Origin of the sequence: Serratia sp. CY71090, assembly GCF_052166845.1 — a bacterium.
GTDB classification, from domain to species: domain Bacteria; phylum Pseudomonadota; class Gammaproteobacteria; order Enterobacterales; family Enterobacteriaceae; genus Serratia; species Serratia nematodiphila.
In genome coordinates, this window is sequence record NZ_JBJNOA010000016.1 from 1 (window position 1) to 56,185 (window position 56,185).

Below are 56,185 nucleotides of genomic sequence, written 5' to 3' on the forward strand. Positions count from 1 at the left end.
AGGATAAGGAGGACCAAGAGATCGAACAGCAGATGGAGCTGTTGCAGGATTAACTCGAAAATGGCCCCCTTTTAGGGGGCGTCGTGTAAAGCCACCTCCTCAGGAGGTGGTCTTTTACTATGAGACGGCGTTAGCGATGCGCCAATTCGACTTCGTCTTCGCTGTCCATCACGGCTTTGTCGGTTTGCTTCATCAGCTGGCTGGTGATGGTGCCCGCTGCCATGGAACCGTTGACGTTCAGCGCAGTACGGCCCATGTCGATCAACGGTTCGACCGAGATCAGCAGCGCGACCAGCGTCACCGGCAGGCCCATCGCCGGCAGCACGATCAGCGCAGCGAAGGTGGCGCCACCGCCCACGCCCGCCACGCCGGCGGAGCTGATGGTGACGATGCCGACCAGGGTGGCGATCCACACCGGATCCAGCGGGTTGATGCCGACGGTCGGCGCCACCATCACCGCCAGCATCGCCGGGTAGAGGCCCGCACAGCCGTTCTGGCCGATGGTGGCGCCGAACGATGCCGAGAAGCTGGCGATGGATTCCGGCACGCCCAGGCGACGGGTCTGCGCTTCCACGTTCAGCGGAATGCTGGCGGCGCTGGAGCGGCTGGTGAACGCGAAGGTGATCACCGGCCACACCTTGCGGAAGAACTTCATCGGGTTAACGCCGGTGAAGGCCAGCAGGACAGCGTGAACCACAAACATGATGGCCAGGCCGATGTACGAAGCCACCACGAAGCTGCCGAGCTTGACGATATCGTGAATGTTGGAACCGGCGACCACTTTGGTCATCAGCGCCAGCACGCCGTACGGCGTCAGCTTCATGACCAGACGCACCAGCTTCATCACCCAGGCCTGCAGGGTGTCGATAGCCACCAGCACGCGCTCGCCTTTCGGCTTGTCGTCTTTCAGCAGCTGCAACGCCGCCACGCCGAGGAAGGTGGCGAAAATCACCACGCTGATGATCGAGGTCGGGCTGGCGCCGGTCAGATCGGCGAACGGGTTTTTCGGGATGAACGACAGCACCATCTGCGGCACCGTCAGATCGGCCAGTTTACCCACGTAGTTGGTCTGGATCGCCGTCAGGCGCGCGCTTTCCTGCGCGCCCTGCACCAGGCCTTCGGCGGTCAGGCCGAACAGGTTGGTGACCAGCACGCCCACCAGCGCCGAGATCAGCGTAGTGAACAGCAGCGTGCCGATAGTGAGGACGCTGATTTTGCCCAGCGAAGAGGCGTTATGCAGCTTGGCCACCGCGCTCAGGATCGAGGCGAACACCAGCGGCATGACGATCATTTGCAGCAGTTGCACATAGCCGTTGCCGACGATGTTGAACCAGCTGATGGATTCTTTCAGTACCGGGTTATCGGCGCCGTACACCAGCTGCAGGCCCAGACCGAACACCACGCCGACCACCAGGCCGACCAGCACTTTTTTCGCCAGGCTCCATTGCTTGTGGCGGGTTTGCGCCAGCAGCAAAAGGAGCGCGACAAACACCAGCACGTTAATCACGAGCGGAAGATTCATCCCCAATGTCTCCAATAATCTTTCTTATAAAAACGACTACGCATCACGTATGTCGCGATGTAAATATCGTAACAGTTTGCTGAGTGGCCTACTTATATCCAAATGGAATTTGATATAGCTTTTTGTGTGTTTTTGTTCGTTTTATATACTTCAAGGTGATGGGTTAGGCGGTTTTTTGTGATCAGAGTCTGATATTTCTGATTTGCTCGACATAGGATTGCACCGGCAGGGTGAAATCACCTTGCCAGCAGATGGCAAACGCCACCAGGCACAGACACAGCACCCGCTCCAGCTGGTTGCCTTTTTGCGAGTTGAGCAGCGGCAGGCGAAAACGCCAGCGGCATGGCCACAACAGCGGCACGCCGGCGGGGGTGAGCATATCGGCCAACAGATGGCTGAAGTAGCCGATGATCATGGCGTGCAGCGCATCGGCCGGGATCGGCCAGCTGCGCGGTACGTCCAGTTGGAACAGCGCCATGCCACCGGCGATCGCCAGCAGGCTGTGGGTGAAACCACGGTGGCCGAAGGCGCGGGCGATGGGCAGGGCGATCCAGCGCAGGCGCTGGCCCAGCACCGACTTGGGGTGATCGATGTCCGGCAGCAGTGAGGTCAGCAGCGCGGCGGGTATGATGTGCCACCAGTCGCCGGTAGCCAGCTCTGGCGTCACTTCCGCCTTCTTGGCGAAGATCGCGCAAGCGACAGAGAATATAAGGTGTCCTTCCGCGGTCATGCTGTTGCGATTCCGGCTGGTAAACTGTTAATTTATCCAGTATATGGGAAAATTCCCAGTAGTGGAAGCAGTTACCCTGTAACTAATTGTTTATTTTCCCCTGTTTTACAACGGCTTGTTACGGCAGTGGGTAACAAATCATCGATTTTGACGGGCGAGAACAAAAAGCGGGCAATGGGGAGAGTGAAACGGAAAGCAACGAGCGCGGTTTTACGGCGTGCGGCGGGAGGAAGCGGCGGCCTTGAAGCGCGCTGCGTGGCAGTGACAACGCGCTGCGGGCCGTCGCTTTCCCTGCCATGCAGCATAATGAGAACGTCACGCCAATTCAATAAAATGAAACGGTGTTTCGTTTATTTTGCGGTGCGGATCCCTTTTATGTCGCAGAGCGGCAAACCCAGAGCGCCGGTGGCCGGCGCCGCAGAATCAGGCAAAGTGGGCAGGGGTGAGCTGTTCGAGGGTCTCCAACTGGTGATCCGCCAGCGCCCAGCGCGGGTCGTGGCGGTATTCGGCGGCCGGGATCACGATGGAACGCATGCGCGCGGCCTTGGTGGCGATCATGCCGTTAAAGGAGTCTTCCAGCGTGATGCAGCGCAGCGGATCGCTGCCCAGGCGTTCGGCGGCGATCAGGTAGACCTCCGGATGCGGCTTGCTGTACGGCAGGTATTCGGCGGAAACCAATTGATCGAAGTAGCCTTCAAGATCGAACATCTTCAGCACCTGCCGTTGCATGTGCAGCGGCGAGGCGGAGGCGAGACCGATGTTCAGTCCCTGGCTGCGGCACAGCTCCAGTGCCTGCCGGACGCCAGGCAGCAGTGGGCGCGTCTCGTGCACCAGCTCGATGGCGCGCTCGATAATCCGCGCCGACACCTCTTCAAGCGTAACCCCTTGCCACGGCATCGCCTGGTACCACATTTTCACCACCAGATCGATGCGCAGCCCCAGTGTGTCCGGCAGCTTGTGACGGTCGGACAGATCCAAGCCCAGCGCGCCGAAGATATCCAGCTCGGCCTGCAGCCACAGCGGTTCCGAGTCGATCAACAAGCCGTCCATATCAAAAATTGCGGTTTCAATGCGTTGCGAATAAGCCATTAGCGGTTAACTCCTGCCGGCGCGGGTGAATGTGCCCGACACTTTATCATCGCCGGTGACGAGACTAAAACCTTTGCCTGCGCGTTTGGCTTTTGCCAAAACGCAGGATATTCCACACCTCGCGCAATTTTAGCCACCAGCGCTGGTGTTGACGCTCGGTGACCTGTTGCAACATGCGCGCATAATCCAGCACCAACCCCGGCGTCCAGGTCATGCTTTCGCCGCGGCTGCGCAGTACCGCCAGCATCCACAGGTTGGGATCCAGCACCAGCAGCAGAAAACGGCGCCACAGATGTTTATCGCCCAGCACGCCTTCCAACGCGCTGTCGAGCGCGCCGATGACCGTGGTGGAGCAGTTGCGCCGGGTCAGATTGTAGGTGGCGTCCTGCCGATAACGCAGCCAGAATGCGCGCAGCGCCGCCGGGTTATAGCGGTAGAATTGAATTTTCTTGTCCGGGGGGCACCAGGCGGCGATCTCGCCCGCCAGGTCGGGCAGGAAACGCCCGTCGACGTTGTTCTGTTCGCCTGCATGCAGCAACTGACGGAAATCCTGAACGGAATGGCTGATGTCGTTGAGCGGGTAGTGGCTGATATACACATCCGGCACGAGCGCCAGGGCGGCGTGACCGGTGGAGATATTGCCGCCGCCGTCGACTGCCGCGATGTATCGATCGACGATGTAACGCCGGCGCGGATCTTTAGCCGCCCCAATCGGTGTCCAGACATACACCGTGAGCGGCGTGGTTTCATCCGCCGGGGAGGATGGCTGCCGCGCGGGGTGCTGATTCAGAGAGAAGTTTGTCAGTCTGCGGGCGATACGCAATAGAGCCCAGCCGGAAAGCACCATCATCACGCCGAGGCAAAAGGGCACCGTCATCCGATGCGGCGCCGGCCAGCCGACAAAAATCATCAACGAAAGCAGGATCTCGCCGCCGCCCGCCAGCGCCACGGTCTTCCATCGATTGTGCTGAATCACCGTGGAGGAGGCGATGCGCACCGCGCCGTCAAGCAGCAGCGCGCTGCCAAACACCACGGTGGCGACGATGTTATCGTCTGCGGGCACGTCCACTATCAGAAAGGCCATAAACACAAAGCCTAACCCTTTGAGCAGCACCGGCCTGCTGGCCGAAGAGCCGATCACCAGCGCGGCGGATACCGCCACCAGCCCCTCCAGCGCCAGGATGACCGCCAGTGCATCCAGCGCCAGCACCGATCGGCCATCCTGCAGTATGTCGAACAGCATCAGCGCCCCTGCGGCTATCCACAGCCAACCGAACAGCACCAGCAGACGGCGCTGGCCGTGCAGCGCCTGCGCGCCCAGCAATAAGATAATCAGTCGAATCATGGCAGCCTCTGGCTAAACGGATAACGTTATCTCTTCAATGATAGTGCCCGGATGTCGTTAAGCGGTTGATTTCGGCGAATTCGGCTAAGCTTGTAGCACAGCGGGAATGAAGAAAACGGTGGGCGAGTTTCGCCAACTGCAGGTAGACTTAGCCGATTCGGTTACGTCGCTAACAAGGGGAACACATGACGTATCAACAGGCCGGGCGTATCGCCATTTTGAAACGCATTCTCGGATGGGTGGTTTTTATCCCGGCGTTGCTGTCGACGCTGATTTCCGTGCTGGGCTTTATCTATCAGCACAGTGAAAAAACCAAAGGCATCAACGCAGTGATGCTGGATTTTGTCCACGTGATGGTGGACATGGTGCGTTTCAATACGCCGTTCCTGAACCTTTTCTGGTACAACTCGCCGGTGCCGGACGTGGATAAAAGCCTGTTCAGCGGCGCCAATTTGATGTTCATCATCATCTATATATTGATCTTCGTCGGGCTGGCATTGCAGGCTTCCGGCGCGCGCATGTCGCGCCAGGTCAAGTTCATTCGCGAAGGACTGGAAGATCAGATGATCCTGGAGCAGGCCAAGGGCAGCGAAGGGCACACGCGTCAGCAACTGGAGGAACGCATCACGCTGCCGCACCACACCATTTTCCTGCAGTACTTTCCGCTGTACATCCTGCCGATCGTGATTGCGGTGATCGCCTGGTTCGTGATCCGCCTGTTGGGGCAGTTGGCCGGCGCGGCCTGAACCATGAACGGGGCGCCGCTCGGCGCCCCGGAACGTCATGACGCTTCCGGCTGCAACAGTGCCTCCACCGCACGTTGCGCAGCCACCAAATGCTGGCCGCCGAACAGGTTGCTGCGGTTGAGCAGGTAGTACAGCTGATACAGCGGTTGGCGCTCGATAAACCCGGTTCCCAGCGGCCATACGCTCTGATAGCCGTCGTAGATCTGCGGCGGCAGCTCCGGATACAGCGGCAGCATCGCCAAATCGCACTCTCTGTCGCCCCAGTAGCTGGCCGGATCGAACAGTATCGGCCCGTGGGCGGTCATCGCGCAGTTGCCCGGCCACAGGTTGCCGTGCAACAGGGAAGGCTGCGGCTGGTGGTGCTGCAAGCGCAGATACACCCGATCGACGATGTCGTCGATGTCGCCGAAGGTCATGCCTTTTTCCGCGGCCAGCTGCAGCTGCCAGCCGATGCGCTGCTCGGCGAAGAATTCCGACCAGCGGCGTTGCCAGGCGTTGGGTTGCGGGGTGGTGGTCAGATCGCTGTCGAAGTCGAGACCGAACTGCGGTTGCTCGCTCCACTGGTGCAAATGCGCCAGCTGTTGCCCCAGGCAGTAGGCGCCGTGAGCGTCGAGGGGTTTCAGCTGCTGATACTCCAGCAGCAGGAAGCTGTAGTCGCGATCGCTGCCGACGCCGTACACTTCCGGCACCCGCACGCTTTTGCTGCGCGCCAGCAACGCCAGCTGATCGGCCTCGGCGGTGAATATCGGCAGTTGTTCACGGGCGTCGCATTTCACGAACACCTCGTTGTCACCGTAACTCACGCGCCACGCCGGGTGAATGTCGCCCCCGGGCAGTTCAATCCTTTCGCGTATCTCTGCGCTGCCAAGATGTTCACTTAACAGACGGCTAACGGCTTGCCACATGGTATGTCCCCCTCTGTGCTGCCTGATAATTCATTAGGTTAGCGTCTTTCCCGTGGTGAAAACACGACGCGGCGCACAGCCGGCGTCAAAGGCGGCGATTTTTTCAACGCCTCGCCAGCTCAAAGTATATACCCTATTGATTAATTTAAGCGCAATACCGGTTGCAACTTGATGACAACGGATAAGCGAGGGGAGGATAAGATGCGGCGGAGAGCGCCGCCGCATCAGAGGAGGGCGTTTAACGGTCGCTCAGGGCGGTTTGGTTACGCTGTAACGGACGCAATTTACTGTACAACAAGGCGATAACGAACAGCGCGGCCTGCACGATGACGATGCAGGGCCCGGTGGCGCCGTCGATGTGGAAGCTGATCAGGGTGCCGAGCACGCAGGAGAACACCGACACCACCGTCGCCACCATCAGCATGCGGTCGAAGCGGCGGCACAGCATAAAGGCGATGATGCCGGGGGCGATCAGCATGGCGATCACCAGGATCACCCCCACGGCCTGCAGCGAGGCAACGATGGTCATCGCCAGCAGGCACAGTAATCCGTAGTGCAGCAGCTTGACCGGCAGGCCAATCACCCGCGCATGGTGCGGATCGAAGCAGTACAGCATGAAGTCTTTGCGCTTGAGCAGCACCACCGCCAGGGTGATGCCGGCGATCAGCAAGGTTTGTTTCAGTTCGCCGTCGGTAATGCCCAGCATGTTGCCGAACAGGATGTGGCTCAGGTGCTGGTCGGTATCGATGCGCGAGAACAGCACCAGGCCGAAGGCGAACATGCCGGAAAAGACGATGCCCATCACCGTGTCCTCTTTCACCCGGCTGTTCTCTTTCAGGTAGCCGGTGGCTACCGCGCAAAAAATGCCGGAGAGGAAGGCGCCGATCGCCAGCGGGATGCCGACCACGAACGCCACTACGATGCCGGGCAAGACGGCGTGCGAGATGGCGTCGCCCATCAGCGACCAGCCCTTGAGCACCAGATAGCAGGAGAGCACGGCGCACACCACGCCGGTAACGATGGCGGCGACGATCGCCCGCTGCATGAACGGGTAGGCGAAGGGTTCGCTGAGCAGTTGATACAGGGTGTCCATCAGCGGCCTCCGGTTTGCGAATGCGCCACGCGGCGCCGGGATGCCAGCAGGCCGTGTTTCGGCGCGAAGAAGAACGCCGCCAGGAATACCAGCGTTTGCAGGGTGACGATCACCCCGCCGGTGGCGCCGTCGAGGAAGAAACTCAGGTAGGCGCCGATGCCGCTGGTCAATGCGCCGATGATGATGGCGATGATCAGCAGCCGGCTGAAGCGGTCGGTCAGCAGGTAGGCGGTGGCGCCCGGCGTGATCACCATGGCGATTACCAGAATGGCGCCGACGGTTTGCAGCGCGGCGACGGTGCAGGCGCTGAGCAGGGTGAAGAACAGGATCTTCAGCTTCAGCGGCGACAGGCCGATCGACACCGCGTGGCTTTCGTCGAAGAACACCGCCAGCAGATCTTTCCACACCAGGCACAGGATCAGCAGCGAAACGCCGATGATGATTTCCACCTGCAGCACGTCTTCGTCGGCGATGCCGAGGATATTGCCGAAGATGATCGACTGTACGTTGACCGAGGTGGGGTTGAGCGACACGATAAGCAGGCCGACGGCGAAGAAGGTGGAGAAGATAAAGCCGATGATGGCGTCTTCGCGCAGCCGGGTGATGTGGCGCACCAGCGTCATCGCCAGCGCCGCCAGCATGCCGGTGAAGAAGGCGCCGGCGGCATAGGGCAGGCCGAGGGCGTAGGCGCCGGCCACGCCGGGCACCACCGAGTGCGACAGCGCATCGCCCATCAGCGACCACCCTTTCAGCATCAGGTAGGCGGACAGGAACGCGCAGGCGGCGCCGACGATGGCGCTGACCCAGATGGCCTTCACCATGTAGTTGTAACTGAAAGGTTGCAGCAGAAGGTCCAGCATCAGGATTGTTTCTCCCTGGCCTGGCTGTTGGCCGGCGGATCGCTTTTGGTGTGGCCGTAGAACACCGCCGGGCGTTCATCGTCGGTCAACACCGTGACGGTGCGCGGATCGTTGTCGTCGTGCAGATCCGGGCCGGAAAGGTTGATATGGCGCAGCACGCCGCCGAACGCCTGCTCCAGGTTGCTCTGGGTGAAGGTGGTCTCGGTCGGGCCGGCGGCCAGCACCGTGCGGTTGATGAGGATCACCCGATCGCAAAACTCCGGCACGCTGCCGAGGTTGTGGGTGGAGACCAAAATGAGATGGCCCTCGTCGCGCAGCGCGCGCAGCAGCTCGATAATCGCATTCTCGGTTTTCACATCCACGCCGGTGAAAGGCTCGTCCAGCAGCAGCACCGTGCCCTGTTGCGCCAGCGCGCGCGCCAGAAATACGCGCTTCTTCTGGCCGCCGGACAGCTCGCCGATCTGCCGGCCGCGCAGCTCGCTCAGGCCGACGCGCTCCAGCGCCTTGTCGACCCGCAACCTGTCCTCACGTGACGGAATGCGCAGGAAGTTCATCTTGCCGTAGCGACCCATCATTACCACGTCCTCCACCAGCACCGGGAAGTTCCAGTCGACGTCTTCGGTCTGCGGCACGTAGGCGATCAGGTTCTTTTTCAGCGCGTCCGCCACCGGCTTGTCGCTCAGCGACACCTGGCCGGCGGTGGGCCTGACCAGGCCCATGATGCTTTTGAACAGCGTCGATTTGCCGCTGCCGTTGACGCCGACCAGCGCACAGATCGAACCGCCGCTCAGGGTAAAGCTGGCGTTGTGGATGGCGGTGTGCCCGTTGTTGTAGGTTACGGTGACGTCGTCCACGTTCAACTCAGGGCGGGCAAACGGTTCATGGGTCATTGATCGAATCCTTTGGCGATGGTTTGCACGGTGGTGTTAAGCAGGTCGATGTAGGTCGGCACCGGGCCATCGCGGGTGGACAGCGAGTCCACGTACAGCACGCCGCCGTATTTGGCGCCGGTTTCTTTCGCCACCTGCCTGGCCGGCTTGTCGGAAATGGTGCTCTCGCTGAACACCACCGGAATATGGTGGGCGCGCACGGCGTCGATCACCCGGCGCACCTGCTGCGGCGAGCCTTGCTCATCGGCGTTGATCGGCCACAGATAAACCTCTTTCAACTGATAGTCCTGCGCCAGGTAGCTGAAGGCACCTTCACTGGTCACCAGCCAACGTTGTGCGGCCGGAATGCGCGCCAGGCGTTCGCGCAGCGGGGCGTCCAGCGCGCCGATTTTCTCTGCGTAGGCCTTGGCGTTGCGGTTATAGGTTTCCGCATTGGCCGGATCGTGCGCCACCAGCGCCTTGCGGATATTCTCGATATACACCAGCGCGTTGCTTGGCGACATCCAGGCATGCGGGTTCGGGTTGCCGTTATAGGGCCCTTCGCGGATCGGCAGCGGGGTAATGCCTTCGGTGACTACCGCCGCCGGCACCTGCTTGATGTTTTCGAAGAAACGCTGGAACCAGCGCTCCAGGTTCATGCCGTTCCACAGGATCAGGTCGGCGTGCTGTGCCTTGACGATGTCGCGCGGAGTCGGTTGATAGTCGTGGATCTCGGCGCCCGGCTTGGTGATCGATTCCACCACGGCGGCGTCACCGGCCACGTTCTGGGCGATATCCTGAATGATGGTGAAGGTGGTCACCACGCGCAGCTTTTTTTCCGCCAGCGCGTTTTGGCTGACCAAGGCGGCGCCGAGCAGCAGGCAGGCGAGCGTGAAAGGGCGTAACAATGCGGCAGAGCGGGAAGGGCGACTGCGACGAAAAGCGCAACTTCTCAATGGCATGATGACGTCTCCTGGTTCAAATGAAAATGATTATCAATATCAATTGAAGCAAAGTCAAGCGCCACTTGCCCACCGCCGGCGGGGTATTTCTCCAACTGAAAAAATAATACCGTCCGGGGAGTTATAGCATTTTATGTATCAGTATGTAACCGCTGAAGGTAGTCCTCACAGCTGCATATCGCCACCTCCGGCTGTTTTCCCAATGCCAACTGCCCGAAACCCTGCGCCAGGCGCAGCACATCCTCTTGATCCAGCACGGTTATGAACGCAAAACTGTTGCTGCCGAGCTCATGATGAACGCCACTTTCGTCTGTCACCGACGTGACAAAACCCTCGCGCGTCAATTGCCCGGTCAGCTTCGCCAGGTCGGTTAATCCCTCTTCCTGATAGCGAAAAGTCACCACAAAGCAGCTTGTTGCAGATTGACTCATAAATCACCTCTTGGTATATGGATAGCTTGAGATTAGCCCAAAAAATTACTGCAGGTGTCCTTACAAGTTGTATATGCTACGCAACTCATTGAAAGGAGTGAGGGATTCTGTGAAAACAAAAATAGGTTGCCTTACGGCAATTTTACTTTTGTCGGGGTGCGCCAAAGACCCGCAAACGGCAAGCAATATTTCAGGCAGTGGCACAACGCGCGGCGGTTGGTTAAAACCCCCTCCGCAGGCACCGGTAAACCGCACGGGCACCCCGGTTGCTTATAACGATTACATTCGTCAGGCGGCCAGCAACTATGGCGTTGACGAAACGCTGATTAAAGCGATTATTCAGGTGGAGTCCGGGTTTAACCCGAACGTGGTCAGCACCTCGAACGCAGTGGGATTGATGCAGCTTAAGGCTTCTACCGCCGGCCGCGACGCCTATCGCATGAAGGGACGAAGTGGGCAACCCAGCTCGCGTGAGCTGAAGGATCCGGCGGTCAATATTGATCTGGGAACGGCCTATATCAATATTCTTCAAAGCCAGCAGCTAGCCGGAATCAACAATCCACAGACTTTGCGTTACGCCACCATCGTTTCGTACGTGAACGGGGCGGGCGCCATGTTGCGCACCTTCTCCTCGGACAAGCGCGTGGCGGTCAATCGCATCAATCAGATGAGCCCGGATGAGTTTTATCAGCACATCCAGAAAAAGCACCCGGCACCGCAGGCGCCGCGCTATTTGTGGAAGGTGACCACCGCCTATCAGGCGATGTCGCAGTAATCCTCTCTTTTGTCGAATCGGCCGTGAACGCGGCCGATTTTGTTTTCGGCACCGTTCCAGTGCGCGACCCACCTCTCATTTTTCGTTATTTCCTCACCGCTTATCGGAAAAACCGCACAAAAAGTTAAATTTACGTTAGCAGATAAATCTTTACGTTCATTCAATAAGTTACCGGTAACATTTTTGCTTTTGTACGCATTCTGACCTTCAATAAATATACAAATAAGTAACAAATTATTTTAAAAACCCGTATCGATCGCAAGGTTGCGGTTAAATAGTTGTGACTATCTTTGGATGGAATGTGACATGTCGAATCATAAAACCAACAATTCGCGGCGCGATTTCTTGTTGAAATCGATGACCTTAATTCCTGCGGCGGTAATTGGTGGCAGCGGCGTTGGCGCGCTGACGGCACCGACACCGGCGGTCGCAGCCTCGAACACCTCAACGCAGAACGATTACCAACCGACCTTTTTCACCCCGGAAGAGTGGGCCTTCATCAAGGCCGCCGTCGCGCGCCTGATCCCGGCCGACGATCGCGGCCCCGGCGCGCTGGAAGCCGGCGTGCCGGAGTTTATTGATCGTCAGATGAACACCCCGTACGCCACCGGCTCCATCTGGTACATGCAGGGGCCGTTCAACCCCGATGTGCCGAAGGAGATGGGCTATCAGCTGCCGCTGGTGCCCAAGCAAATCTACAACCTCGGCATCGCAGACGCCGACGCCTACAGCAAGAAAACCGCCGGCAAGCCCTTCGCCGAACTGGATGGCGCGCAGCAGGACGCTCTGCTGCAAAAGTTCGAGTCCGGCGAGGCGGAGTTCCAGCAACTGCCGTCGAAACTGTTCTTCTCCTATCTGCTGCAAAACACCCGCGAAGGTTTCTTCAGCGATCCTATCCATGGCGGCAACAAAGACATGGTGGGTTGGAAGCTGATTAATTTTCCGGGCGCGCGCGCCGATTTTATGGACTGGGTTGAGCGAGGGGAGCGTTATCCCTTCCCGCCGGTCTCGATTCGTGGGGAGAGGGGCTAACCATGGCAACGGTAATGAAAAAAGTAGACGCGGTGATCGTCGGCTTCGGCTGGGTGGGCGCGATCATGGCCAAAGAGCTGACCGAGGCCGGCCTCAACGTGGTGGCGCTGGAGCGCGGCCCGATGCGCGACACCTATCCGGACGGTTCTTACCCGCAGGTGATCGACGAGCTGACCTATAACATTCGGCGCAAGCTGTTCCAGGATCTGTCGAAAAGCACCGTCACCATCCGCCACAACAGCAGCCAGACTGCGGTGCCTTACCGCCAGCTGGCGGCGTTCCTGCCGGGCACCGGCGTCGGCGGCGCCGGCCTGCACTGGTCGGGCGTGCATTTCCGCGTCGATCCGATCGAACTACGCATGCGCAGCCATTATGAAGAGCGTTACGGCAAAAACTTCATTCCGAAGGACATGACCATCCAGGACTTCGGCGTGACTTACGATGAGCTGGAGCCGTTCTTCGACAAGGCGGAGAAAGTGTTCGGCACCTCCGGCACCGCCTGGACCATCAAAGGGCAGAAAGTGGCGCAGAAGGGCGGTAACCGCTTTGCGCCGGATCGCTCCGACGACTTCCCGCTGCCGGCGCAGAAAAATACCTACTCCGCTCAGCTGTTCGAGAAAGCGGCGCTGGAGGTGGGTTACCACCCTTACAACCTGCCGTCCGCCAACACCTCGGATTCTTACACCAACCCGTACGGCGCGCAGATGGGCCCGTGCAACTTCTGCGGTTTCTGCAGCGGCTACGCCTGCTACATGTATTCCAAGGCCTCGCCGAACGTCAACATCTTGCCGGCGCTGCGCATGGAGAAACGCTTCGAGCTGCGCACCAACGCCAACGTGCTGAAGGTCAACCTGACCGACGACAAATCCCGCGCCACCGGCGTGAACTACGTCGATGCGCAGGGCCGCGAGATTGAACAGCCGGCCGATCTGGTGATCCTGGGCGCGTTCCAGTTCCACAACGTGCACCTGATGCTGCTGTCCGGCATCGGCAAGCCTTACGATCCGGTAACCGGCGAAGGGGTGGTCGGGCGCAACTTCGCCTACCAGAACATGACCACCATCAAGGCGTTCTTCGATAAAGACGTGTTCACCAACCCGTTCATCGGCGCCGGCGGCAACGGCGTGGGCGTGGACGACTTCAACGCCGACAACTTCGATCACGCCAAAGAAGGCTTCGTCGGCGGTTCGCCATTCTGGGTCAACCAGGCGGGCACCAAGCCGATCTCCGGCCTGCCGACCCCGCCGGGCACCCCGGCCTGGGGCAGCAAGTGGAAAGCGGCGGTGGCGGATGCCTACACCCATCACGTCTCGATGGACGCCCACGGCGCGCACCAGTCGTACCGCAACAACTATCTGGATCTCGATCCCAACTACAAGAACGTGTTCGGCCAGCCGTTGCTGCGCATGACGTTCGACTGGCAGGAAAACGACATCAAGATGGCGCAGTTCATGTACGACAAGATGGCACCGATCGCCAAGGCGATGAACCCGAAACTGATCGCCGGCAGCCCGAAAAACGCCAACAGCCACTTCGATACCACCAGCTACCAGACTACCCACATGAACGGCGGTGCGGTGATGGGGGAAGATCCTAAGACCAGCGCGGTCAACCGCTATCTGCAGAGCTGGGACGTGCACAACGTGTTCTCGATCGGCGCATCGGCCTTCCCGCAAGGGCTGGGCTACAACCCGACCGGCACCGTGGCGGCGCTGGCTTACTGGTCTGCCCGCGCCATTCGCGAGCAGTATCTGAAAAACCCAGGCCCATTGGTGCAGGCATAAGGACGGCGAACGATGAAAGCATTTGTACCGGCACTGGTTCTCAGTGCAGTGAGTTTTTCCGTTTGGGCGCAGGACGCCACCGTCAGCAGCGAGCTGATCAAGCGCGGCGAGTACCTGGCGCGCGCCGGTGACTGCGTGGCCTGTCATACCGATGGCAAGAACGGCAAAACCTTCGCCGGCGGCCTGGCGATGGAGACGCCGATCGGCACCATCTACTCGACCAACATCACGCCGGACAAGAAAACCGGCATCGGCGATTACAGCTTCGAGGATTTCGACAACGCGGTGCGTAAGGGCGTAGCCAAAAACGGCAGTACCCTGTACCCGGCGATGCCGTACCCGTCGTTCGCGCTGGTGAAAGAGGACGACATGCGCGCCATGTATGCCTATTTCATGCACGGCGTGCAGCCGGTGGAACAGGCCAACAAGGACTCCGACATCCCGTGGCCGCTGTCGATGCGCTGGCCGCTGAGCATCTGGCGCGGCATGTTTGCGCCGTCGCCGGCGGACTTCGTTGCCGACGCCAAGGCCGATCCGGTGATTGAACGCGGACGCTACCTGGTGGAAGGCCTGGGCCACTGCGGTGCCTGCCATACCCCGCGCAGCATCACCATGCAGGAAAAAGCGTTGAGCAACAGCGAAAGCGACGACTACCTGTCCGGCAGCAACGCGCCGATCGACGGGTGGGTGGCTTCCAGCCTGCGCGGCGACCGCAAGGATGGCCTGGGCAGCTGGAGCGAAGCCGAGCTGACCGAGTTCCTGAAAACCGGCCGTAACGACAAGGCGATCGTGTTCGGCGGCATGAGCGACGTTGTGGAGCACAGCCTGCAATACCTGAGCGACGACGATCTGACCGCCATCGCGCGCTACCTGAAATCGCTGCCGCCGAAAGACGGCAAGCAGCAGGCGGCGCCGGTCGAAGACAGCGTGGCCAAGGATCTGTGGCGCGGCGACGACAGCAAGCCCGGCGCGGCGCTGTATGTCGATAACTGCGCGGCCTGCCACCGCACCGACGGCGTGGGCTACAAGCGCGCCTTCCCGTCGCTGAAGGGCAATCCGGTGGTGCAGACCGAGGACGCGACTTCGCTGATCCACATCGTGCTGACCGGCAACACTACGCCGGCGGTGCAGGGGGCGGTATCCAACATCACCATGCCGCCGTTTGGCTGGCGTCTGAACGATCAGCAGGTGGCGGACGTGGTGAACTTCATCCGCTCGAGCTGGGGCAACAGCGCCAAACCGGTGAGCGCTTCCGACGTGGCCGACGTGCGCAAAGACCGCTCGATGATCCGCGACGAGAAGGAGATGGGCAGCGCCGAGGTGCCGGACCATCCGGACGCCAAGAAATAAACCGCTTAAGGGCTCCGCAAGGGGCCCTTAGTTTTTACTGAGTGCGCCGTTTTTTTCAGCACAATGTGTTCGCAAATTGTTCATTCAGCCGATAAAACATAGACCCGCAGCGGATTTTTCATTATCCTTTGCCGTCCTTTCATCAGGCGTAAGTATGAAATATCGCTTTAATTCACTGATTATTATTAAAAAACTCGCGGAGAAGGATATCCCGTTAGGCGCAATCGTTGTCGCCGCAGATTAAGGTAGACTGTCTCATGAGTACGATTTCTCCCGATTCAGGCACGCTGACGGCCGCTCAGCCTGCCAAATGGAACAAAACCGACACCGTCTGGATGTTCGGTCTCTATGCGACTGCGGTGGGCGCCGGTACGTTGTTCTTGCCGATCAACGCCGGCCTGAACGGCCCGCTGGTGTTGCTGTTGATGGCGCTGTTCGCTTTCCCGCTGACCTATTTGCCGCACCGCGCGCTCAGCCGCTTCGTGCTTTCCGGCTCCAGCCGCGACGGCAACATTCACGATGTGGTGGTGGAACACTTCGGCGTGCTGGCCGGCAAAATCATCATGATGCTGTATCTGATGGCGTTCTTCCCGATCGTGCTGGTGTACAGCATTTCGATCACCAACGCGCTGGACAGCTTCCTGATCCATCAGTTCCACGTGGCCCCGCTGCCGCGCATCTGGCTGAGCCTGGCGGTGGTGGTGGTGCTCAATCTGGTGCTGCTGCGCGGCAAAGACAGCATCGTGGCGGCGATGGGCATGCTGGTGTTCCCACTGCTGGTGTTCCTGATGGGCATTTCGCTCTATCTGATGCCGAGCTGGAATACCGCCAACTTCGTTCACGGCCTGGCCGCCACCCGCTTCGACACGCCGGGGTTGTGGCATTCGCTGTGGCTGGCCGTGCCGGTGATGGTGTTCTCCTTCAGCCATGCGCCGATCATCTCTTCCTTCGCCTCGACCCAGAAGAGCCTGTACGGCGACAAGGCGGAACGCCGCTGCGCGCGCATCATGCGCTATAGCTATGTGCTGATCTGCGTTACCGTGCTGTTCTTCGTGTTCAGCTGCGTGTTGAGCCTGTCTCATGAAGACATGCTGCAGGCGAAAGAGCAGAACATCACGGTGCTGACTACGCTGGCTAACAAGTTCTCCAACCCGCTGATCGCCTACCTTGGCCCGGTGATGGCGATGCTGGCGATGGCCAAATCCTATCTCGGCACCTCGCTGGGGGTGACGGAAGGGGCGACCAGCCTGATCGACGGCGTCACGCGCGCGGTCGGCAAGCCGCTCAGCTCGCGCATGACGCACCGCATCTCGGCGGCGTCGCTGTTCCTGCTCACCTGGGCGGCGACGGTGTGGAACCCCAGCGCGCTGCATATCATCGAAACCATCAGCGGCCCGCTGATTGCCGCCATCCTGTTCATTCTGCCGATGTACGCCGTGCGTGCGGTGCCGGCCATGCGCCAGTACCGCGCGGCGAGCAACGTATTCGTGCTGGTGATGGGGCTGATTGCGCTGTCGGCGCTGATCTACGGCCTGATGTGATCCCCTGGGCGCGCCGCTTCCGGCGCGCCTCTTATCCTTCCTTTACACATCCCTTTGCAATTAATCGCCGACATGCCGGGCGTTATCTTTGATAATGCAAGCCATTCTCATTAGTATTTTCTGAATGTATTCATGACTAAGGAGTCTTTCGTGCACCGTCGAATCACTTTGCCGGCGCTGGTTTGCGCCGCCTTGCTCGCTTCTCCGGCGATGGCCACCACTTATCCGCTGACGCTGACCGACACGTCCGGCCAGACGATCACCCTCCAGCAAGAGCCGAAACGCATCGTGGTGCAGGACGGGCGCGACATTCTCACGCTGGCGCTGCTCGATCGCGCCAATCCGTTCGGCCGGCTGGTGGCCTGGAATAACCTGCTGAAGAAAAGCGATGCGGCGACCTGGGATATCTTGCAGAGCAAATGGCCGGGGGCGAAAAACATCATCGATATGGGATTCAGCGATAAGGGTGAAGTGAACCTGGAGAGCGTGATCGCCAAGCGGCCCGATCTGATGATCGCCCAGCTGCGCTCCAAGCCTTCGCTGAGCCAAACCGGCGTGCTGGATAAGCTGAAGGCGCTGAACGTGCCGGTGCTGTTCATCGATACCATGCTCAAGCCGGTGGAAAACACGCCGAAAAGCGTGACGCTGCTGGGGGAAACCCTCAACCGCGAAAGCGAAGCCAAGCAATATACCGATTATTATCAGCAGCATTATCAGGCCATTCTGGCCAAAACGCAGGCGGTGGAACCCAAACCGCGGGTGTTTTTCGAGGCCAAAGCTGGCCTGAATGGGCTGGAGTCCTGCTGCTTCACCCATGCGCACGTCGGCTGGGGGGCGTTGGTCGAGGCGGTCGGCGCGCGCAACATCGGTTCTGCGCTGCTGCCGGGCGCGACCGGCGACGTGGCGCTGGAAAAAGTGATCAGCATGAAACCGGATGCTTACATCGTTTCCGGCTCGCAGTGGGCCAGCAAGACCAACGCCGCGGTGCCGTTCGGCTATGGCGTGACGCAGCAGCAGGTGGATGAGGCCTTCAACCGCATGAAGCAGCGCCCGGGGTTCTCGCCGGTGTCAGCGGTGAAGGAAGGGCGGTTCTACGGCATCTACCATAACTTCTACAACCACCCGTACAACATCGTGGGGCTGGAGTATCTGGCGAAGTTTATCTATCCGGCGCAGTTCCCGGATTTGGATCCGGCCAAGACCTACAGCGAGATCCTCAGTCGCTTTACCGAAGTGCCGGAAGGCAAGGGCATTTTGGGCGCGCAGGCGCCGGCGGGGAAATAACGGCAACGGGCGCGACGATTGCGCCCGTTTTGTGTGATCAGGCGGCCGGCGTATAGGTGGAGATGATCTCCAGCACGCCGTTGATAATGAACTGTACCCCCATGCACACCAGCAGGAAGCCCATCAGGCGCGAGATCGCCTCGATGCCGCTTTTCCCCACCAGGCGCATGATGGCGCCGGAGCTGAGCAGGCAGCCCCACAGGATCACCGCGACCGTCAGGAAGATGGCGACCGGCGCCACGGCCAGCACCCGGGGTTCAAAACCCAGCGTGTTCGCTTTGACGCTCGACGCCGAGCTGATGATCATCGCGATGGTGCCCGGCCCGGCGGTGCTCGGCATGGCCAACGGCACGAAGGCGATGTTGGCCGATGTCTTGTGGCGCAGCTCGTGCGACTTGCTCTCCACCTCCGGCGCCTCATCGGCGCTTTGTTGCGGGAACAGCATGCGGAAACCGATGAAGGCGACGATCAGACCGCCGGCGATGCGCAGGCCGGGGATCGAAATACCGAAAGTGTTCATCACCACCTGTCCGGCGTAAAACGCCACCGTCATGATGCAGAACACATAAACCGAGGCCATCAGCGACTGCTGATTGCGCTCTTCGCGCGTCATATTGCCGGACAAGCCGAGCAGCAACGCCACCGTGGTCAGCGGGTTGGCCAGCGGCAACAGCAGCACCAAACCCAGTCCGATGGCCTGGAATAACTGCAAAATACCCGTCATAAAGTAGACTCCCTGTGCAACGTTCAGGCCGCCAGGCGGCGGCCTACGAGCTAAACAGCCTAGCCTGCCGCGTGCCTGGCGGCAATGGGGATAGCTCGTAACGTTAATTAACCGTCGGCCGGCGTTTCATCATTGCCGTTGCACTCGCCGGCGAGTTCAGGTTCATCCTCACATCCCAACGGGGCGTCGTTGACCGCAATCGCCCGCGGCGCCGAACGCGCACCAAAATGCATCAGCCCCTATAACGTCGTTAATACCTCGCACCCCATGATGAGCGCAGGCTGAAAAACGAGCGGCGCTCAGAAAAAAAACGCACAATTTTTGTGTTTTATGGCCTTTTTCGCCGCAATTGGCCGGTAAAGGCCGACGTTCAGCATCAATTGCTACACCCCGCAGGCTCAGCTGCCTACCATAGGCGCGCTTTAAAACGATAATGAGATTGATTATGCAAGACGAGTTGAAACTTTTACTGGGGAAAATCAGCGCATTCGCGCTTTCCGCCGCCTTCATGGCGGCATTGGTCGGTCTGGTGTTTATCGATGTGCACTGGTTGCATAACTTCGTGCATGAAACCTCGCTGACCGAAGCGGCGCAGGAACTGTTGCTGCTCGCCATCGCCGGCGGTTTTTTCGCCGCGGCCTGGCGGCAGGCGGAACGCCGCTCCGCCTGGATGCTGGTCGGCGGCTTCTTTCTCTGCATGCTGATCCGCGAGATGGACTTCGCTTTCGATGCGCTGTGGCACGGCGCCTGGGTGTGGTTCGCGCTGGCGGTCACCTTGGTCTGTCTGTGCCATGCCGCCAGGCACATTGCGGCGACGGTGCGCGGCCTGGCCGATTTCGTGACGCATCCCGGCTACGGCATGATGTGCGCGGGCCTGCTGTGCATTCTGGTGTTTTCACGCCTGTTCGGCATGAGCGCGCTGTGGCAAACGCTGATGCTGGACGGTTACAACCGGGTGGTGAAAAACATGGTGGAAGAGGGCTGCGAACTGCTGGGCTACGGCCTGTGCCTGCTGGCCACCCTCAGCTACATGAAGACCGTTTTTGCGCCGAATGAGGCGGAAGTGTGAGGGCGGCGGCGCTTTATTTATCCGGAACAATTTTAGTGATACTATTCGCTTAGCCGAATGCGGCTGAGAAGGTATGCGTTCCATTCTGTATACCCAGTGAGGTTTCAATCTGGCAATTGTGGGCGAGATCTGAAACCTGGCTGACCAAACCCAAAATCCAATTTTCGTACTGCATGTGATCTGTCGTGTGGGTCACCACTGTAGATAAGGAATTATTAATGCCTGTTATTACTCTTCCTGACGGTAGTCAGCGTCATTTCGACCACCCCGTTTCCCCGATGGATGTCGCGCGCGATATCGGCCCTGGCCTGGCGAAAGCCTGTATCGCCGGTCGCGTCAATGGCGAACTGGTTGATGCCAGCGATCTGATCGAATCGGATGCGCAGCTGGCCATCATCACCATCAAAGACGAAGACGGTCTGGAAATCATGCGCCACTCCTGCGCGCACCTGCTGGGTCATGCGATCAAGCAGCTGTGGCCGGATACCAAAATGGCGATCGGTCCTGTTATCGACAACGGTTTCTATTATGACGTGGATATCGACCGCACCCTGACGCAGGAAGACCTGGATCTGCTGGAAAAGCGGATGCACGAGTTGGCCGATAAGGATTACGACGTCATCAAGAAGAAGGTCAGCTGGCAAGAAGCCCGCGACACCTTCGCTGAGCGCGGCGAAATCTATAAAGTGGCGATCCTGGATGAGAACATCAGCCATGACGATCGTCCTGGCCTGTATCACCACGAAGAATACATCGACATGTGCCGCGGCCCGCACGTGCCGAACATGCGTTTCTGCCACCATTTCAAGCTGCAGAAAACCTCCGGCGCTTACTGGCGCGGTGACAGCAAAAACAAAATGCTGCAGCGTATCTACGGTACCGCCTGGGCAGACAAGAAGCAGCTGAACGCCTACCTGCAACGCCTGGAAGAGGCGGCCAAACGCGATCACCGCAAGATCGGCAAACAGCTCGACCTGTATCACATGCAGGAAGAAGCGCCGGGCATGGTGTTCTGGCACAACGACGGTTGGACTATCTTCCGCGAGCTGGAAGCCTTCGTGCGCATGAAGCTCAAAGAGTACCAGTACCAGGAAGTGAAAGGTCCGTTCATGATGGACCGCGTGCTGTGGGAAAAAACCGGCCACTGGGAAAACTACAAAGACGCCATGTTCACCACCGCGTCGGAGAACCGTGAATACTGCATCAAGCCGATGAACTGCCCGGGGCACGTGCAGATCTTCAACCAGGGCCTGAAGTCGTACCGCGATTTGCCGCTGCGCATGGGGGAATTCGGCAGCTGCCACCGCAACGAGCCGTCGGGCTCCCTGCACGGCCTTATGCGCGTGCGCGGCTTCACGCAGGATGACGCCCACATCTTCTGTACCGAAGAGCAGGTGCGCGCCGAAGTGAACGAATGCATTCGCATGGTCTATGACGTGTACGGCACTTTCGGTTTCGACAAGATCGCCGTCAAGCTGTCGACTCGCCCGGAAAAGCGCATCGGCACCGACGACATGTGGACCCGTGCGGAAGAAGACCTGGCCGCCGCGCTGACCGAGAACGGCATTCCGTTCGAGTACCAGCCGGGCGAGGGCGCCTTCTACGGACCGAAAATTGAATTTACCCTGCATGATTGTTTGGATCGCGCATGGCAATGTGGTACCGTGCAGCTCGATTTCTTCTTGCCGGGCCGTTTGGGCGCTTCGTATGTTGGCGAAAACAACGATCGCGTCGTGCCGGTAATGATTCACCGCGCCATTTTGGGCTCCATGGAACGCTTCATCGGTATCCTTACCGAAGAATACGCCGGGTTCTACCCGACCTGGATCGCTCCGGTGCAGGTGGTGGTGATGAATATCACCGACAGCCAGTCTGATTACGTCCAGCAATTGACCAAAAAACTGCAGGATGCAGGTATTCGCGTGAAAGCGGACTTGAGAAATGAGAAGATTGGCTTTAAAATTCGCGAACATACTTTACGTCGAGTCCCTTACATGTTGGTGTGCGGCGACAAAGAGGTCGAAGCCGGCAAAGTTGCCGTTCGTACCCGCCGTGGCAAAGACTTGGGAAGCCTGGACGTAAACGAAGTCGTAGACAAGCTGCTGAAAGAGATTCGCAGCCGTAGTCTTCATCAACTGGAGGAATAAAGTATTAAAGGCGGAAAACGAGTTCAACCGGCGCGTCCTAATCGCATTAACAGAGAAATTCGCGCGCAAGAAGTTCGCCTAACCGGCGTCGATGGCGAGCAGATTGGTATTGTCAGTCTGAATGAAGCTCTTGAAAAAGCTGAGGAAGCGGGCGTTGATTTAGTAGAAATCAGCCCAAATGCCGAACCGCCAGTTTGCCGAATCATGGATTACGGCAAATTCCTCTACGAGAAGAGCAAGTCGACGAAAGAACAGAAGAAGAAGCAAAAAGTTATTCAGGTCAAGGAAATCAAATTCCGTCCTGGCACCGATGATGGCGACTATCAGGTCAAACTACGCAACCTGATTCGCTTTCTGGAAGATGGCGATAAAGCCAAAATCACCCTGCGTTTCCGTGGGCGTGAGATGGCGCACCAGCAGATCGGTATGGAAGTGCTTAACCGCGTCCGTAAAGACCTGTGTGAAGATATGGATCTGGCAGTGGTCGAATCCTTCCCTACGAAGATCGAAGGCCGCCAGATGATTATGGTGCTCGCTCCTAAGAAGAAACAGTAAGGCTTACAAGTAATGGAACCCGCGCGGCGCTTGCGCTGTGTGGGTTTTATTCGCCCAACTGATTCGTTGTTTAACAATGCGAAGTGGATTTAATTAAAATGCCAAAGATTAAAACTGTACGTGGTGCAGCCAAGCGCTTCAAAAAAACCGGCAGCGGTGGTTTTAAGCGTAAACATGCCAACCTGCGTCATATTCTGACCAAAAAAGCAACCAAGCGTAAACGTCACCTGCGTCCGAAAGGCATGGTGTCTAAAAACGATCTGGTCCTGGTTACCGCGTGCCTGCCGTACGCATAAGCCATTTTTTTTGAATTTAGAATAAGACTTTAGGAGAGAGCATATGGCTCGCGTAAAACGTGGTGTAATTGCACGCGCACGTCACAAGAAAATCATGAAGCAGGCGAAAGGTTACTACGGTGCCCGTTCGCGCGTATATCGTGTTGCCTTCCAGGCAGTAATCAAAGCAGGTCAGTATGCTTACCGTGACCGTCGTCAACGTAAGCGTCAGTTCCGTCAGCTGTGGATTGCACGTATCAACGCAGCTGCTCGTCAGAACGGTCTGTCTTACAGCAAGTTCATCAACGGCTTGAAAAAAGCCTCGATCGAAATTGACCGTAAGATCCTGGCTGACATCGCAGTCTTCGACAAAGTGGCCTTCGGCGCACTGGTTGAGAAAGCGAAAGCAGCTCTGGCGTAAGTCAGTTGAAGAGGGAGCTTGCTCCCTCTTTTAATCTTTGTTTTCAGCGACAAATATTGACTTTTATTGCCCGCCGCTATATCACTGGTGGACAATTATCGACAAGGTACCGCAATCATGCACGCAGCTATTTTTCGTTTCTTTTTTTACTTTAGCGCCTGATTTCAGGAGGCTTTGCGCGTAAGAAAAGAAACGAAAAGTAGCGCCTAAGCCTCCCTCGTGGAGGCTTTTTTGTTTTTGGCCATCGCCTTGCCTTGCACATTGTTGTGGCGAGGGCGGCAGACACTCAGTCGGCCCTGTGCCGCGCAGGTGAGTCGCTTGGCCGACAACGCATTGAAAAGTCTTTGAAGATTGCTCAAAGGCGTGTTCGAATAATAGATAACAATTACTTAGGGCCATCCCGGCCAGAGGAAGAGGAAAGCAATGCCACATCTCGCAGAGCTGGTTGCCAATGCCAAGGCAGCCGTAGAAGATGCCCAGGATGTTGCCGCGTTAGATTTGGTACGCGTCGAATATTTTGGCAAGAAAGGTCATTTCACCTTGCAGATGCAGTCTCTGCGTGACGTACCGGCGGAAGACCGTCCGGCGGCCGGCGCGGTGATCAACCAGGCCAAGCAAGAGGTGCAGGACGCCCTGAACGCGCGTAAGAACGCGCTGGAAAGCGCCGCGCTGAACGCGCGCCTGGCGGCTGAAACCATCGACGTTTCCCTGCCGGGCCGTCGCATGGAGAACGGCGGCCTGCATCCGGTGACCCGCACCATCGACCGTATCGAAACCTTCTTCGGCGAGTTGGGCTTTTCCGTTGCCACCGGCCCGGAGATTGAAGACGATTACCATAACTTCGACGCGCTGAACATTCCAGGGCATCACCCGGCGCGCGCCGACCACGATACCTTCTGGTTCGACGCCACACGCCTGCTGCGCACCCAGACTTCCGGCGTGCAGATCCGCACCATGAAGAACCAACAGCCGCCGATCCGTATCATTGCGCCGGGCCGCGTTTACCGTAACGACTACGATCAGACTCACACCCCGATGTTCCACCAGATGGAAGGGCTGATCGTCGATAAAGACATCAGCTTCACCAACCTGAAGGGCACGCTGCACGATTTCCTGAACAACTTCTTTGAAGAAGACCTGCAGGTTCGTTTCCGTCCGTCCTACTTCCCATTCACCGAGCCGTCCGCTGAAGTGGACGTGATGGGCAAGAACGGCAAGTGGCTGGAAGTGCTGGGCTGCGGCATGGTACATCCGAACGTGCTGCGCAACGTCGGCATCGATCCGGAAGTTTACTCCGGCTTCGCCTTTGGCATGGGCATGGAGCGCCTGACGATGCTGCGTTACGGCGTCACCGACCTGCGCGCATTCTTCGAAAACGATCTGCGTTTCCTCAAACAGTTTAAGTAAGGCGGGAATATCACATGAAATTCAGTGAACTCTGGTTGCGCGAGTGGGTAAACCCGGCCATCAGCAGCGAAGCATTATCCGATCAAATCACCATGGCCGGCCTGGAAGTGGACGGCGTGGATCCGGTTGCCGGCGCGTTTAACGGCGTTGTGGTGGGGGAAGTGGTCGAGTGCGGTCAGCACCCGAACGCCGACAAACTGCGCGTCACTAAAGTTAACGTGGGCGGCGATCGTTTGCTCGACATCGTCTGCGGCGCGCCGAACTGCCGTACCGGCCTGAAAGTGGCGGTCGCCACCGTGGGCGCGGTGCTGCCGGGCGATTTCAAAATCAAAGCCGCCAAGCTGCGCGGCGAGCCTTCGGAAGGCATGCTGTGCTCGTTCTCCGAGCTGGGCATTTCCGACGATCATGACGGTATCATCGAGTTGCCGCTGGATGCGCCGATCGGCACCGACATCCGTGACTACCTGAAACTGAATGACAACACCATCGAGATCAGCGTTACCCCGAACCGCGCCGACTGCCTGGGTATCATCGGCGTCGCGCGCGACGTGGGCGTACTGAACCAGGTGGCGCTGACCGAGCCGGATATGAGCCCGGTGGCTGCCACCATCGACGCCACGCTGCCGATCCGCGTTGACGCGCCGCAGGCCTGCCCGCGTTATCTGGGCCGTGTGGTGAAAGGCATCGACGTCAAGGCGCCAAGCCCGCTGTGGATGCGTGAAAAGCTGCGTCGCTGCGGCATCCGCTCCATCGATGCGGTGGTTGACGTCACCAACTATGTGCTGCTGGAGCTTGGCCAGCCGATGCACGCTTTCGATCTGAGCCGCATCGACGGCGGCATCGTGGTGCGCATGGCGGAAGAAGGCGAAACACTGAGGCTGCTGGACGGCAGTGAAGCCAAACTGAACGCCGACACCTTAGTGATCGCCGATCATCAAAAAGCGTTGGCGATGGGGGGCATCTTCGGCGGCGAGCATTCTGGCGTCAACGGGGAAACTCAGGACGTGCTGCTGGAATGCGCCTTCTTCAGCCCGCTGTCGATCACCGGCCGCGCGCGTCGTCACGGCCTGCACACCGATGCTTCTCACCGCTATGAGCGCGGTGTCGATCCGGCGCTGCAGTACAAAGCGATGGAACGCGCCACGCGCCTGCTGCTCGATATTTGCGGCGGTCAGGCCGGCCCAATTATCGACGTGACCCACGAGAACGAACTGCCGAAGCGCGCCACCATCACGCTGCGCCGCGAGAAACTGGATCGCCTGATCGGCCACGTGGTGCCAAGCGAGCAGGTCAGTGACATTCTGCGCCGCCTGGGTTGCCAGGTGACCGAGCAGGGCGACAGCTGGCAAGCGGTCGCGCCAAGCTGGCGTTTCGATATGGAGATCGAAGAGGATCTGGTGGAAGAAGTGGCGCGCGTTTACGGCTACGACAACATCCCGGATGTGCCGGTGCGCGCCGATCTGGTGATGACCCAGCATCGCGAAGCCGATCTGACGCTGAAGCGCGTGAAGACCATGCTGGTCGATCACGGTTATCAGGAAGCGATCACCTACAGCTTCGTCGATCCGAAGGTGCAGGCGCTGCTGCACCCGAATGAAGAAGCGCTGATCCTGCCAAGCCCGATTTCGGTAGAAATGTCGGCGATGCGCCTGTCGCTGTGGACCGGCCTGCTGTCTGCGGTGGTGTATAACCAGAACCGCCAGCAGACGCGTCTGCGCCTGTTCGAAAGCGGCCTGCGCTTTGTGCCTGATAGTGCGGCAGATCTGGGTATCCGTCAGGATGTCATGCTGGCGGGCGTGATCGCCGGCCATACGCACGATGAACATTGGGATCTGGCGCGCAAGCCCGTCGACTTCTATGATTTAAAAGGGGATCTGGAGTCCGTCCTCGAGCTGACCGGTAAATTATCCGAAATTCAGTTCCGGGCGGAAGCCAATCCGGCCCTGCATCCAGGGCAAAGTGCGGCGATTTATTTGCACGGCGAACGCGTAGGTTTCATCGGTGTGGTTCACCCGGAACTTGAACGTAAACTGGATCTTAACGGCCGCACCGTGGTGTTTGAACTGGAGTGGAACAAGCTTGCGAGCCGCGCCGTGCCTCAGGCGCGGGAGATTTCGCGCTTCCCGGCAAACCGCCGTGATATCGCCATTGTGGTGGCTGAAAACGTCCCCGCAGAAGATATTTTGGCCGAGTGTAAGAAAGTTGGCGCAAATCAGGTAGTTGGCGTAAACTTGTTTGACGTGTACCGTGGCAAGGGCGTGGCAGAAGGTGACAAGAGCCTGGCTATCAGTCTGGTATTGCAGGATACCGCTCGTACACTGGAAGAAGAGGAGATAGCCGCTACCGTTGCAAAATGCGTAGAGGCTCTAAAACAGCGATTCCAAGCATCCTTGAGGGATTGAACCTATGGCGCTTACTAAAGCTGAAATGTCAGAACACCTGTTTGAGAAGCTTGGGCTTAGCAAACGGGACGCCAAAGACCTGGTGGAACTGTTCTTTGAAGAGGTCCGTCGGGCTCTTGAGAATGGCGAACAGGTAAAACTGTCGGGTTTTGGCAACTTTGATCTGCGTGACAAGAACCAACGTCCGGGGCGTAACCCGAAGACCGGCGAAGACATTCCGATTACGGCGCGCCGTGTGGTGACCTTCCGTCCGGGGCAGAAGCTGAAAAGCCGGGTAGAAAACGCCAGCCCGAAAGGGTGAGTGACGTGACATCAAAAAAGGCCGCTTGCGCGGCCTTTTTCTTTTCTGAGACAAAATTCAGCCCATTCCTAATGGGCAATGCATGAATTAAGATTATTCATTAAATCACCTCGGCGAAAATTTATTTAATCTCAATTACGGAGTATTCTTATATCTTATTTTATGTGGTGAGCAGCCATATTTGTTGTTTCAATAACGGCCGTAATAATGGCCAGGGCCATCGCCGCGGTGGCCACCGCCCCCGTGCGGGCCCCAGCAGCAGGCGCTCAGGGTTGAGGCCAGGGCTACAACGGTCAGCAGCATACCGATACGTTTAATCATCTTATAATCCTCCGGTGGAAATCCATTTAACTATAATTGCCGCGCCGCTTGAGAGACGTCAGTTATTCGTTAAATCTTGTCAGTGGTTATGATAATTAAAGGTGGCTGCAAACAGTGTAGGGATTGTGTAAGGCCGTCGAAAACAATCTGAAAATAGGCATCGGTGAGATAGTCGTTAAATAAGCACGCTGATATAACCACTGCAGCAAGAAAATAGAGTGAGAAGGTGAAATGAAAAAGATCCTGTTGCTGGTGTGTTTCCCGCTGTTGCTGCCGCTGGCGGCGAAGGCCGATGTCTCCGTCGATATCAACGTGCCGGGCGTTTCTCTGCATCTGGGGGATCAGGACCGTCGCGGCTACTACTGGGATGGCTACGACTGGCGTCCACCGCAGTGGTGGCATGCGCACCAGGGTCGCGGCCTGGGTGAGCGCAATGCGCGCGGTATGTACTGGGACGGCGGACGCTGGCAACCTTCGCCGCCGCGTGGCTATGAGCATCGTGGGCCGGAACGCAGCGGCAATCCATTCCACGGCGATCGCGATAGTGGCGACCACGACCGCCGTCATGACGATCGCGGTGACCATGACCGCCGCGATGGCGGCCGCGGCCAACCTTATCCACCGGGCAACTCCGGCTCGCATCGTTAATCCCTGAGTTTATCGGCGGCTGGTTTTGCCATCATTGTTGCGATGACGGGCAAGGCCAGCTGCTGCTTTCCTGAGCCACTATCCACGCAAGACTTCCCCTTGCGGCGTTAACCCCCTAATATTCGACTCAAACGTCAATTATCCGGCCACGACAGCGGCCGGCAGGGAACCGCCGCGCATGCCAACCAGCCGTACCTTCACCTTACTGTTGCAACATCAACGCTACCGCGATAAACGCCAGCTCAGTCTGTTGGCGCTGGGCGTGGCGGTGGCGTTGCTGGTCAGCCTTTGCGCCGGCGACCAATGGATATGGCCGTCAGAGTGGTTCAGCGATCGAGCGCAACTGTTTGTTTGGCAACTGCGTTTGCCGCGCGCGCTGGCGGTGATGCTGGTCGGCGCCGCCTTGGCGGTGGCGGGCGCGGTGATGCAGGCGCTGTTTGAAAATCCTCTGGCGGAGCCCGGTCTGCTGGGCGTCGCTAACGGCGCCGGCGTAGCGCTGGTGCTGACGGTGTTGTTGGGGCACGGTTTGTTGCCGGTGGCGCTGATGAGCGCCGCCGCGATAGCCGGTGCGCTGGCGATGACCTTCTTGCTGCTGGGCTTCGCTCGCCGGCGACGTCTGACCAATGCACGGCTGTTGCTGGTCGGCGTGGCGCTGGGCATCGTGTGCAGCGCGCTGATGACCTGGGCGGTCTATTTCAGCACCAGCCTCGATCTGCGGCAGCTGATGTACTGGATGATGGGCGGTTTCGGCGGCGTTGACTGGCGCCAAAAGTGGCTGGTGCTGGCGCTGCTGCCGGTGTTGCTGTGGCTGTGTGGCCAGGGCCGAGCGCTCAACCTGATGGCGCTGGGCGAGGTGCAGGCGCGCCAGCTCGGGCTGTCGCTGCATGTGTGGCGTAACCTGCTGGTGCTGGCGATCGGCTGGCTGGTTGGCGTCAGCGTGGCGCTAGCCGGGGTGATCGGCTTCGTTGGGCTGGTGATCCCGCATATTTTGCGGCTCACCGGCCTGACAGACCAGCGCTATCTGCTGCCGGCCTGCGCGCTGGCGGGGGCCGGGGTGTTGCTGGTGGCCGATGTGATCGCCCGCGTTGCGCTGCTGGCGGCCGAGCTGCCGATCGGCGTGGTGACAGCCACGCTGGGGGCGCCGCTATTTATCTGGTTACTGACCCGGACAAAAGGCGTAAGGTAGTTTTCTTCATTCACCTGCCATTAAAAAACCAAAGGATGACAACCGATGAACAAGCCAATCGACAACCTGCCGTTACAAACCATCGAAAATCAGACGACCACGCTGGGTGCCTATCAGGGCAAGGTGCTGCTGGTGGTCAACGTGGCCTCGGAGTGCGGCCTGACCAAGCAGTACGAAGGGCTGGAAGCGCTGTACGAAACCTATCGCGATCGGGGGCTGGAAGTCCTGGGGTTCCCGTCCAATGAATTCCTGGGCCAGGAGCCGGGCAGCAACGAAGAGATCCTGGCGTTTTGCCGCGGCACCTTCGGCGTGCAATTCCCAATGTTTGCCAAGATTGAGGTGAACGGCGAACACCGTCATCCGCTGTACCAAGCGTTGATTGCCGCACAGCCGGAGGCCGTCGCGCCGGAAGGCAGCGAGTTCCTGGCGCGGATGGCCAGCAAAGGGCGTGCGCCGAAGCATCCCGGCGATATTCTGTGGAACTTCGAGAAATTCCTTATCGCGCGCGACGGCACGGTGATCCAGCGCTTCTCGCCTGACACCACACCTGAGGATCCGGCGCTGGTGGCGGCGGTGAAACAAGCGCTGGCAGGATAATACGGATGCTGCAACTCGTTGAGGTTGGGGTGGCGGGGCGCCTGGCGCCTTTTTCGGCACAGATTGACGGCGGGTTGCAGGTTCACCTGATCGGCCCAAATGGCGCAGGGAAGAGTACCCTGCTGGCGCGGGTGGCGGGCATGCTGCCGGGGCGGGGCGAAGTCTGCCTGGACGGACGCGCGCTCTCCGATTATCCGGGGAGCGAGCTGGCGCGCCGACGCGGTTATCTCAGCCAGCAACAGCCGCCGGTGTCGCTGATGCCGGTGTTTCAGTATTTGGCGTTGCACCGGCCTGCCGGCGCGGCGCAAACCGAGGTGGAACACACCATCCTCTATCTGTGCCAGCGGTTGAAGCTGGTGGATAAACTGTCACGCATGCTGACACAGCTTTCCGGTGGAGAATGGCAACGGGTGCGGCTGGCGGCGGTATTGCTGCAGGTGTGGCCCAGCGTTAACCCGCACAGCCGATTGTTGTTGCTGGATGAACCAACCAATAGCCTGGATGTGGCGCAAAAGGTCGCGCTGGATCGCCTGCTGCGCGAATTTTGCCAAAGTGGGCGCAGCGCGCTGGTGTGCGCGCACGATCTGAATCATACCCTGCAGCAGGCCGATCGGGTTTGGTTGCTGCACGCTGGGCAGTTGGTCGCGCAGGGCATCACCCGTGAGGTGATGGCGCCCGCACTGTTGTCGCAGATCTATGAAGTGGATTTCCACCTGCAATGGGTGGGGAGCCAGCGTTGGATCATGACCCGCACGGCTTAATTCGCCCTGGGGTATAAATATAAACGAAAACTAAACGTAGTGAATATAAATAGCCGGGTAGTCATCGGCTATTATTGTGCTGCCTCTCATTTTCTTGTGAGTTTTCTTGAAAAACGTCAATGACGTGCTACGCTTGATTCGGCAAAAATAAAATAATTAAATAATTATTAATAAATATAATTACCTGATTTACATAATAAATTTAAATTAATGATGACAGCGCCTATCCATCAGTTCTCTTACTGATGACAAGCCTCGTCTTAAGGTTTAGTTAAGCTTGCACCCTTACATTGGCAGTTAATCCACGGAAACGATTCTTCTCTGGCGTTTAATATTCGTTAAACGAAAGGGATTTACAGTGTCATCAAAAGCAGTTCGATACGTTTGGGGTTAACTATGGATCAATTTTTGCCTTTCTCTCGTCCGGCCATCGGCGACGAAGAAATCGCCGCGGTAGAGAAAGTGTTGCGTTCCGGCTGGATCACTACCGGGCCGCAAAACCAGCAACTGGAAAATGACTTCTGTTCCACTTTCGGCTGTAAGTACGCCATCGCCGTCAGTTCCGCCACGGCGGGTATGCACATCACGCTGATGGCGCTGGGCATCGGGCCCGGCGACGAAGTCATCACCCCTTCGCAAACCTGGGTTTCTACCCTCAACATGATCGAACTGCTGGGCGCTACGCCGGTGATGATCGACGTTGACCGTGAGACCTTGATGGTCAGCGCCGCCGATGTCGAGGCTGCCATCACCCCCAAAACCAAAGCGATTGTTCCGGTGCATTATGCCGGTGCTCCCCTGCAGATGGATGCGCTGCGCGCCGTGGCCGAACGCCACCGCTTACCGCTGATCGAAGACGCTGCCCACGCGGTCGGCACGCGCTACAACGGCGAATGGGTCGGCGCACGCGGCACGGCGATTTTCTCTTTCCATGCGATTAAAAACGTGACCTGCGCCGAAGGCGGTCTGATCGCCACCGATGACGATGCGTTGGCGGATCGCCTGCGTTGTCTGAAGTTCCATGGTCTGGCCGTCGATGCCTTCGATCGCCAGCAGCTAGGCCGCAAACCGCAGGCCGAAGTGGTGGAGCCGGGTTACAAGTACAACCTGTCCGACATTCACGCGGCGATCGCCGTGGTGCAGCTGTCGCGCTTCGCTGAGCTGAACGCACGGCGTAAGGCGCTGGCACAGCGCTACCTGAGCGCGTTGGAAGGCTCGCCGTTCCAACCGTTGGGCGTGCCGGATTATCCGCATGACCACGCCTGGCACCTGTTCATGGTCCGCGTCGATCCGGCGCGTTGCGGCATCGATCGCGACCAGCTGATGGAGCGCCTGAAAGAGGTTGGCGTCGGCACCGGGCTGCATTTCCGCGCCGCGCACACCCAGAAATTCTACCGTGAGCGTTATCCACAGCTTTCTTTGCCGAATACCGAATGGAACTCGGCGCGGCTGTGCACCTTACCGCTATTCCCTGACATGACCGACGCCGACGTGGATCGCGTGGTCAATGCCTTGTCTTCTGTTGTGGAGTCTTTACGTGTCTCGCGTTGAACCGATTAAAAAAGTGTCGGTAGTCATTCCGGTATACAACGAGCAGGAAAGCCTGCCGGCGTTGCTGGAGCGTACTACTGCCGCCTGTAAGCAGTTATCTCAACCTTATGAAATCATCCTTGTCGACGATGGCAGCAGCGACAACTCCGCTGACATGCTGACCGCGGCGGCGGAAAAGCCGGACAGCCACGTGATCGCCGTTTTGCTGAACCGCAACTACGGCCAGCACTCGGCGATCATGGCCGGTTTCAACCAGGTGACCGGCGATCTGGTGATTACGCTGGACGCCGATCTGCAGAACCCGCCGGAGGAGATCCCTCGTTTGGTCAGCGTGGCGGAAGAGGGCTATGACGTGGTGGGCACCGTGCGCGCCAACCGTCAGGACTCCTGGTTCCGCAAAAGCGCCTCGCGCGTGATCAACATGATGATTCAACGCGCCACCGGCAAGTCGATGGGGGACTACGGCTGCATGCTGCGCGCCTACCGTCGTCATATCGTTGAGGCGATGCTGCACTGTCATGAGCGCAGCACCTTTATCCCGATTCTGGCGAACACCTTCGCCCGCCGTACCACCGAGATCGACGTGCGCCACGCTGAGCGCGAGTTTGGCGACTCCAAGTACAGCCTGATGAAGCTGATCAACCTGATGTATGACCTGATCACCTGCCTGACCACTACGCCGCTGCGTTTGCTCAGCGTGGTCGGCAGCGTCGTGGCGCTGTCCGGGTTTGTGCTGGCGCTGGTGCTGATTGCGCTGCGTCTGCTGCTCGGCCCTGAATGGGCCGCCGGCGGCGTGTTCACCCTTTTCGCCGTCCTGTTCACCTTTATCGGCGCCCAGTTTGTCGGCATGGGGCTGTTGGGTGAATACATCGGCCGTATCTATACCGACGTGCGTGCGCGTCCTCGCTATTTTGTTCAGAAAGTGGTCGGTGCACAGCATGACCACAATACTCAGGAAGAAGAATGATGAAAGCTATTGTATTTGCTTACCATGATATTGGCTGCGCAGGTCTGAAAGCGCTGACTGAGGCGGGTTATGACGTGCAGGCCGTGTTCACGCACACCGACGACCCTGGTGAGAACAACTTCTTCTCCTCTGTGGCCCGTTTGGGCGCCGAATTGGATCTGCCGGTCTATGCGCCGGAAGACGTAAATCACCCGCTGTGGGTTGACCGCATTCGCGCACTGCAGCCGGACGTGATCTTCTCGTTCTATTACCGCCACATGCTGAGCGACGAGATCTTGTCGCTGGCGCCGCAGGGCAGTTTCAACCTGCACGGCTCGTTGCTGCCGCGTTACCGCGGCCGCGCGCCGGTGAACTGGGCGCTGGTGAATGGCGAAACCGAAACCGGCGCCACGCTGCACAAAATGGTGAAACGCCCGGACGCCGGTGACATCGTCGGTCAGCAGAAAGTGACCATCGCAGACAACGACACTGCGCTGACGCTGCACAAAAAAGTGCTGGAAGCCGCGCAGATCGTGTTGAAAGAGCAGCTGCCGAAGCTGAAGAACGGCACCGCCACCTTCACCAAGCAGGATGAGTCTCAGGCCAGCTACTTCGGTCGCCGCACCCCGGCGGACGGTGAGATCCTGTGGCACAAATCCGCCAAAGAGATCAACAACCTGGTGCGCGCCGTCACCGAGCCGTACCCGGGTGCCTTCAGCTACCTCGGTCAGCGCAAGCTGATCGTCTGGCGCTCTCGCGTGCTGGACACCCAACACGATAAACAGCCGGGCACCGTGCTGAGCACCTCGCCGCTGGTCATCGCCTGTGGCGAAGGTGCGCTGGAGATCGTCGCCGGTCAGAACGACAGCGGTCTGTATGTGCAGGGCAGCCGCCTGGCGCAGGAAATGGGTATCGTCACCGACGTGCGTTTGGCCGCCAAGCCGAATGCCGTAATGAAACGCCGCACCCGCGTGCTGATCCTCGGGGTTAACGGCTTCATCGGCAACCACCTGACTGAGCGCCTGCTGCGCGATGACCGCTACGACATCTACGGTCTGGATATCGGTTCCGACGCCATCAGCCGCTTCCTCGACAACCCGCGTTTCCACTTTGTGGAAGGCGACATCAGCATCCACTCCGAGTGGATCGAGTATCACATCAAGAAATGCGACGTGGTGCTGCCGCTGGTGGCGATCGCGACGCCGATCGAATACACCCGTAACCCGCTGCGCGTGTTCGAGCTGGACTTCGAAGAGAATCTGAAGATCGTTCGCGACTGCGTGAAATACAACAAGCGCATCATCTTCCCGTCCACCTCAGAAGTGTATGGCATGTGCGACGATAAAGAGTTCGACGAAGACCATTCGCGTCTGATCGTCGGGCCAATCAACAAGCAGCGCTGGATCTATTCGGTCTCCAAACAGCTGCTGGATCGGGTGATCTGGGCTTACGGCGCCAAAGAAGGCCTGAAGTTCACGCTGTTCCGTCCGTTCAACTGGATGGGGCCGCGCCTGGATAACCTGGACGCTGCGCGCATCGGCTCTTCCCGCGCCATCACCCAGTTGATCCTCAACCTGGTGGAAGGTTCGCCGATCAAACTGATGGACGGCGGCGCGCAGAAACGTTGCTTCACCGACATCAACGACGGCATCGAAGCGCTGTTCCGCATCATCGAGAACCGCGACGGCCTGTGCGACGGCCAGATCGTCAACATCGGCAACCCGACCAACGAAGCGAGCATTCGCGAGCTGGCGGAAATGCTGCTGGAAAGCTTCAACAACCACCCGTTGCGCGATCGCTTCCCGCCGTTTGCCGGCTTCAAGGACGTAGAGAGCAGCAGCTACTACGGCAAAGGTTACCAGGACGTCGAGCACCGCACGCCGAGCATCAAAAACGCTCACCGCCTGCTGGGCTGGCAGCCGACCATCGAGATGAAGCAAACCGTCGCCGATACGCTGGACTACTTCCTGCGCACAACCGTTCAGGAAGGGAACGGTGCATGAAGAAAGTCGGTCTGCGGGTTGATGTAGATACCTTCAGCGGCACCCGTGAAGGGGTGCCGCAGTTGCTGGACCTGTTCGAAAAGTACGACATTCAGGCCAGCTTCTTCTTCAGCGTGGGACCGGACAACATGGGGCGCCATCTTTGGCGCCTTTTGCGTCCGAAATTTCTGTGGAAAATGCTGCGTTCGAACGCCGCCTCGCTGTACGGCCTGGATATTCTGCTGGCCGGCACCGCCTGGCCGGGGCGCAATATTTCGCGCGCGTTGGGGCCGCTGATGAAGCGCACCGCCGAAGCCGGCCATGAAGTCGGGCTGCACGCCTGGGATCACCAGGGCTGGCAGGCCAAGGTCGGCAAGTGGAGCGAGGCGCAATTGACCGAGCAGGTGCAATTGGGCGTCGACGCCCTGAGCGCCTGCATCGGCCAGCCGGTGAAATGCTCCGCCGTGGCGGGCTGGCGCGCCGATACGCGCGTGCTGGAGGTCAAGCAGCGCTTCGGCTTCCATTACAACAGCGATTGCCGCGGCACTCATCCGTTCCGTCCGGTGCTGAGCGACGGGCGTCACGGTACGGTGCAGATCCCGGTGACGTTGCCGACCTTCGATGAAGTGATTGGCAGCGAAGTCAGTATGGCCGACTTCAACGACTATATTCTGCGCGCCATCGAGAACGATCGCGGCGTGCCGGTGTACACCATTCACACCGAAGTGGAAGGCATGTCGCAGACGGCGATGTTCGAACAGTTATTGCAACGCGCACAGCGGCAGGGCATCGAATTCTGTCCGCTGAGCGCGCTGTTACCGCAAGATTTGGCGTCACTGCCGTTGGGCCGCATCAAGCGCGCTCCTTTCCCCGGCCGCGAAGGTTGGCTGGGTTGTCAAACCGATGTGAAGGACGTTACATGAAGGCGCTAAAAGGATCCTGGGCCATTCTGCTGGCCGTTTTTTTTGCTCTGGTTTACCTGATCCCGCTTAATGGCCGCCTGCTGTGGCAGCCGGACGAGACGCGTTATGCCGAGATCAGCCGTGAAATGCTGCAGCGCGGCGATTGGGTGGTGCCGCATCTGCTGGGGCTGCGCTATTTCGAGAAGCCGGTAGCGGGTTACTGGTTCAATAACATCAGCCAATGGCTGTTCGGCGAAAACAACTTTGCGGTGCGCTTCGGCTCGGTGTTCAGCACCGGCATGACCGCCTTGCTGGTGTTCGCGCTGGCGATGCTGATGTGGCGCAATGCGCGCCGCGCCAGCCTGGCGGCGCTGATGTTCCTGTCGATGGTGCTGGTGTTCAGCATCGGCACTTACAGCGTGTTGGATCCGATGATTTCGCTGTGGCTGGCGGCGGCGATGGTCAGCTATTACCTGACGCTGAAGGCCTCTTCGGTCAAGGGTAAGCTGGGCGCCTACGCCTTGTTGGGCCTGGCCTGCGGCATGGGCTTTATGACCAAGGGCTTCCTGGCGCTGGCGGTGCCGGTGATCGCGGTGATCCCGATCGTCATTCAGCAACGCCGCATCAAGGATCTGCTGTGCTATGGCCCGGTGGCGATCGTGACCGCTACGCTGCTCAGCCTGCCGTGGGCGCTGGCGATCGCGCAACGCGAACCCGATTTCTGGAATTATTTTTTCTGGGTCGAGCATATTCAGCGTTTCGCCGAAGATAATGCTCAACACAAGGCGCCGTTCTGGTATTACCTGCCGGTTCTGCTGGCGGCGGTGCTGCCTTGGCTGGCGCTGCTGCCCGGCGCGCTGCTCAAAGGTTGGCGCGAGCGCGTACAGCGTCCGGAGCTGTTCTTCCTGCTGAGCTGGGCGCTGATGCCGCTGATCTTCTTCAGCATCGCCAAAGGCAAGCTGCCGACCTACATTCTGCCGTGCATGGCGCCGCTGGCGCTGCTGATGGCCGCTTATGCGGAAGACTATGCCGCCACGCTGCGCGCCAGGCTGTTCAAGGCCAACGCCTGGTTGAACGGCCTGTTCGGGGGGATCGGCATCGTGGCGCTGGTGGTGTTAAGCTCCGGCCTGCTGCCGAAAGCGCATCTGTTTACTCCCCAGGAGTGGCCGAAAGTGGTGCTCGGCCTGATCGCCTTCGGCGGCTGGCTGCTGTTCGCACTGGTTTCTGCGCGCGATAACGGCCGCCAATGGCGCTGGGCGGCGGCTTGCCCGGTGCTGCTGTGCCTGGTGATCGGTTACGCCATCCCGCAACAGGTGACCGATTCCAAACTGCCGCAAAACTTCGTCCGCGCCACGATGGCCGAACTGAGCGACAGCCGCTATGTGTTGAGCGACAGCGTCGGATTGGCGGCCGGCCTGGCCTGGGAGCTGAAGCGCAGCGACGTGCTGATGTACAGCCAGAAAGGCGAGGTGGCCTATGGTCTGGAGTATCCGGACGCCAAGGGGCACCTGATCAGCGATGCCGACTTCCCGCAGTGGCTGGCGCAGGCGCGCAAGCAGGGCAATGTGTCGCTGGTGTTGCAGCTGTCCCGCGGCGAAGCGCTGCCGCAGGAGCTGCCGGCCGCAGACAAGGTGGATCGTATGAACCGCCTGGTGCTGATGTGGTATAAACAGCAACCATGATCGGTTTTTTGTTGGTGATAGTGGTCAGCCTGCTCACCTGTGGTGGGCAGCTGTGCCAGAAACAGGCGGCGCACTGCTGGGAACGGGCGGACGAGGCGCGGCTGAAACAGACGCTGCGCTGGTTGGCGCTGGCGGTGTTGCTGTTGGGGCTGGGCATGGCGGTGTGGCTCAATGTGTTGCAACGCCTGCCGCTCAGCCTGGCTTACCCGATGCTCAGCCTGAACTTCGTGATGGTGACGCTGGCGGCGCGCTGGCTGTTTCATGAGCCGACAACCGTTCGCCACTGGTGCGGCGTGGCGTCGATTATGCTGGGGATCCTGCTGATGAGCGTGCATTCATGAGGGGCTATGCCTGGGGCGCCGCCAGCGTGTTGCTGGTGACGCTGGCGCAGTTGCTGATGAAGTGGGGCATGGTGCAAATCCCGCTGATGTCGTTCGCCGACGTCTCGTTGGCGCTGATCGGCGACTACTGGCTGCCGCTGCTGGCGGTGAGCGGTGGCATCTTCGGTTATGCGCTGTCGATGCTGTGTTGGTTCTTTGCGCTGCGCCATCTGCCGTTAAACCGCGCTTATCCTCTGCTGAGCGTCAGCTATGCGTTGGTTTACCTGGCGGCGGTGATCCTGCCGTGGTTTAACGAATCCGCTACGCTGCTGAAAACGTTGGGCACGCTGTTTATTCTGTTCGGCGTCTGGCTGATTAACAGCAAACCCGAGACAAAATCGCCGGAATAGCGCCAAAACCGGCGATCCCGCCATTATCTCCCTTATGGCGCTTGCCTTTTTCACCGTGCGGGAGATAAATTAACGCCAAATGGCGCTCTCCTTACGTGATGCCGGCTTTGCCTCGCAGGCGGTGTGGTGGTGTACCGGATGGCATAATGCGGCGACGTGTTCAATGAAGGGATATTATGCGGATGCGTGTGTGGTTTTTATTAGCCAGTTTGATCCTCGCCGGGTGTAGCAGCCATGCGCCGCCGCCCAGCGGCCGCCTCGCGGACTCTATCGTGGTGGTGGCCCAGCTCAACGAACAGTTGCGCCAATGGTACGGCACGCCATACCGTTACGGCGGTCTGGATCGCGGCGGCGTAGACTGTTCCGGCTTTGTTTACCGCACGTTCCGCGATCGCTTCGACATGCAACTGCCGCGTTCGACCGAAGAACAGACCTCACTGGGCACCAAGGTTTCACGCGATGAGCTGATGCCGGGCGATCTGGTGTTTTTCAAGACCGGCGGCGGTGAGAACGGCCTGCACGTCGGCATTTACGATACCAACGACCAATTTATCCACGCGTCGACCAGCCGCGGGGTGATCCGCTCCTCGCTCGATAACGTCTACTGGAAGCGGGTGTACTGGCAGGCGCGACGCATTTAGCCTTAACCCGTTGATTTGGTGTATCATGGCGGCATCTCGTGTTTTGAACGGTGCCTGCCATGAACAGCCTGCGTTTATTGATCTCCGACTCCTACGATCCCTGGTTCAACCTGGCGGTGGAAGAGTGCATCTTCCGCGAAATGACCACGCAAAAAATTCTCTTCCTGTGGCGCAATGCCGAAACGGTGGTGATTGGCCAGTCGCAGAACCCCTGGAAAGAGTGCAATACCCGGCGTATGGAGCAGGACGGCATTCGATTGGCGCGGCGCAGCAGCGGCGGCGGGGCGGTATTTCACGATCTGGGCAATACCTGCTTCACCTTTATGGCCGGCAAACCGGGCTACGACAAGAGCGTCTCGACCGACATCATTCTGCAAGCGCTGCGGCAGTTGGGCGTCACAGCCGGCGCGTCGGGGCGCAACGATCTGGTGATGGAAACCGCCGACGGGCCGCGCAAAATATCCGGCTCGGCCTATCGAGAAACGCAGGATCGCGGTTTCCACCATGGCACGCTGCTGCTGAATGCCGATCTGGAACGGCTGGCGGACTACCTGAACCCGGATCCCAAAAAGCTGCAGGCCAAGGGTATCACTTCGGTGCGTTCGCGCGTCGCCAACCTGGCGGAGTTTTTGCCGGGCATCAGCCATGAGCAGGTATGCGACGCTATCGTGCAGGCCTTCTTCGCCCACTATGGCGAAACGGCCGAGCCGGAGATCATTTCGCCGGATGTATTCCCCGATCTGCCCGATTTTGCCGCGCAGTTCGCCAAACAGAGCAGTTGGGAATGGAATTTTGGCAAGGCGCCGGCGTTCAGCCACTTGCTCAACGAACGCTTTGTCTGGGGCGGCGTAGACCTGTTCTTTGATGTGGAGAAGGGGGCGATCGTTCGCGCGCAGGTATTCACCGACAGCCTGAATCCCGCCCCGCTGCAGCGGTTGGCGGAGATGCTGGTGGGCTGCGCGTATCGAAGCGAGCCCGTTGCCGCTTGCTGTGACCGGCTGATGGCGGACTATCCTCAGCAGGCGGCCGAATTAGCCGAGCTGCGGCAATGGCTGAGCGAAACGATCCGCTAGCGCAGGCCAGGTGATGAAGGGATGAGCGTGCTCATCCCTTTTTTTATCGCTGAAATCGACGTTTTGCAGGGTGGTAGCGCAGATTTTCTGAAAATCAAGGTGGGCATTTTTTTTCGTTTTCAATGCCGCGAATAACGGGCGGAATTGATGCGTTATTAAATTTAATCAGTCGTCGTTAACGGCAGGGAAAATTGGCGTTAAGAAGGAAAGATTATTTTACTTTATTTAGGATTTTTCTTAAATAAAACAAAGGAGATAAGTCAAATTTAGCCATAAATCCATTCAACTTAAGTCAAATACCTTTTCGCATAACGCGTTTGGCGGCTACCTTGGCATAAGTCCGGCTGCTTTTCTTTGCGCCTTTTACGATTGTCGTATAGCTTTAATCTATCAATTAAATGATATTTCATGGGTATTTACATTGATATTTCCGATTAATCCCAGAGGGATTGATCGATAAAATGTATTGATATACGATGATACGCTAGCCATTCATCCTGTGGCATTAAAATGAACATCCAACTCGAAGCTGACTTTATTAGTAGCTATGTTTTTCAACCTGTTTACTCAATGGAGGGCGGGCTGTTGGCGGTGGAAATGTTGAGCCGTTTCAACAGTCTCGACGGTGATTTAGCCATGCCGGCCGAAATTGGGATTAATTTATTGGCGCCTGAACAAAGGATTGAGTTATTTAATGAGCAACTGAAACTTGCGGAGCAGCATGCGGCTTGGTTTACCGATAACAACGTACAGTTGACCATCAATATCGAAGAAACCATCGTTGAGCTTATTCTTTCCGATTCGGCGTTGTGCCAAAGGATCGGGCAATATCCTTTTATTGCATTTGAAATGAGTGAGAGTTTTCCGAATCTTTCGGCCGGTAAGAACAACCCGAGCGTGCGGCGATTAAGCGAAATGTTTACGCTGTGGCTCGATGATTTCGGTTCTGGTAAGGCCACGTTGACCGCGTTGTACGATGGTTTGTTTGACTACGTAAAGATAGACAAACGTTTTTACTGGCAGCTGTTTACCCATCAGGGGTATGACGTGGTCATTGACTCGTTGTTAAAGAATATCAACCTGTTATGTAACGGCGTGATCGTCGGAGGAATAGAGAAAAAAGAGTATTTTAATAAACTCAGATACGCCGGTGTTTTAGGCCTGCAAGGTTTTTTATGGCCCAGCGTTGGTGTGGATAATCTGCAAGCTTTGCTGACGATGCCCAGCGAGTTCAATAATTAAGAAGTGATATAAAAAACTACACCCTATGAGGTAAATAATGCGCGGGGTGAGGTTAACGTGATTCCGCCGTCGTTATTCACCTCGTTTGGGGCTGATAATCGCGTTTGTCCGCCAGCGTTAAACCGCGTTCCCACCGCCAGGCGGAAGCGCCAAACTCCCTGCATCCGTCCTGACGGCAGGCGGATGCGTTCTCCCTGCATTCCTTCGGTGTTAATCCGCCCGTTCACGCTCTACACTACGCTGAAACGGAGGGCCTATGCCGCAGTTCGATAACGCTTACTACCAACAGTTACCTGGTTTCTACACCGCTCTGAATCCGACGCCGCTCAAGGATACGCGCCTGCTGTACCATAGCGAGCCGCTGGCGCGCGAGCTGGGGCTGGATGAAAGTTGGTTTACTCAGGATAAAACCCCGATTTGGGCGGGAGAAACGCTGCTGCCGGGCATGCAGCCGCTGGCGCAGGTGTACAGTGGCCACCAGTTCGGCGTGTGGGCCGGGCAACTGGGCGATGGCCGCGGCATTTTGCTGGGCGAACAGGTCATGGCGGACGGCAGCCACCGCGACTGGCACCTGAAGGGCGCCGGGCTGACGCCGTATTCACGCATGGGTGATGGCCGCGCGGTGCTGCGTTCGGTGATCCGCGAGTTTCTGGCCTCTGAGGCGTTGCACCATCTGGGGATCCCCACCACGCGTGCGTTAACTATTGTCACCAGTCAACAACCGGTATTTCGCGAGCAGCCGGAACGCGGCGCGATGCTGCTGCGGGTGGCGGAAAGCCATGTGCGCTTCGGCCACTTCGAACACTTTTACTACCGCAAACAGCCGGAGCAGGTGCGGCAGCTGGCGGATTTTGTCATCGCCCGTCACTGGCCGCAGCTGCAGGATCAGGCCGATCGCTATCTGTTGTGGTTTACCGACGTGGTCGAACGCACGGCGCGCCTGATCGCCCATTGGCAAACCGTCGGCTTCGCCCACGGCGTGATGAATACCGACAACATGTCGATTCTCGGCATCACCATCGATTACGGCCCTTACGGCTTCCTCGATGACTACCAGCCCGGCTATATCTGTAACCATTCCGACCATCAAGGGCGTTATGCCTTTGATAATCAGCCGGCGGTGGCGCTGTGGAACCTGCATCGCCTGGCGCAAACCTTGTCTGGGCTGATGACCACTGAACAGCTGCAGCAGGCGCTGGCGGCGTATGAACCGGCGCTGATGCGCGCTTACGGTGAACAGATGCGTGCCAAACTCGGCTTCTTCACGCCGACGGCGCAGGATAATGACGTGCTCACCGGCCTGTTGAGCCTGATGGCGCAGGAAGGGCGGGACTATACCCGCACGTTCCGCCTGTTGAGCGAGACCGAACAGCAGCAGGCGCAGTCGCCGCTGCGCGACGAGTTTATTGACCGTACGGCGTTCGATGCCTGGTATCAGCAGTATCGTCAGCGTTTGCAACAGGAGCAGGTGAGCGATGCGGATCGGCAACGATCGATGAAGGCGGTGAACCCGCGCCTGATCCTGCGCAACTATCTGGCGCAGCAGGCGATTGAGGATGCGGAGAAAGACGACGTGGGCCGTTTGCGGCGGTTGCATCAGGCCCTGTTGCGGCCGTTCGACGAGGCGCCGGAGTATGACGATCTCGCCGCGCTGCCGCCGGACTGGGGCAAGCATCTGGAGATTTCCTGCTCCAGCTGAGATGAAAAAGGGCGCTTAATGGCGCCCTTGACGTTATTGACGCAGGTAGACCTGCGGCAGCGGCACTTCGGGATGATGTACTACGCCGAGATCGGCCTGATACCAGCGGGTGAGGATCTCCGTCTGCAGCACCTCCTGCGGCGTGCCGCTCGCCACCAGGCGCCCCTGATGCAACAGCAGGATCCGATCGGCGTACAGCGCGGCCAGATTAAGATCGTGCAGCACGCAGCAGACGCCCAACGGCTGTTGGCGCGTCAGCGAGCGCAGCAGGCGCAGGGTGTGCTGCTGGTGGTACAGATCCAGCGCCGAGGTCGGCTCGTCGAGAAACAGCCAGGCGGGGGACGGTTGCGGTTGCCACAGCTGCGCCAACACCCGCGCCAGCTGCACCCGCTGCTGTTCGCCGCCGGAAAGCTGACGGTAGTCGCGCTGCGCCAGCGCCAGGCAGTCGGTTTGTTCCATCACCTGCTGGATCGCCTGATGCTGGTCGCGTTTGCCGTGCGGCGCCCGCCCCATGCTGACCACTTCTTCCACGCTGAAGGAAAACGCCAGATCGCTGTACTGGCGCATCACGGCCCGGACTTTGGCCAACTGTTGCGGCGCCCAGTGTTCCAGCGGGCGGTCAAGCAGCCTGCATTCGCCGCAGTCCGGCGTCAGATAGCCGGTCAGCAAGCGCAGCAGCGTCGATTTTCCGGCGCCGTTAGGGCCGATAATCGCCACCATTTCACCGCCGGCGAGGCTGAGCGAAACGTCGTTGATCAGGCGGCGCGCACCGAGGCTGTAACGCAGCTCTCGGGCCGTCAGGCAGGCGGCGTTATCCACCGGTTCGCTCCCGCTGGCGCATCACCAGCCACAAGAAGTAAGGACCGCCGATCAGGCTGGTCATCAACCCCACCGGCATTTCGGCCGGCGCCACCAGCGTGCGCGCCAGCGTATCGCTGACCAGCAACAGGCAGGCGCCGCCCAGCGCGGAGCAGGGCAGCAGCCAGCGGTGATCGCCGCCGAGGCGCATGCGCACCAGATGGGGCACCACCAGACCGACGAAGCCGATCACGCCGCTCATCGCCACCGCCGCGCCGATCAGCAGGGCGCTCAGCAACAGCAGCTGCAGCTTGGCGCGCTGGACGTTAACCCCGAGGTAGTGGGCCTCTTCATCCCCCAGCTGCAACAGGTTCAGCCGGCGCGCCTGCAGCAGCGTCAGCAGCGCCGTAGGCAAAATCAGCGAGGCGGAAACCGCCAGCGTCGGCCACTGCGACTGGCTGAGGCTGCCCATCATCCACAGCGAGAACTGGCGCAGCTGTTGATCGCTGCTGACGTAGGAGAGCACGCCGATGGCCGCCATGCACAGGGCGTTGATGGCGATGCCCGCCAGCAGCAGTCGCGACAGATTGCCATGCCCGCTACGGCTGATGCCGTAGATCAATAACGATACCAGCAGGCTGCCGAGGAACGCCGCCAGCATATGGCCGTATAGCGCGATCGTCACCGGCAACGCCAGCGGCATCACGATGAACAGCGCGACAAACAGCGCGCCGCCGCTGCTGATGCCCAGCAGGCTAGGATCCGCCAGTGGGTTGCGGAACAGCCCCTGCATCACGGCGCCGGACACGGCCAGCGCGCAGCCGATCACCACCGCCAGCAGCACGCGCGGCAGGCGGATATTCAGCCAGATGTGCCAGGCGGCATCGCTGAAAGGTTCGTGCCACAGAGTGCGAAACGACAGCGTCAGCGCGCCCAGGTTGGCGGCGACCAGCGCCAGCAGCGTCAGCAGCACCAGCAGACCGATGATGGCCCACTGAGGCGAGGTGCGGCAGCGCATTACTTTTGCTCCGCCGCGTGGCGCAGCTTGGCCAGCGCCGCCGGCGTTTCCAGACCGAAGCCCAACAGCGCCATGTCATCGACGATCAGCACGCGACGCTGCTTTCCTGCCGGCGTCAACGCCAGGCCCGGCAGCGTCCACAGCTGCTGTTCGCCGCCGAGGGTGCGCACGCCGTCGGTGGTGACCAGCAACAGATCCGGCGCGCTGGCGATGACGCCTTCCTGCGACAGCGGGCGGTAGCGGTCAAAGCCCTGCATGGCGTTTTTCAGGCCGGCGGCGGCGATCACCGCGTCGGCGGCGGTGTGTTGCCCGGCCGCCATCGGCGTAATGCCGCCGTGGCTCATCACGAACAGCACCTTCACCGGCAGCGGAGTGGTATCGACCGCCGCCAGCTGCTGTTGATAGCGCTCGCTCAGCTGTTTGCCTTGCTCAACGCGTTGCAACGCGGCGGCGATCGCGGCGATCTTCTGCGGCACCGCCTGCAGGGTGGTGTCACCCGGCACGCTGACCACTTTGACGCCGCTGTCCGCCAGCTGTTTGAGCACCAGCGCCGGCTGTGCCAGCTCGGTCGTCAGCACCAGCGTCGGCTTCAGCGCCAGAATGCCTTCGGCGTTCAGCTGGCGCATATAGCCGACGTCCGGCAGCTTTTTCACCGCTTCCGGATGTAGGCTGGTGCTATCGCGGGCGATCACGTCGTCGCCGGCGCCGAGCGCAAAGGCGATTTCCGTCACGTCGCCGCCGATCGAGACGATGCGCTGTGCCGCCGCGGCGGTGAGCGGCAGCGCCAGCGACATCATCAACGCCAGGCGGCGGATCAAGGAAGATTTCATGCGGCGATATCCTTGGCGGCGAGCGCAGCAACCTGTTCGCGCCACTGGGTTTGCTCCGGCTGGCCTTCGGTGCGTTGGCCATACAGCTGCGCGATCTGCGTGCCGTCTGCGGCGAACAGCTCCAGGCTGGTGACGATGCCGTCCTTGGTCGGTTTGCGGGTGATCCAGCTTTCGGCGATGGCGCCTTCAATCAGATGCAGCGTGAAGCGGCGGTTGAACACGTTGATCCAGCCTTCCTGCGGCATCAAACGTTCGATCTGGCCGGTGAAGATCTGCACGCAGCCGCGGTTGCCGACGAAGATCATGATCTCGTTTTGCTGCTGCTGCGCCGCTTCCAGCAGCTGCGACAGCGCGCTGTTGTCTACCTGATAGGCCAGATCGTCGCCGACGGCGCGGAAGGCCTGTTGGCGCGTGAGCTTATTGCGGCTCAGCAGCTGGAAGAACTGGTGAACGTCGGTCATCGCGCGCCATTCAGCGTCGATTTTGGCATGATCTTGCGTCGTTTCATCCGAGGTGCTCGCCTCGGCGGGCTGCAGCGCCAGCGCCGGGTTTTCTTCGCTCAGATGGCGCTCCACCAGCGCCATCCAGGCCGGCAGATCGGTTTCTTCGGTGGTATAGACCTTGTGCAGTGCATCGCCCTGTTGGTCGAAGAACTGAATGCTGTGGCGCACGCCGCGCTTGTTGGTTTCGCTCATGGCGAAAACGCTTGTCCAGTGGTTGAGGAACAGGCGCAGATCCAGCTCGCGCGGGTTGAGGATCAGCCCGGCGTGGCCGTTGAGGTGCTGGTTGCGGTAGCGGCCCATCTGCTCATGTACCGCATAGCTGTTGCGGGTGATGGACTTGGTGACGCCCACTTGCTCGAGTTCGGTCAGCAACGTGCGGGCGTCGGCCTGCAGGCGGCGGGCGTCGTGGCCAACGCGGGCGTGCGTCAGTTCCGCTTCGCTGACGCCGAGGATCGCCGCCAGATCGCGGGCGTATTTGCCTGGGTGGTCGATTTTGGCCTGTTGGTAGCGTTCGTATAGGGTGTTGCTCATGCGGGATTCTCCTGCGCTGTAATGCGAATGGCGGACACACCGGGTGTCCGCCTGATAGTCAAATGATCACCACTGGTAGCTGACCAGCAGTTTGGCGTTGCGGCCATCCTGCGGGACGCCCTGCGGCGAGTAGTATTCTTTGTCGAAGGCGTTGCCCAACACCACGGTGGTGGTCATGCCCTGCAGACGATCGCGGCCCTTGTAGCTCAGATAGAAGTCGTTGACGCCATAGCCGCCTTGCTCCGGCGTCCCCGTTTGTACGCGAGTGGCGCGTTCCGCGAAGGTGGCGACCCAGCCGGCGGACAGACCGGTTTCGCCCAGCGGCACGTCCAGCGAACTGGTGACGGTATCCGGGCTGATGTCGGCCAGCCAATCGCCGCTTTTCGCGTTCAGCTCGCCATTGCGAGACTTGTCCTTGCCGCGTGTGCGGTTGTAGGCCAGATCCCAGTTAAACCACTTGGTCTGGTAGTTCAGCGAGGTGTCCCAACCCCAAATCTTGGCGCGAGAGATATTCGCTGAGGCGGTCTGCGTTCGAGTGACATACATGAAGATGTAGTCTTTGGCGTCGGTATCGAAGTAACTGGCCTTGAATTGCAGGCTGTCATCCGCCAGCAGCAGATCATCGAAGCGCAAGCCGAAACCGGCTTCGGTGGTGCTGGTGGTTTCCGGCCGCAGATTCGGGTTAGGCACCCAATAGTTGCCGGGGAAGTGGCGCGAATCGTTGTACATCTCGCCCATGGTTGGGGCGCGGAAGGCCTGGGAATAGGAGCCGAACAGCATCAGCCAGTCGGTCGGCGAGTAGCTCAGGGCGCCACGGGACGACCATTTGTCAGCCTTGACGTCTTCGTGGCCCTGGCTGCTGCCTTTATAATCGTCGTAGCGCGTGCCCGCCAGCACGGTGATCGGAATGTCGCGCAGCGTAATTTCATCCTGCAGCCAGCCGGAGGCGAAGTTGATCTTGGCCTGCGGGAAGCTGGTGGTGGCGCCTCCCGGCTGCTGTTTCTGTTCATAGACCTCGGAGCCGTAGGTAAGCAAGTGTGACGCAAAGCTGTCGGCGAACAGGCGCGTGCGATTTTCCAGCTTGCCGCCGTTGGTGGTCTGCTTGCGGAATTCGTCGGTCGCGCCGGCGTTGTGCGCATTGATTTTGACTTCCGAGGTGTACAGCTTGACGGTGGCGTCCAGCCAATCCTGGCCGACCGGCTTGAGCTTATAGCTCAGAGCGGCGTCGCGCTGAATGGTGGAACGGTTGGTCATCGGGTTGCCGCTTGAGCTGCCCGGCGTCTGCGGGTTTTTCGGCTCTTGGGCGTCGTTGTTGTAATAACGCAGATCGCCGCTCAGCGACTGATTGTCGTCGATCTTCCAGGTGCCTTTGGCCAGCACGTTGCTGATGGTTTCGTCGTTAGGCGCATCGAAACCGTTGCCCTGACGCAGGTTGCCGACATCGCGGGTGCCGAACGACAGCAGGCCGTCGAGGTTATCGGTCTTGCCGTAGGCGCTGGCGCCCATGCCCAAACTGTGATCGCCGGTGCCGGCGGTGCCGTAGACGCGGAACCCGCTATCGCGGCCCGGCAGCAGCAGATCGGCGGCATCGACGGTCTCGTAAGCGATAACGCCGCCCAGCGCGCCGCTGCCATACAGCAGCGCAGAAGGGCCGCGCACGATTTCAATGCGTTTGACCAGCGCCGGATCGAGGAAGGTGCCGCCGATGTGGCCGGTATCGGTCCCCTGGCGAATGCCGTCGACCAGCGTCAGCACGCCGTTCTTGCCATAGCCGCGCATCGTCACATCCTGGCCGTTGCTGCGCCCGGTGCCGTTGACGGTGATGCCCGGCACGCGCCGCAGCATATCGGCGGCGGAGGTGGCGGTCTGGCTTTCCGGCGAATTGCCTTCGATGACCGTGACCATCATCGGCGCTTCAAAGCTGCTGCGTTGGTTGCCGGTGGCGACCACGGTCATGGTCTCGTCGGCGGCTTTGGTTTTTTTAGCCGCTGCCGCGTTGGAAGGGGATGTTGTGCTGGTGTTTTGTGCCAAGGCCACCGTAGGCAGAGCGCAGGCAATCGCCAGACTCAAAGCGGAAAAACGCAGCCGGGTGGAAAATGTCAGAGGCATGGTGCAACTCTCCGTATGTAATAAAACATATCAATAGATTTGCTGGCTGCCTGGATCAAACGATCGGGGTGGCTGGCGTTTGAGGATTCTGTGGTTATTTGGTCAGGATCAATTTCCCGGCTTTGGTCTGCCGCAGTTGATAGCGCTGGCCCTGATGGGTAATGAACGCGATGCCGTCGGCGCCGAGCAGCTGTGCGCTGTCGTAGCTGGGCGGCGCGTTTGCGCTGTGCTCGTTCGGGGCCGCGGCGGCGGGGGTTGGCGTGTTGGCAGTATCCATCATCATTGTGCTTAAAAAACAGACCATTAAATGGTAATTAATATCAAACTGAGAATCATTATCATGTGAAGGAAAGGTGACATCAAGGAAAATTTTCTTACCGATGGAACCTTTTTGTCGAACGGGCATCCGGCGGCGGGCCGAGCGCACTCGGCCCGTAAAAAAGGGGCGTTATTTCAGCAGGGTTTCGATGCGGTCAAACAGGCGTTCGGGTTTGGTGATCGGCGCAAAGCGCGTCACGCGCTGGCCGTCGGCGGTGAGCAGGAACTTGGTGAAGTTCCATTTGATGCGGTGGCTGCCGAGAATGCCGGGCGCCAGGCGTTTCAGCTCATTGAACAGCGGGTGCGCGCCGGGGCCGTTAACGTCGATCTTGCTGAACAGCGGGAAACTGACGCCGTAGTTAAGGCTGCAAAAATTGGCGATCTCCAGCGGGCTGCCCGGTTCCTGAGAACCAAACTGGTTACAGGGGAAGCCGAGCACCATCAGGCCGCGCTCGCGATAGTATCGCCACAGATTTTCCAGCCCGCGGTATTGCGGGGTGAAGCCGCATTTGCTGGCGGTGTTGACCACCAGGTAAGCGCGCGCCGGGAAATCGCCCAGCGTTTTTTGCTCGCCCTGCAGCGTGACGCAGGGGATGGATAACAGAGAGTGAATCATGCCGGGGCTCCCAGTGCGTTTCGGCGGGTGCTAAAGCGTTGCAATCAGTATAGATGAGCGGGACAGAAGGGAGAAAGCCGGGGCGAGGCCCCGGCCTGTGTTGCGTCAGAAACGGCTATCGACCGCATCCGCCAGCATCGCCAGCAGCTGTTCGCTGTCGGACCAGCTCAGGCAAGGATCGGTGATCGACTGGCCATAGGTCAGCGGTTGGCCGGCGACGATCTTCTGCGTGCCTTCCACCAGGAAGCTTTCCGCCATCACGCCGGTGATGGCGGCGGAGCCGGCGCGGATCTGCTGGCAGACGTTGTCGGCCACTTCCAACTGGCGACGGTGCATTTTCTGGCAGTTGCCGTGGCTGAAGTCGATCACCAGGTGTTCAGGCAGATCGAACTCGCGCAGGCTGTCACAGGCGGCGGCGATGTCGCTGGCGTGGTAATTCGGCGTTTTGCCACCGCGCATGATGATGTGGCCATATGGGTTGCCGCTGGTCTGGTAGATGGTCATCTGGCCATGTTTGTCCGGCGACAGGAACATGTGCCCGGCGCGCGCCGCGCGAATGGCGTCGATGGCGATGCGGGTGTTGCCGTCGGTGCCGTTTTTGAAGCCGACCGGGCAGGAAAGCGCCGAGGCCATTTCACGGTGGATCTGGCTTTCGGTGGTGCGCGCGCCGATGGCGCCCCAGCTGATCAGGTCGGCGATATATTGGCCAACCACCATGTCCAGGAATTCGGTGGCGGTCGGCAGGCCGAGCTGGTTCACTTCCAGCAGCAGGCGGCGCGCCATTTCGATGCCGCGGTTCACCTGGAAGGTGCCGTCCAGCGCCGGATCGGAGATCAGGCCTTTCCAGCCGACGACGGTGCGCGGTTTTTCGAAATAGGTGCGCATCACGATCTCCAGGCGGTCCTGGTAACGTTCGCGCAGGGCGTTCAACCGGCCGGCGTAATCGACGGCGGCGTCGAGATCGTGAATGGAGCAGGGGCCGATCACCACCAGCAGGCGGCGGTCTTCGCCGGTGAGGATTTTTTCAATGCGTTTGCGTGACGCTGTCACGTTATCGGCGACGGCCGCCGAGATCGGCAGCTTGTCCGCCAACGCTTGCGGCGTGACGAGGCTGTCGATGCGCGCGGTCCGCAGTTCATCTGTTTTGTGCATGTTGTTCCCTGGAAACTGTTCTTCTCTGCGGCAGGAGTGCCGGGAAGTGATGGCGATCACAATAACGCAAAAAGCGCTGAATTCAACCGTAGAGATTGCGTTCTGTTGATCAAAGCCGCGAAAAAAAGCACAAAAAAATCAGCTGCTGCTGAAATAAACGGCAGGCGGCGGGGCACAGCGGCCCCGCGAGGAAAAGATCAAAACATGCGGCGGCTCATGCCAAGGATGTCGAGGATTTTGGTGGAGATCTCTTCGACCGAATAGTTGGTGGTATTGAGGTAGCGGATCTGATTTTTGCGGAACAGCGCTTCGACCTCGGCGATCTCCATGCGGCACTGACGCAATGAAGCGTAGCGGCTATTTTCACGCCGTTCTTCGCGGATCGCCGCCAGGCGCTCCGGATCGATGGTCAGGCCGAATAATTTATGCTGAAACGGTTTCAGCGAGGCCGGCAGGTGCAAATTGTCCATATCGTCGGCGATAAACGGGTAGTTGGCGGCGCGGATGCCGAACTGCATCGCCAGATAAAGGCTGGTGGGGGTTTTGCCGCAGCGCGACACGCCGAGCAGGATCACCTGCGCCTGATCGAGGTTGCGCAGCGAAATGCCGTCGTCATGCGCCAGGGTATAGTCGATGGCGGCAATGCGCGCGTCGTATTTGCCGAGGTTGCTGGCGGTCAGGCCGTGGGTGCGGTTCGGCACCGGCGTCGGCTCCACCTCCAGCTCACCCTGCAGCGGGCCGACCAGCGCCTGCACGATATCCTGACAGAAGCCTTGGCTCTGAACGATCACGTCGCGCACTTCCGGCGAGATGATGGAGTAAAACACCAGCGGCCGTACACCGGTTTCATTATAGATATCATCGATTTGTTGGCGAACTGCGCGTGCGCGCGCCTCGGTTTCGACAAACGGCAAGGTGTACGTGGTCGCCGTGACCGGGAACTGCGACAGCACCGCGTGCCCCAGCACTTCCGCGGTGATCGCCGTACCATCCGAAATATAAAAAACGCTTCTTTCCACCCGAGGCTCCTTACCTGAAAACGGTGTTCCTGCTGTCATCACTGCCAATATCATGAGCCGCAGACGATCCGCGGGTAAAGGGGCGAGGGAAAAAATTGTGACGGCGGGGCGGTAAAGCGTCTTGCGGCGGCGCACGAAGAAAAGCGCGCTTTGGCGGCGGTAGAAATCGCGGCGCAGCGACGCTGTTCGAGCCGAAACGTAAATTTGCCGCTATTTTCACCAAAAACGATAGCGTTTGCGTGGTCATTAAAACAGAATTTTAAAAAGAGCGTAATTTGTTGAGAACTAAGCTTTTCGTGCGATTGGGAACGGTTCCCAGGCAAATCAGCCGGTTAGGACATTCTCTTAAAAACCACTTTCTTCAGTGGGTTGATCGATTCACCTTTCCATTTTCCCCGGATCAGTGTGCTAGTCTGATTCGGCTCCGTGTTAGCGGTGCCGTAAAGCAAGCGAATTAAATCCGTCTTTACCCTACTGATAGCAATAAGGATTGTCTCGATGTCCAACAATGGCCCAGACTTGCGTAATGTGCTTTGGTACAACCAGCTTGGCATGCACGACGTTGACCGTGTCGGCGGCAAAAATGCCTCCCTCGGTGAAATGATCACCAATCTTTCCGATTTGGGCGTGGCCGTGCCTAACGGTTTTGCCACCACCGCACAGGCGTTTAACGATTTCCTCGAACAAAGCGGTGTTAACCAGCGCATCTATCAGTTACTGGATCAGACTGACGTTGACGACGTTGCCCAACTGGCCAAGGCCGGCGCCCAGATCCGCCAATGGGTGATCGACACGCCGTTCCACGCCGAGTTCGAGCGTGAAATTCATCAGGCTTACCAACAGCTCGCCGACGGCGAACCGGAAGCTTCCTTTGCGGTGCGCTCCTCCGCCACGGCGGAAGACATGCCGGACGCCTCCTTTGCCGGTCAGCAGGAAACCTTCCTCAACGTGCAGGGCATCGACGCCGTAATGGTGGCGATCAAGCACGTGTTCGCGTCGCTGTTCAACGATCGCGCCATCTCTTATCGCGTGCACCAGGGCTACGATCACCGCGGCGTGGCGTTGTCGGCCGGCGTACAGCGCATGGTGCGCTCGGATCTGGCCTCCTCGGGCGTCATGTTCACCATCGACACCGAGTCCGGCTTTGATCAGGTGGTCTTCATCACCTCCGCTTTCGGCTTGGGTGAAATGGTGGTGCAGGGCGCGGTGAACCCGGATGAGTTCTACGTGCACAAACCGACGCTGCAAAACGGCAAGCCGGCGATCGTGCGCCGCAACCTGGGTTCGAAAAAGATCCGCATGGTATACGCGCCGTCGCAGGATCACGGCAAGCAGGTGCGCATCGAAGACGTGCCGGAAGCGCAGCGCAGCCGTTTCTCGCTGACGGATGAAGAAGTGCAGGCGCTGGCGCAGCAGGCGATCCTGATCGAAAAACATTACGGCCGCCCGATGGATATCGAGTGGGCGAAAGACGGCCATACCGGCAAGCTGCTGATCGTGCAGGCGCGCCCGGAGACCGTACGCTCCAACGAGCAGACCATGGAACGCTACCAGCTGAACGGCACCAGCCCGGTGCTGGTGGAAGGCCGCGCCATCGGCCACCGCATCGGCGCCGGACCGGTGAAAGTGATCCACGACATCAGCGAAATGGATCGCATCCAGCCGGGCGACGTGCTGGTGACCGACATGACCGACCCGGACTGGGAGCCGATCATGAAGAAGGCCGCCGCGATCGTCACCAACCGCGGCGGGCGCACCTGTCACGCGGCGATCATCGCCCGTGAGCTGGGCATTCCGGCGGTGGTGGGCTGTGGCCACGCCACCGACGTGCTGAAAGACGGCCAGAAAGTCACCGTCTCCTGCGCGGAAGGCGACACCGGCTTCGTTTACAGCGACATGCTGGACTTCAGCGTGCAGAGCTCCGAAGTGACCGAGCTGCCGGATCTGCCGCTGAAGATCATGATGAACGTCGGCAACCCGGATCGCGCTTTCGACTTCGCGCGTTTGCCGAACGAAGGCGTGGGCCTGGCTCGGCTGGAATTTATCATCAACCGCATGATCGGCGTGCACCCGCGCGCGCTGCTGGAGTTCGACCAGCAGACGCCGGCGCTGCAAAATGAAATTCGCGCGCTGATGCAGGGTTACGATCACCCGGTCGAGTTCTACGTCGGTCGCCTGACCGAAGGCATCGCGACGCTGGGCGCCGCCTTCTGGCCGAAGCGCGTGATCGTGCGTCTGTCCGACTTCAAATCCAACGAGTACGCCAACCTGGTGGGCGGCGACAAGTATGAACCGCACGAAGAGAACCCGATGTTGGGCTTCCGCGGCGCCGGCCGTTACGTGGCCGACAGTTTCCGCGATTGCTTCGCGCTGGAGTGCGAGGCGGTGAAACGCGTGCGTAACGATATGGGGCTGACCAACGTCGAAATCATGGTGCCGTTCGTGCGCACCGTGGCGCAGGCGGAAGCGGTGGTGGCCGAGTTGGCGCGTCAGGGGCTGAAACGCGGCGAAAACGGGTTGAAAGTGATCATGATGTGCGAAATCCCGTCCAATGCGCTGTTGGCGGATCAGTTCCTCGAGCACTTCGACGGCTTCTCCATCGGCTCCAACGACATGACTCAGCTGGCGCTGGGGCTGGATCGCGATTCCGGCGTAGTGTCGGAACTGTTCGACGAGCGCAACGAGGCGGTGAAAGCGCTGTTGTCGATGGCGATTCAGGCGGCCAAGCGCCACGGCAAATACGTCGGCATCTGCGGCCAGGGCCCGTCTGACCATGAAGACTTCGCCGAGTGGCTGATGGAGCAGGGCATCGACAGCCTGTCGCTCAACCCGGACACTGTGGTGCAGACCTGGATCAATTTGTCGAAAAAGAAATAATGTCTCGGCCTCACTGAGGCATTAACGTCGGGCCGCAGTTAACGCTGCGGCCTTTTTATTTCCGAATGTAAATAACGGCGCGTAAAATAATCAATTCGACGAAAAAAGAATAAAAAAAAGCCCACCGTAGGAGATGGGCAAAGACTACACACAGCAATTCACATGTATGGCATTACATTGTTCAGAAAGGTTGCTTTAAAATCAGTGATTTGAAGCAATAGATGGCCATAATACTAGATTTTTGAACGCGACTAGTCATTAAGAATCATCCTAATCGATAGCGGCATCACATTTTATTTGCGGGAGTTATCTCTTTTTTCCGTTTGCAACAAACAGGGATTTACATTGCATCTTTCATTCGCCGTACCGTAATCAATATAGGGCGGCATTATATTGGGCGGAAATATTACTCGAATGAGGTAGAAATAATGACGGGCGTGAAAAGCTCCGCCCGACGCTGCGGGCGGAAGGGGGAATTAGCGTTTTTCCAGATCGTCGATGACTTGCTCCGGCGCGGAGGTCGGCTCCGGCGCTTCATCCATCCAGGCGGTCAGCAGGCGATAAGATACCGCCAACACCACCGGGCCGATGAACAGGCCAATCATGCCGAAGGCCAGCAAACCGCCGATAACGCCGGACAGGATCAGCAGCAGCGGCAGATCGGCGCCCATGCGGATCAGCACCGGGCGCAGCACGTTATCCAGCGTGGCCACCACGCAGCTCCAGACCAGCAGCACGGTGCCCCAGGTGGTGTCGCCGTGCCAGTACAGCCAGATGATGGCCGGCACCAGCACCAACAGCGGCCCCAATTGCGCCACACAGCAGATGAAGATC

The 56,185-nt window shown here is 59.2% G+C and carries 54 protein-coding genes, 1 other RNA gene and 1 other annotated feature (1 of these 56 cut by a window edge); of the genes, 32 read left to right on the forward strand and 23 right to left on the reverse strand.

Going from position 1 to position 56,185, the window contains the following annotated elements:
- Window positions 1-130 precede the first annotated feature (130 nt).
- From ACJ8OK_RS22730 to ACJ8OK_RS22745, 4 genes are all read right to left on the reverse strand, one after another.
- The gene (locus ACJ8OK_RS22730) at window positions 131-1,522 is read right to left on the reverse strand and encodes an L-cystine transporter (protein ID WP_060559577.1); all 1,392 of its coding nucleotides are present in this window, start codon (window positions 1,520-1,522) and stop codon (window positions 131-133) included.
- A gap of 181 nt (window positions 1,523-1,703) precedes the next feature.
- Window positions 1,704-2,252: a metal-dependent hydrolase gene (locus ACJ8OK_RS22735; RefSeq protein ID WP_004931456.1), complete on the reverse strand. Its 549-nt coding sequence runs from the start codon at window positions 2,250-2,252 to the stop codon at window positions 1,704-1,706.
- Window positions 2,253-2,675: 423 nt separating this feature from the next.
- Window positions 2,676-3,341, reverse strand: coding sequence for a hexitol phosphatase HxpB (hxpB, locus tag ACJ8OK_RS22740; protein ID WP_004931455.1), 666 nt, complete (start codon window positions 3,339-3,341; stop codon window positions 2,676-2,678).
- Between the two features lie 64 nt (window positions 3,342-3,405).
- A complete protein-coding gene (locus tag ACJ8OK_RS22745) occupies window positions 3,406-4,686 on the reverse strand; it encodes an HdeD family acid-resistance protein (RefSeq protein ID WP_033633220.1) in 1,281 nt (426 codons plus the stop codon).
- Between the two features lie 185 nt (window positions 4,687-4,871).
- On the opposite strand from ACJ8OK_RS22745, the gene ACJ8OK_RS22750 reads away from it, so the two are divergent.
- Window positions 4,872-5,432, forward strand: coding sequence for a YniB family protein (locus ACJ8OK_RS22750; RefSeq protein WP_004931453.1), 561 nt, complete (start codon window positions 4,872-4,874; stop codon window positions 5,430-5,432).
- A gap of 35 nt (window positions 5,433-5,467) precedes the next feature.
- Here ACJ8OK_RS22750 and ACJ8OK_RS22755 read toward each other — a convergent pair whose 3' ends face one another.
- The 6 genes from ACJ8OK_RS22755 to ghoS form a co-directional block, all read right to left on the reverse strand.
- The gene (locus tag ACJ8OK_RS22755) at window positions 5,468-6,337 is read right to left on the reverse strand and encodes a fructosamine kinase family protein (protein WP_033633219.1); all 870 of its coding nucleotides are present in this window, start codon (window positions 6,335-6,337) and stop codon (window positions 5,468-5,470) included.
- A gap of 238 nt (window positions 6,338-6,575) precedes the next feature.
- Entirely contained in the window at window positions 6,576-7,430 is an 855-nt protein-coding gene (locus tag ACJ8OK_RS22760; protein ID WP_004931450.1) for a metal ABC transporter permease, read from the reverse strand.
- Entirely contained in the window at window positions 7,430-8,290 is an 861-nt protein-coding gene (gene yfeC / locus ACJ8OK_RS22765) for an iron/manganese ABC transporter permease subunit YfeC (protein WP_033633217.1), read from the reverse strand. The genes ACJ8OK_RS22760 and yfeC overlap by 1 nt, the downstream gene beginning before the upstream one ends.
- The gene (locus tag ACJ8OK_RS22770) at window positions 8,290-9,180 is read right to left on the reverse strand and encodes a manganese/iron ABC transporter ATP-binding protein (RefSeq protein ID WP_033633216.1); all 891 of its coding nucleotides are present in this window, start codon (window positions 9,178-9,180) and stop codon (window positions 8,290-8,292) included. Before ACJ8OK_RS22770 ends, yfeC begins: the two co-directional genes overlap by 1 nt.
- Entirely contained in the window at window positions 9,177-10,121 is a 945-nt protein-coding gene (locus tag ACJ8OK_RS22775; protein ID WP_442531092.1) for a metal ABC transporter substrate-binding protein, read from the reverse strand. The genes ACJ8OK_RS22770 and ACJ8OK_RS22775 overlap by 4 nt, the downstream gene beginning before the upstream one ends.
- A gap of 131 nt (window positions 10,122-10,252) precedes the next feature.
- The gene (gene ghoS, locus ACJ8OK_RS22780) at window positions 10,253-10,552 is read right to left on the reverse strand and encodes a type V toxin-antitoxin system endoribonuclease antitoxin GhoS (protein WP_021505489.1); all 300 of its coding nucleotides are present in this window, start codon (window positions 10,550-10,552) and stop codon (window positions 10,253-10,255) included.
- 109 nt (window positions 10,553-10,661) lie between these two features.
- Between ghoS and ACJ8OK_RS22785 the strand changes: the two genes are divergently transcribed.
- The 6 genes from ACJ8OK_RS22785 to ACJ8OK_RS22810 all read left to right on the forward strand — a co-directional run bounded on the left by ACJ8OK_RS22785 (window position 10,662) and on the right by ACJ8OK_RS22810 (window position 18,318).
- Window positions 10,662-11,327 carry a transglycosylase SLT domain-containing protein gene (locus tag ACJ8OK_RS22785; RefSeq protein ID WP_004931439.1) on the forward strand — a complete coding sequence of 222 codons (666 nt, stop codon included), beginning with the start codon at window positions 10,662-10,664 and terminating at the stop codon, window positions 11,325-11,327.
- 306 nt (window positions 11,328-11,633) lie between these two features.
- Window positions 11,634-12,359 (forward strand): gluconate 2-dehydrogenase subunit 3 family protein, encoded by a 726-nt coding sequence (locus ACJ8OK_RS22790; protein ID WP_046898519.1) that lies wholly within the window; start codon window positions 11,634-11,636, stop codon window positions 12,357-12,359.
- A 2-nt stretch (window positions 12,360-12,361) separates the two neighbouring features.
- Entirely contained in the window at window positions 12,362-14,143 is a 1,782-nt protein-coding gene (locus ACJ8OK_RS22795) for a GMC family oxidoreductase (RefSeq protein WP_004931432.1), read from the forward strand.
- 12 nt (window positions 14,144-14,155) lie between these two features.
- Window positions 14,156-15,493 (forward strand): c-type cytochrome, encoded by a 1,338-nt coding sequence (locus tag ACJ8OK_RS22800; protein ID WP_004931431.1) that lies wholly within the window; start codon window positions 14,156-14,158, stop codon window positions 15,491-15,493.
- Between the two features lie 257 nt (window positions 15,494-15,750).
- Window positions 15,751-17,034, forward strand: coding sequence for a serine transporter (locus ACJ8OK_RS22805; RefSeq protein ID WP_015377691.1), 1,284 nt, complete (start codon window positions 15,751-15,753; stop codon window positions 17,032-17,034).
- Window positions 17,035-17,184: 150 nt separating this feature from the next.
- Window positions 17,185-18,318, forward strand: coding sequence for an ABC transporter substrate-binding protein (locus tag ACJ8OK_RS22810; protein WP_033633213.1), 1,134 nt, complete (start codon window positions 17,185-17,187; stop codon window positions 18,316-18,318).
- 37 nt (window positions 18,319-18,355) lie between these two features.
- On the opposite strand, the gene ACJ8OK_RS22815 is transcribed toward ACJ8OK_RS22810, so the two are convergent.
- Window positions 18,356-19,042, reverse strand: coding sequence for a MarC family NAAT transporter (locus tag ACJ8OK_RS22815; RefSeq protein WP_442531094.1), 687 nt, complete (start codon window positions 19,040-19,042; stop codon window positions 18,356-18,358).
- 445 nt (window positions 19,043-19,487) lie between these two features.
- Here ACJ8OK_RS22815 and ACJ8OK_RS22820 point away from each other — a divergent pair, with 445 nt between their 5' ends.
- The 9 genes from ACJ8OK_RS22820 to ihfA all read left to right on the forward strand — a co-directional run bounded on the left by ACJ8OK_RS22820 (window position 19,488) and on the right by ihfA (window position 27,619).
- Window positions 19,488-20,111, forward strand: a complete 624-nt coding sequence (locus ACJ8OK_RS22820; protein ID WP_033633212.1) for a hypothetical protein — start codon at window positions 19,488-19,490, stop codon at window positions 20,109-20,111.
- A 218-nt stretch (window positions 20,112-20,329) separates the two neighbouring features.
- Window positions 20,330-22,258, forward strand: coding sequence for a threonine--tRNA ligase (gene thrS / locus ACJ8OK_RS22825; RefSeq protein WP_015377696.1), 1,929 nt, complete (start codon window positions 20,330-20,332; stop codon window positions 22,256-22,258).
- 3 nt (window positions 22,259-22,261) lie between these two features.
- Window positions 22,262-22,813 (forward strand): translation initiation factor IF-3, encoded by a 552-nt coding sequence (gene infC / locus ACJ8OK_RS22830; protein ID WP_048233542.1) that lies wholly within the window; start codon window positions 22,262-22,264, stop codon window positions 22,811-22,813.
- 98 nt (window positions 22,814-22,911) lie between these two features.
- Window positions 22,912-23,109: a 50S ribosomal protein L35 gene (gene rpmI / locus ACJ8OK_RS22835; RefSeq protein WP_004931418.1), complete on the forward strand. Its 198-nt coding sequence runs from the start codon at window positions 22,912-22,914 to the stop codon at window positions 23,107-23,109.
- Window positions 23,110-23,152: 43 nt separating this feature from the next.
- The gene (gene rplT, locus ACJ8OK_RS22840) at window positions 23,153-23,509 is read left to right on the forward strand and encodes a 50S ribosomal protein L20 (RefSeq protein ID WP_004931417.1); all 357 of its coding nucleotides are present in this window, start codon (window positions 23,153-23,155) and stop codon (window positions 23,507-23,509) included.
- 113 nt (window positions 23,510-23,622) lie between these two features.
- Window positions 23,623-23,745 (forward strand) — a sequence feature (Phe leader region).
- Complete coding sequence (gene pheM / locus ACJ8OK_RS22845) at window positions 23,627-23,671, forward strand: pheST operon leader peptide PheM (protein WP_121626058.1); 45 nt, start codon at window positions 23,627-23,629, stop codon at window positions 23,669-23,671. Its footprint overlaps the feature before it by 45 nt.
- A gap of 187 nt (window positions 23,746-23,932) precedes the next feature.
- Entirely contained in the window at window positions 23,933-24,916 is a 984-nt protein-coding gene (pheS, locus tag ACJ8OK_RS22850; protein WP_004931416.1) for a phenylalanine--tRNA ligase subunit alpha, read from the forward strand.
- A 14-nt stretch (window positions 24,917-24,930) separates the two neighbouring features.
- The gene (pheT, locus tag ACJ8OK_RS22855) at window positions 24,931-27,318 is read left to right on the forward strand and encodes a phenylalanine--tRNA ligase subunit beta (protein WP_033633211.1); all 2,388 of its coding nucleotides are present in this window, start codon (window positions 24,931-24,933) and stop codon (window positions 27,316-27,318) included.
- A gap of 4 nt (window positions 27,319-27,322) precedes the next feature.
- Complete coding sequence (gene ihfA / locus ACJ8OK_RS22860; protein WP_004931414.1) at window positions 27,323-27,619, forward strand: integration host factor subunit alpha; 297 nt, start codon at window positions 27,323-27,325, stop codon at window positions 27,617-27,619.
- A 189-nt stretch (window positions 27,620-27,808) separates the two neighbouring features.
- Here the strand turns inward: ihfA and ACJ8OK_RS22865 are convergent, their stop codons facing one another.
- Window positions 27,809-27,940, reverse strand: a complete 132-nt coding sequence (locus tag ACJ8OK_RS22865; protein ID WP_015377698.1) for a hypothetical protein — start codon at window positions 27,938-27,940, stop codon at window positions 27,809-27,811.
- A gap of 231 nt (window positions 27,941-28,171) precedes the next feature.
- Between ACJ8OK_RS22865 and ACJ8OK_RS22870 the strand changes: the two genes are divergently transcribed.
- From ACJ8OK_RS22870 to ACJ8OK_RS22940, 15 genes are all read left to right on the forward strand, one after another.
- Window positions 28,172-28,588 carry a DUF2502 domain-containing protein gene (locus tag ACJ8OK_RS22870; protein ID WP_033633210.1) on the forward strand — a complete coding sequence of 139 codons (417 nt, stop codon included), beginning with the start codon at window positions 28,172-28,174 and terminating at the stop codon, window positions 28,586-28,588.
- A 178-nt stretch (window positions 28,589-28,766) separates the two neighbouring features.
- A complete protein-coding gene (gene btuC / locus ACJ8OK_RS22875) occupies window positions 28,767-29,774 on the forward strand; it encodes a vitamin B12 ABC transporter permease BtuC (RefSeq protein ID WP_033633209.1) in 1,008 nt (335 codons plus the stop codon).
- Window positions 29,775-29,819: 45 nt separating this feature from the next.
- Window positions 29,820-30,371, forward strand: coding sequence for a glutathione peroxidase (locus ACJ8OK_RS22880; RefSeq protein WP_082997595.1), 552 nt, complete (start codon window positions 29,820-29,822; stop codon window positions 30,369-30,371).
- Window positions 30,372-30,376: 5 nt separating this feature from the next.
- The gene (gene btuD / locus ACJ8OK_RS22885; RefSeq protein ID WP_033633207.1) at window positions 30,377-31,132 is read left to right on the forward strand and encodes a vitamin B12 ABC transporter ATP-binding protein BtuD; all 756 of its coding nucleotides are present in this window, start codon (window positions 30,377-30,379) and stop codon (window positions 31,130-31,132) included.
- A gap of 396 nt (window positions 31,133-31,528) precedes the next feature.
- On the forward strand, window positions 31,529-32,683 hold the full coding sequence (arnB, locus tag ACJ8OK_RS22890; RefSeq protein WP_033633206.1) for a UDP-4-amino-4-deoxy-L-arabinose aminotransferase: 1,155 nt from the start codon (window positions 31,529-31,531) through the stop codon (window positions 32,681-32,683).
- Window positions 32,670-33,650 (forward strand): undecaprenyl-phosphate 4-deoxy-4-formamido-L-arabinose transferase, encoded by a 981-nt coding sequence (gene arnC, locus ACJ8OK_RS22895; RefSeq protein ID WP_004931408.1) that lies wholly within the window; start codon window positions 32,670-32,672, stop codon window positions 33,648-33,650. Before arnB ends, arnC begins: the two co-directional genes overlap by 14 nt.
- Complete coding sequence (arnA, locus tag ACJ8OK_RS22900) at window positions 33,650-35,632, forward strand: bifunctional UDP-4-amino-4-deoxy-L-arabinose formyltransferase/UDP-glucuronic acid oxidase ArnA (protein WP_060560438.1); 1,983 nt, start codon at window positions 33,650-33,652, stop codon at window positions 35,630-35,632. The genes arnC and arnA overlap by 1 nt, the downstream gene beginning before the upstream one ends.
- A complete protein-coding gene (gene arnD / locus ACJ8OK_RS22905) occupies window positions 35,629-36,534 on the forward strand; it encodes a 4-deoxy-4-formamido-L-arabinose-phosphoundecaprenol deformylase (RefSeq protein ID WP_082997593.1) in 906 nt (301 codons plus the stop codon). Before arnA ends, arnD begins: the two co-directional genes overlap by 4 nt.
- Window positions 36,531-38,195 carry a lipid IV(A) 4-amino-4-deoxy-L-arabinosyltransferase gene (gene arnT, locus ACJ8OK_RS22910; RefSeq protein WP_033633204.1) on the forward strand — a complete coding sequence of 555 codons (1,665 nt, stop codon included), beginning with the start codon at window positions 36,531-36,533 and terminating at the stop codon, window positions 38,193-38,195. Before arnD ends, arnT begins: the two co-directional genes overlap by 4 nt.
- Window positions 38,192-38,536, forward strand: a complete 345-nt coding sequence (gene arnE / locus ACJ8OK_RS22915; protein WP_004931404.1) for a 4-amino-4-deoxy-L-arabinose-phosphoundecaprenol flippase subunit ArnE — start codon at window positions 38,192-38,194, stop codon at window positions 38,534-38,536. Before arnT ends, arnE begins: the two co-directional genes overlap by 4 nt.
- On the forward strand, window positions 38,533-38,925 hold the full coding sequence (arnF, locus tag ACJ8OK_RS22920) for a 4-amino-4-deoxy-L-arabinose-phosphoundecaprenol flippase subunit ArnF (protein ID WP_033633203.1): 393 nt from the start codon (window positions 38,533-38,535) through the stop codon (window positions 38,923-38,925). Before arnE ends, arnF begins: the two co-directional genes overlap by 4 nt.
- Window positions 38,926-39,101: 176 nt before the next feature.
- Entirely contained in the window at window positions 39,102-39,566 is a 465-nt protein-coding gene (locus tag ACJ8OK_RS22925; protein ID WP_016927954.1) for an NlpC/P60 family protein, read from the forward strand.
- A 59-nt stretch (window positions 39,567-39,625) separates the two neighbouring features.
- Window positions 39,626-40,639 carry a lipoate--protein ligase A gene (locus ACJ8OK_RS22930; protein WP_004931401.1) on the forward strand — a complete coding sequence of 338 codons (1,014 nt, stop codon included), beginning with the start codon at window positions 39,626-39,628 and terminating at the stop codon, window positions 40,637-40,639.
- Window positions 40,640-41,149: 510 nt separating this feature from the next.
- Window positions 41,150-41,881, forward strand: coding sequence for an EAL domain-containing protein (locus ACJ8OK_RS22935; protein ID WP_004931399.1), 732 nt, complete (start codon window positions 41,150-41,152; stop codon window positions 41,879-41,881).
- Window positions 41,882-42,137: 256 nt separating this feature from the next.
- Window positions 42,138-43,580 carry a protein adenylyltransferase SelO gene (locus tag ACJ8OK_RS22940; RefSeq protein ID WP_033633200.1) on the forward strand — a complete coding sequence of 481 codons (1,443 nt, stop codon included), beginning with the start codon at window positions 42,138-42,140 and terminating at the stop codon, window positions 43,578-43,580.
- Between the two features lie 33 nt (window positions 43,581-43,613).
- Here ACJ8OK_RS22940 and ACJ8OK_RS22945 read toward each other — a convergent pair whose 3' ends face one another.
- The 9 genes from ACJ8OK_RS22945 to ppsR form a co-directional block, all read right to left on the reverse strand.
- A complete protein-coding gene (locus tag ACJ8OK_RS22945; protein ID WP_033633199.1) occupies window positions 43,614-44,399 on the reverse strand; it encodes a heme ABC transporter ATP-binding protein in 786 nt (261 codons plus the stop codon).
- The gene (locus tag ACJ8OK_RS22950) at window positions 44,392-45,396 is read right to left on the reverse strand and encodes a FecCD family ABC transporter permease (protein WP_060559587.1); all 1,005 of its coding nucleotides are present in this window, start codon (window positions 45,394-45,396) and stop codon (window positions 44,392-44,394) included. The genes ACJ8OK_RS22945 and ACJ8OK_RS22950 overlap by 8 nt, the downstream gene beginning before the upstream one ends.
- Entirely contained in the window at window positions 45,396-46,226 is an 831-nt protein-coding gene (locus ACJ8OK_RS22955; RefSeq protein WP_033633198.1) for a heme/hemin ABC transporter substrate-binding protein, read from the reverse strand. Before ACJ8OK_RS22955 ends, ACJ8OK_RS22950 begins: the two co-directional genes overlap by 1 nt.
- Window positions 46,223-47,260 (reverse strand): hemin-degrading factor, encoded by a 1,038-nt coding sequence (locus ACJ8OK_RS22960; protein WP_015377711.1) that lies wholly within the window; start codon window positions 47,258-47,260, stop codon window positions 46,223-46,225. Before ACJ8OK_RS22960 ends, ACJ8OK_RS22955 begins: the two co-directional genes overlap by 4 nt.
- 66 nt (window positions 47,261-47,326) lie before the next feature.
- Window positions 47,327-49,369 (reverse strand): TonB-dependent hemoglobin/transferrin/lactoferrin family receptor, encoded by a 2,043-nt coding sequence (locus tag ACJ8OK_RS22965; RefSeq protein WP_260953726.1) that lies wholly within the window; start codon window positions 49,367-49,369, stop codon window positions 47,327-47,329.
- 94 nt (window positions 49,370-49,463) lie between these two features.
- Window positions 49,464-49,646: a hemin uptake protein HemP gene (gene hemP / locus ACJ8OK_RS22970; RefSeq protein WP_004931384.1), complete on the reverse strand. Its 183-nt coding sequence runs from the start codon at window positions 49,644-49,646 to the stop codon at window positions 49,464-49,466.
- A 171-nt stretch (window positions 49,647-49,817) separates the two neighbouring features.
- Window positions 49,818-50,303, reverse strand: coding sequence for a glutathione peroxidase (locus tag ACJ8OK_RS22975; protein ID WP_048323189.1), 486 nt, complete (start codon window positions 50,301-50,303; stop codon window positions 49,818-49,820).
- A 105-nt stretch (window positions 50,304-50,408) separates the two neighbouring features.
- Window positions 50,409-51,455: a 3-deoxy-7-phosphoheptulonate synthase gene (locus tag ACJ8OK_RS22980; RefSeq protein ID WP_004931381.1), complete on the reverse strand. Its 1,047-nt coding sequence runs from the start codon at window positions 51,453-51,455 to the stop codon at window positions 50,409-50,411.
- A 197-nt stretch (window positions 51,456-51,652) separates the two neighbouring features.
- Window positions 51,653-52,513, reverse strand: coding sequence for a posphoenolpyruvate synthetase regulatory kinase/phosphorylase PpsR (gene ppsR, locus ACJ8OK_RS22985; protein WP_049239973.1), 861 nt, complete (start codon window positions 52,511-52,513; stop codon window positions 51,653-51,655).
- 459 nt (window positions 52,514-52,972) lie between these two features.
- Between ppsR and ppsA the strand changes: the two genes are divergently transcribed.
- A complete protein-coding gene (gene ppsA, locus ACJ8OK_RS22990) occupies window positions 52,973-55,351 on the forward strand; it encodes a phosphoenolpyruvate synthase (RefSeq protein ID WP_004931376.1) in 2,379 nt (792 codons plus the stop codon).
- A gap of 109 nt (window positions 55,352-55,460) precedes the next feature.
- Here ppsA and rprA read toward each other — a convergent pair.
- Window positions 55,461-55,570, reverse strand: an RNA gene (gene rprA, locus ACJ8OK_RS22995) — antisense sRNA RprA.
- Window positions 55,571-55,827: 257 nt separating this feature from the next.
- A protein-coding gene (gene ydiK / locus ACJ8OK_RS23000) for an AI-2E family transporter YdiK (protein WP_033633195.1) crosses the window boundary here: on the reverse strand, window positions 55,828-56,185 show its end. 743 nt of this gene lie beyond the right edge of the window; the window shows 358 of its 1,101 coding nt (coding positions 744-1,101); the start codon falls outside the window, past its right edge — the gene reads right to left on this strand; its stop codon occupies window positions 55,828-55,830.

What these genes read in the sequence shown, in the direction of transcription:
- ACJ8OK_RS22730 (WP_060559577.1), bottom strand. Translation starts at nt 1,522, where the DNA reads ATGAATCTTCCGCTCGTGATTAACGTGCTGGTGTTTGTCGCGCTCCTT.
- ACJ8OK_RS22735 (WP_004931456.1), bottom strand. Translation starts at nt 2,252, where the DNA reads ATGACCGCGGAAGGACACCTTATATTCTCTGTCGCTTGCGCGATCTTC.
- hxpB (WP_004931455.1), bottom strand. Translation starts at nt 3,341, where the DNA reads ATGGCTTATTCGCAACGCATTGAAACCGCAATTTTTGATATGGACGGC.
- ACJ8OK_RS22745 (WP_033633220.1), bottom strand. Translation starts at nt 4,686, where the DNA reads ATGATTCGACTGATTATCTTATTGCTGGGCGCGCAGGCGCTGCACGGC.
- ACJ8OK_RS22750 (WP_004931453.1), top strand. Translation starts at nt 4,872, where the DNA reads ATGACGTATCAACAGGCCGGGCGTATCGCCATTTTGAAACGCATTCTC.
- ACJ8OK_RS22755 (WP_033633219.1), bottom strand. Translation starts at nt 6,337, where the DNA reads ATGTGGCAAGCCGTTAGCCGTCTGTTAAGTGAACATCTTGGCAGCGCA.
- ACJ8OK_RS22760 (WP_004931450.1), bottom strand. Translation starts at nt 7,430, where the DNA reads ATGGACACCCTGTATCAACTGCTCAGCGAACCCTTCGCCTACCCGTTC.
- yfeC (WP_033633217.1), bottom strand. Translation starts at nt 8,290, where the DNA reads ATGCTGGACCTTCTGCTGCAACCTTTCAGTTACAACTACATGGTGAAG.
- ACJ8OK_RS22770 (WP_033633216.1), bottom strand. Translation starts at nt 9,180, where the DNA reads ATGACCCATGAACCGTTTGCCCGCCCTGAGTTGAACGTGGACGACGTC.
- ACJ8OK_RS22775 (WP_442531092.1), bottom strand. Translation starts at nt 10,121, where the DNA reads ATGCCATTGAGAAGTTGCGCTTTTCGTCGCAGTCGCCCTTCCCGCTCT.
- ghoS (WP_021505489.1), bottom strand. Translation starts at nt 10,552, where the DNA reads ATGAGTCAATCTGCAACAAGCTGCTTTGTGGTGACTTTTCGCTATCAG.
- ACJ8OK_RS22790 (WP_046898519.1), top strand. Translation starts at nt 11,634, where the DNA reads ATGTCGAATCATAAAACCAACAATTCGCGGCGCGATTTCTTGTTGAAA.
- ACJ8OK_RS22795 (WP_004931432.1), top strand. Translation starts at nt 12,362, where the DNA reads ATGGCAACGGTAATGAAAAAAGTAGACGCGGTGATCGTCGGCTTCGGC.
- ACJ8OK_RS22800 (WP_004931431.1), top strand. Translation starts at nt 14,156, where the DNA reads ATGAAAGCATTTGTACCGGCACTGGTTCTCAGTGCAGTGAGTTTTTCC.
- ACJ8OK_RS22805 (WP_015377691.1), top strand. Translation starts at nt 15,751, where the DNA reads ATGAGTACGATTTCTCCCGATTCAGGCACGCTGACGGCCGCTCAGCCT.
- ACJ8OK_RS22815 (WP_442531094.1), bottom strand. Translation starts at nt 19,042, where the DNA reads ATGACGGGTATTTTGCAGTTATTCCAGGCCATCGGACTGGGTTTGGTG.
- ACJ8OK_RS22820 (WP_033633212.1), top strand. Translation starts at nt 19,488, where the DNA reads ATGCAAGACGAGTTGAAACTTTTACTGGGGAAAATCAGCGCATTCGCG.
- thrS (WP_015377696.1), top strand. Translation starts at nt 20,330, where the DNA reads ATGCCTGTTATTACTCTTCCTGACGGTAGTCAGCGTCATTTCGACCAC.
- rpmI (WP_004931418.1), top strand. Translation starts at nt 22,912, where the DNA reads ATGCCAAAGATTAAAACTGTACGTGGTGCAGCCAAGCGCTTCAAAAAA.
- rplT (WP_004931417.1), top strand. Translation starts at nt 23,153, where the DNA reads ATGGCTCGCGTAAAACGTGGTGTAATTGCACGCGCACGTCACAAGAAA.
- pheS (WP_004931416.1), top strand. Translation starts at nt 23,933, where the DNA reads ATGCCACATCTCGCAGAGCTGGTTGCCAATGCCAAGGCAGCCGTAGAA.
- pheT (WP_033633211.1), top strand. Translation starts at nt 24,931, where the DNA reads ATGAAATTCAGTGAACTCTGGTTGCGCGAGTGGGTAAACCCGGCCATC.
- ihfA (WP_004931414.1), top strand. Translation starts at nt 27,323, where the DNA reads ATGGCGCTTACTAAAGCTGAAATGTCAGAACACCTGTTTGAGAAGCTT.
- ACJ8OK_RS22865 (WP_015377698.1), bottom strand. Translation starts at nt 27,940, where the DNA reads ATGATTAAACGTATCGGTATGCTGCTGACCGTTGTAGCCCTGGCCTCA.
- ACJ8OK_RS22870 (WP_033633210.1), top strand. Translation starts at nt 28,172, where the DNA reads ATGAAAAAGATCCTGTTGCTGGTGTGTTTCCCGCTGTTGCTGCCGCTG.
- btuC (WP_033633209.1), top strand. Translation starts at nt 28,767, where the DNA reads ATGCCAACCAGCCGTACCTTCACCTTACTGTTGCAACATCAACGCTAC.
- ACJ8OK_RS22880 (WP_082997595.1), top strand. Translation starts at nt 29,820, where the DNA reads ATGAACAAGCCAATCGACAACCTGCCGTTACAAACCATCGAAAATCAG.
- btuD (WP_033633207.1), top strand. Translation starts at nt 30,377, where the DNA reads ATGCTGCAACTCGTTGAGGTTGGGGTGGCGGGGCGCCTGGCGCCTTTT.
- arnB (WP_033633206.1), top strand. Translation starts at nt 31,529, where the DNA reads ATGGATCAATTTTTGCCTTTCTCTCGTCCGGCCATCGGCGACGAAGAA.
- arnA (WP_060560438.1), top strand. Translation starts at nt 33,650, where the DNA reads ATGAAAGCTATTGTATTTGCTTACCATGATATTGGCTGCGCAGGTCTG.
- arnD (WP_082997593.1), top strand. Translation starts at nt 35,629, where the DNA reads ATGAAGAAAGTCGGTCTGCGGGTTGATGTAGATACCTTCAGCGGCACC.
- arnT (WP_033633204.1), top strand. Translation starts at nt 36,531, where the DNA reads ATGAAGGCGCTAAAAGGATCCTGGGCCATTCTGCTGGCCGTTTTTTTT.
- arnE (WP_004931404.1), top strand. Translation starts at nt 38,192, where the DNA reads ATGATCGGTTTTTTGTTGGTGATAGTGGTCAGCCTGCTCACCTGTGGT.
- arnF (WP_033633203.1), top strand. Translation starts at nt 38,533, where the DNA reads ATGAGGGGCTATGCCTGGGGCGCCGCCAGCGTGTTGCTGGTGACGCTG.
- ACJ8OK_RS22925 (WP_016927954.1), top strand. Translation starts at nt 39,102, where the DNA reads ATGCGGATGCGTGTGTGGTTTTTATTAGCCAGTTTGATCCTCGCCGGG.
- ACJ8OK_RS22930 (WP_004931401.1), top strand. Translation starts at nt 39,626, where the DNA reads ATGAACAGCCTGCGTTTATTGATCTCCGACTCCTACGATCCCTGGTTC.
- ACJ8OK_RS22935 (WP_004931399.1), top strand. Translation starts at nt 41,150, where the DNA reads ATGAACATCCAACTCGAAGCTGACTTTATTAGTAGCTATGTTTTTCAA.
- ACJ8OK_RS22940 (WP_033633200.1), top strand. Translation starts at nt 42,138, where the DNA reads ATGCCGCAGTTCGATAACGCTTACTACCAACAGTTACCTGGTTTCTAC.
- ACJ8OK_RS22950 (WP_060559587.1), bottom strand. Translation starts at nt 45,396, where the DNA reads ATGCGCTGCCGCACCTCGCCTCAGTGGGCCATCATCGGTCTGCTGGTG.
- ACJ8OK_RS22955 (WP_033633198.1), bottom strand. Translation starts at nt 46,226, where the DNA reads ATGAAATCTTCCTTGATCCGCCGCCTGGCGTTGATGATGTCGCTGGCG.
- ACJ8OK_RS22960 (WP_015377711.1), bottom strand. Translation starts at nt 47,260, where the DNA reads ATGAGCAACACCCTATACGAACGCTACCAACAGGCCAAAATCGACCAC.
- ACJ8OK_RS22965 (WP_260953726.1), bottom strand. Translation starts at nt 49,369, where the DNA reads ATGCCTCTGACATTTTCCACCCGGCTGCGTTTTTCCGCTTTGAGTCTG.
- hemP (WP_004931384.1), bottom strand. Translation starts at nt 49,646, where the DNA reads ATGGATACTGCCAACACGCCAACCCCCGCCGCCGCGGCCCCGAACGAG.
- ACJ8OK_RS22975 (WP_048323189.1), bottom strand. Translation starts at nt 50,303, where the DNA reads ATGATTCACTCTCTGTTATCCATCCCCTGCGTCACGCTGCAGGGCGAG.
- ACJ8OK_RS22980 (WP_004931381.1), bottom strand. Translation starts at nt 51,455, where the DNA reads ATGCACAAAACAGATGAACTGCGGACCGCGCGCATCGACAGCCTCGTC.
- ppsR (WP_049239973.1), bottom strand. Translation starts at nt 52,513, where the DNA reads ATGACAGCAGGAACACCGTTTTCAGGTAAGGAGCCTCGGGTGGAAAGA.
- ppsA (WP_004931376.1), top strand. Translation starts at nt 52,973, where the DNA reads ATGTCCAACAATGGCCCAGACTTGCGTAATGTGCTTTGGTACAACCAG.